Genomic DNA, 56,834 nt, shown 5'->3' on the forward strand with positions numbered 1-56,834 from the left:
GCCGTCGACCCGATGTGCTCGCCCACCAGGTCGACCCGCGACACCTCGACGAGATGCCCGCTCTCCAGGACACCGAGCGACGCCAGGATCTCGCCGTAGAGCCGCGCCACGGTCGTCTTGCCGGTGCCGGGGGAGCCGGTGAACACCAGATGGCGGCGCACGGACGCGGCCTTGAGCCCCGCGAGCAGCCTGCGCCGCCCGACCTCGATCATGTCGGTGAGGGCGCGCACCTCGCGCTTGACGCTGTCCAGGCCGACCAGCGTGTCGAGTTCACCGAGCACGTCCTTCGACGAGCGGGACGGCGGCCCGGGGGCCGTCTTCTTCTCGGCCGCCGGGTCCGTGACGCGCTGCCCGGGGATGGCGCCGAGCAGGCCCACCGACTGCGTGGCCGTCCGCGGGGCGGACTCCTGCGCCGCGGATGCCGCGCTGCGCACCCCGCCGCTCTCGTCGCTGGTGCAGTCCTCGACGAGCGGCCCGTCCTCGGCGAACTCGAAGCCGCCGCGTGCGCACCGCTCGGTGCGGCACTTCTTCAGGGTCGTACGACATCCGTCGATGACGTGGAAGCCGTACCCGCCGCTGTCGGTCACCCGGCAGCCCTGCAGGCTGCCGCGGCCGCCCGCCGAGACGTAGAAGCCGGCCTCCGCGGGCGAAGTGACCGTGCAGCGCTCGATGGTGGGGTCGGCGCCCTTGGTGACGATGACACCGGTCTGTACGCCGTCGACCGTGCAGTTGGCCAGGGTGCCGCCGCTGCCGTGGTCGCGGAACCACGCGCCGGTCGCGGCGTCGCGGATACGGCAGTCGTCCAGCTGCGCCGTCGCGCCGTCGCTCACGGACACCGCCGTGTTGCGCACCTGGGAGAGGTCGCTGTCGACGACGTCGGCGCGCGAGCCGCGGTCCAGGACGAACAGCGCGTCCGGCACGTCGTGCACCCGGCAGGACTCCAGGACGGCCGTCGCGCCGTCGCTGACCCACACCGCGGGGTAGTCGCCCGTGCTGTCGTGGATCTCGCACTGGTTGGCGTCCACGCGGGTGCCCGGGTCCCACACCGAAAGGCCGTTGCGCCCGAACTGGCGCACGGTGGAACGCGTCAGGGTGAGGACCGAGCGGGAACGCAGGTCGATCGCGTTCTCCGGGATGTCGTGGATCCGGCAGTCGGCGAGCGTGAGCACGGCGTCCGTGTCGAGCGTGACGCCGTCCGACGTCGTGCGGTGCACGTCGCAGTCCGTCAGATGCGCCGCGGCCCGCGCGGTGATCTGCACGCCCGTGCCCTTGACCTCGTACACCTCGCAGCCGATCGCCTCGAGTCCCGAGTGCTCACCGGTCACCGAGAGCCCCGCGCCGGAGGCGTGATGCACCCGGCAGCGCTCCAGACGGGGGTGCGCGCCGCCGCGCACGGCGACGCCCGACTGCCCGGCCGAGACGATCTCGCACTCCTCGAAGACACCGCCCCCGCCGTCGAGCACGGCGATGCCGATGCCGCCGGGGTTGTCGACCGTGCAGCGCCGCACGGTCGGGCGCGCTCCGCCGCGCACCTCTATGCCGGCCGCGGAACGCGTCACCACGCGTACGTCGACGAGTTCGGGCGCTCCGTCCTCGACGAGCAGCGCGGGCGCCGCCGAGTCCTGCCCCTCGACATGCAGGTCCTGCACCACGGCGGACGACCGGACGGTGAGCGGCACCCCGTCGGAGGGCGCGATGCGCACGGAGCCGGGGGAGCCCTCGGGGCCGCGCAGCGTCACCGCCCGCTGGACGACGAGGTTCTCGCGGTATGTGCCGGGGGCGATGGTGAGCACGTCCCCGTCGCTCGCGGCCTCCAAGGCGGCAGCGAGCGATGCGTAGTCGCCCGTGCGGCGCCGCCATCGCGAGGTACCGGTGTGCGTCACCTGGACCGTGCCCTGTGCCATGGAGTTGCTCTGCCCCCACCTGGTCGTACGCGGGACCTCACGACCTCGCGCAAGGCGCCGAAGAGTTCGGCCGGTCCACCGTAGCGCGCGCGGCGAGGGCGAGTTGACCCGATCGCCAGGCTCTCACCTGGTCATCGCCGGTCTCTCACCGGCCCCGGAGGCGGTATCGGCGGCTCAGGAGCCCGTGCCGGTCCGTCCCCAGTCCGGTCCCGCCTTGTCCCAGGCCTGGTCCCAGCGGTCGTAGCGACGCAGGACGATCCGCCAGACGACAAGTCGCCTTGCCCCCTCGACGAGTCCGGCGGCCGCGAGCGCGACGCCGAATCCGGCAAGGGTCGCGTGCGTGGTCGCGGTCGCGTCGTCCAGCGGGCGGCCGACCACCTGACCGTGCTCGTCGGTCCAGAGCCGGAAGCGGTCGCCCCGGTCGGGGGACCGGAGGTCGGCGAGCACCGCGCCGGAGTGCCTCGTGCCGTCCGGAGCGGTCCAGCCGGCGAGCACACGGCTGTGTCTGTCACGCGCGGACGAGGTCTCGGGATCGGGGTCGACCGGGGGGCTCGCGAGCTTCTTGATCACGGTCCCGGCCACTTCGTGACGCATCTCGTGCTGCTCCCGCACCGACTGCCGCAGGGCGTCCTGCGTCAGTCCGCCGATGGCGAATCCGGCAAGCGGCGCCGCGACGGCGATGAGCAGCACGGCCACGCACGCCACCCAGGCCTCGACGAGGTCGGTCTTCCTGCGCAGCGGATTGTGTCGCCAGCGCCAGAGTCCGACGAGTGCTCGCACAGTCCTGCACCCCCTTCCGCGTCCGTCTTAACCACGAACGGCACGGCCCACGCGTCGGCGGGAAGAAGAGAGAGGGAAATCACCCTTCTCATCCCTGCTCTGATCCCCACCCAACCACACTCAACGACCGGTCCCAGCCTTTGAGTTCCCCGAGCCGGGGCCTTCAATCGAGGACGGTGAACGGGTCACCGATCCGGACCGATCCGGTCGTTTCCGGCACCAGATTCTGGCCGAAGACCAGCTGGTCACCGAAGCGGCGGTGCTTGGCGAGCGTCCGCAGCGGCTCCTTGCCGCGCTCCGCGCTGTGCTGGTCGGTGGTGGTCACGACGCAGCGACCGCATTTCTTGGCGACCCGGAAGGCGACATCGCCGATCGCGACGCGCGACCAGTCGTCCTCGGCCCAGGGCGCCGTCCCGTCCACGACCACATTCGGCCGGAAACGGTTCATCGGGAGCGGCCCCTCGTCGGAGTGATCACCCTGCGCGATGAGCGAGTTCAGGGCGTCCAGGGAGGAGAGCGTGGTCAGAAGCAGCGGATACCCGTCGGCGAAGGAGACGGTCTCGCCCTCCGTGGCGTACGCGGGATCGATGGGCCGCCGGGTCGCGGGGTCGTCGAGGTGGACGAGCCGGACGTCCGTGTCGAGATAGGCGCTGAACCACGCGTGCGCCGCAGGGTCGGCGGGCTCGGCCTCGACCTTGTCCTTCCAGATCTCCACCGTGACGCTCTCGCCGGAGGGCGGCACGGCGACCGTCAGCGGTTCCAGGCCGGGCGCGGACATGCGTATGCCGCCGCCGGGCAGGAGCTCGGCGGCAGCCAACGCGAGCCGCGGATGCGGCCGTTGCGTGATGACCCGTCCCTCGCCGTCGATCAGCACCCACCGTCGGTCACCCGCGAGTCCCCAGGGCTCGACGACGGCCTCACGCGGAGCGTGTCCCCCGACCGCCTTGAGCGGGTAGTAGTGGATCGAGTGCAGCGCTGGATTCGGCATACGGTCATCCTGCCAGCAGCCGCTGACAGGGACCCCTGCGGGCGAATCAGTAGCCGCGGTAGGGGCGGTTGTACGGATCCTCGTACGTCGCCGGGGCGGGGCGGGGCGACGCGGGGCGCATGGCCTCGTAGCCCGTTCCGGCCGGGGGGCGCTGTTGCTGCTGTTGCTGCTGGGGCCCCGGGTAGCCGCGCGGCGGTGAAGGCTGCTGCGGGATGTACGGCGCGGGCGCCTGCTGCAGCGGCGCGGGCTGCTGCGCGTAGCCGTACGCGGGGTTGTGGTGCGACGGGGCGGCGGGCAGCGCGGCGATCGGGGCCTGGAGCGCGGGCAGGTGACTACCCGTGTCGTACGCGGAAGGGACCCGGATCGGGGCGATCTGAGGAGTACCCCGCTCGGCGACAAGGGAGTCGTAGATCGGAGTGTCCGGGAAGGACGGCGCGGAATAGTAACCGCCGCCATAGGTGGAGCGGGGGGAGGTCATGACACATAAGTTAAGCCCTTGATGTGCTGGTTGGGGAGACCGATAAGAGGGTTGTTTTACGCGTCGGTAGTGACTCGGCTTCCCCAATCTGAGCGAACTTGGGAGAAATCGGTCGCAAGGCGGCGTATGAATCGTGTAAAAGCCGCGCTCCGTCCGGGTTACCGGCGGTTGACGCGTGGTTGACGTGGAGGCCGCGCGAGAGGTGTCGGCGGTCGGTGTGGGCGGTGGGGCGTGGGCCTCTCGGTGGTCCGGGTAATAGGTTGGTCATGAACGGGACGGCGGCCCGGCCGGACGTGGCCACTTGCGATGGGGGCGGACATGACAATGCCTAAAGGTTCGAATGTTCCTGTGCCGGCACCTGCCGTGCGCGTCGAGTTGGGGTGGACCGCGGGAGCCGGGGTGCCGGACACCGACGCGTCGGCCCTGTTGCTGGCCGCATCCGGGAAGGTCCGCTCGGACGACGACTTCATCTTTTACAACCAGGCGGTCCACTCCTCGGGCGCGGTGCGCCACGAGGGCAAGAAGACCGAGGGCGGCCGGGTGAGCGACGCGCTCGTGGTGGACCTCGCGCGCGTGGAGCCCGCCATCGAGACCGTGGTGCTCGCGGCCTCGACGGACGGCGGCGCCTTCGGACAGGTTCCCGGACTCTTCATCCGGGTCGTCGACGCGGCGAACGGCGCCGAGATCGCGCGCTACGACAGCGAGGACGCGACCGTGGAGACGGCGTTCGTCCTCGGCGAGCTCTACCGCCGCCAGGGCGCGTGGAAGTTCCGCGCCGTCGGGCAGGGCTACAGCAGCGGTCTTGAGGGTCTGGCCACGGATTACGGCATCTCGGTGGACGAGCCGCAGCAGGCGGCGCCGCCCGCACCGGCCGCGGCGCAGCCCCCCGCGGCCCCGGCTCCAGCAGTTCCGGCGGCTCCGGCGCCGCCCGTCCAGGCCCCGCCGCCGCCCCCGCAGGCTCCCGCTGCCCCGCCCGCCGCCGCCCAGCCGGTGCGGCTGTCCAAAGTCACGCTCACCAAGGACGCGCCGTCCGTCTCGCTGACCAAGCAGGGCGGCACATCCGGAGCGATGCGTGTGAACCTCAACTGGGAGGTGCGCAAGCAGTTCAAGGGCTGGGCCAGCAAGCTCGGCCGGGCCGTGGCGATGCACGCGGACCTCGACCTCGACCTGTGCGCCCTGTACGAACTGGCCGACGGCCGCAAGGGCGTCGTCCAGGCCCTGGGCAACGCCTTCGGCTCGCTGGACCAGCCCCCGTACCTGCTGCTCGATGGCGACGACCGTACCGGCGCCGTGTCCAGCGGCGAGAACCTCACGGTCAACCTCGACCACATCAAGGACTTCAAGCGCATCGTCATCTTCGTGACGATCTACGAAGGCGCGCGCAGCTTCGCCGACCTGAACGCCACAGTGACCCTGCAGCCGCAGCACGGCGCCTCCATCGACTTCTCACTCGACGAGTGCACGGTGCCCTCCACGGTCTGCGCGCTCGCGCTGCTCACGAACAACAACGGCGATCTCTTCGTCCAGCGGGAGGCCCGCTACCTGGTGCCCGAGCGCGGCGTGAGCCCGCAGCGCACCATCGACTACGCGTACGGCTGGGGCATGAACTGGACGCCCGGCAGGAAGTGATTCAGCGCTGCTCGGGAGCGGGATCGGGGCGGGCGTACGTCCGCCCCTTCCACGCCGCTCCGCGCCCCCTGTAGTGCTGCACCGCCGAATCCACCGTCATGAGGAGGTAGAGGAAAGCGGTGAACGGCAGGAGGGGAGCGAGCCAGAGCGTCTGCCGGTAGTAGCGCAGCATCGGGAGGTACGTCGCCGTCATCACGAGCCACGCGAGCCCGCCGAGCAGGGCGGGCAGGGCGTGCCCGGTGGCCAGGCCGACGCCCAGCGTGACCGGGGGCGCGAGATAGATCAGGGCGAGCCCCAGGACCGTACCGACCAGGATCAGGGGGTTGTGCCGCAGTTGGGCATAGGCGCTGCGAGAGACCATCCGCCATAGGTCGCCGAGCCCGGGGTAGGGGCGCACGCTGTCGACGCGCTCCGCGAGCCCCAGCCAGATGTGGCCGCCCGAGCGCTTCACCGCCCTGGCGAGGGACACGTCGTCGATCACCGCTTGCCGGATGGAGTCCGGGATCCCCGCGCGTTCGACGGCCTCCACGCTCACCAGGACACATCCACCGGCGGCCGCGGCCGTGCGCGAGCCCTTCTCGGCGATCCACCGGAACGGATAGAGCTGCGCGAAGAAGTACACGAACGCCGGGACGACGAGCCGCTCCCACATGCTCGCCACCCGCAGCCGGGCCATCAGCGAGACGAGGTCGAAACCGGCCGTCTCCGCCGCCGCGACCAACTCCCGCAGACTGTCCGGCTCATGGGCGATGTCCGCGTCGGTCAGGAGCAGATACCGGGGTCCACGCGCGCGTGCCAGGCCGATGCCGTGCCGCACGGCCCAGAGTTTGCCGGTCCAGCCCGGCGGCGGCTCACCCGGTGAACCGACGGTCAGCGGCAGCCCCCCGTACCGGTCGGCCAGCGCGCGGGCCAGCTGCCCCGTGCCGTCCGAACTCCCGTCGTCGACCAGGAAGATCTCGGCCTGCCCGGGGTAGTCCTGGGCAAGCAGCGAGGGGAGGCTCTCGGGCAGCACGGCGGCCTCGTCACGGGCGGGGACGACGACACAGACCGAGGGCCAGGTGTCCGGTTCGCGGCGTGTCGGCAGACGCAGGTCCGTGCGCCAGAAGAAGCCTTGTCCCAACAGCAGCCACAGCCAGGCGACAAGCGATCCGGCGGCGGTCCACACAACGGCGCTCATCCGCCGCAGTCTGCCCCACGGCACGGGGCGCGGGAGGCCGATCGACTATGGTGACCGGGTGAAGATCGCGCTCATAGACTCGGGTATCGGCCTGCTCCCCGCCGCGGTGGCGGTACGTCGTCTGCGGCCGGACGCCGATCTCGTCCTCTCGTCGGACCCCGACGGACTGCCCTGGGGCCCGCGCTCCGCCGAGGACGTCATCCAGCGCTCGCTCGCCATCGCCGAAGCAGCCGCCGCGCACCGCCCCGACGCGCTGATCGTGGCCTGCAACACATCGTCCGTGCACGCCCTGCCCGCCCTGCGCGCCCGGTTCGAACCCGACCTGCCCGTCATCGGGACCGTACCGGCGATCAAGCCGGCCGCGGCGGGCGGCGGCCCCATCGCGATCTGGGCCACTCCCGCCACCACCGGCAGCCCCTACCAGCGCGGCCTCATCGAAGAGTTCGCCGGCGGCGTCGGCGTCACCGAGGTGCCCTGCCCCGGCCTCGCGGACGCCGTGCAGTACGCCGACGAGGCCGCCATCGACAGGGCGGTCGCCGCCGCGGCGGCCCTCACCCCGCGCGATGTGAGCGCCGTCGTCCTGGGCTGCACCCATTACGAACTGGTCGGGGAGCGCATCCGCACGGCCCTCCAGCAGCCCGGCCTTCCGCCCCTCGTCCTGCACGGCTCCGCCGGAGCGGTCGCCGCCCAGGCGCTGCGCAGGACCGGAGAGCTCCCCGACCCGGGCAGCGGCACGGAAGGCGGCCTGACGGTGATCCTGAGCGGCCGCGCCGCCGAGCTGCCCGTCGCCGCCCACACGTACGCCGAAGGAAGGCTGCTCGCGGCGGTCAGCCCCGCGCGCTGAACAGTTCCGGACGCCGAGTCCGCAGGACACACCTTCCGGAGCAGTGACGCTCTGCGACGCGATGCCTTCCCAGCGGAACGTGAGTAGTCTCTGACGCATGAGGGACCACACTCACGGTGAGCGGGGCAGCACAGCCGACGCCCCGCCGGAAGTCTGGACCGGTAGCGCGACCAACCGCGCGCAGTGGCTGCTGGCGCTCGCCGGCGCCCTCTGCCTGGCACTGGGCATCGAGCTGGCCGTCGACAACATGTGGACGTCCGGGATCGCGGCCCTGGCCATGGCTGTCGTGGGATGCGTCGCCGCCGGACTGCTGATCCTGTTCGGCACCCTGGCCTTCGTCCATGTCGCCGTGAAGGTCGACAAGGACTCCCTGGAAGTGCGCTGCGGTCACATGGGTCTGCCGCGCCGCCGCATCCTGCTCTCCCACGTGGTGGGCGCCGACTTCGCGCAGGCCGTCAGCCCCAGGCAGTGGGGCGGCTGGGGCTACCGCTCGCGGCCCGAGCTCGGTACCGCGGTCGTGGTCAGACGTGGCGAGGGCCTGGTGCTCAGCCTGGGCGACGGCCGCAAGTTCACGGTCACCGTCGACGACGCCGAAGCGGCCGTGAAGATCATCCGGGATCGGCTGTCCCTGGCGAAGCACCCGGCGCCCTGACAAGGGCCGGTTCGTCGCCCAGCGGTCGCGCCGTGGCGATGCCCGCGAGATAGCCCGCGCCCGCCGTCACCGCCGTGACGCTCAGCGCGTTGCCGACCGAGGCGACGGCGGCAAGGGCCGTCAGGGCCGCGCCCGCCGAAAGGACGACCTGGGTGGAGCGCGGCGAGCGGTACAGGGTGTACAGAAGCCAGCAGAACACCGCCGCGAGCAGGACCACGCCCGCCAGTCCCTGCTCGGCCGCCTGCTGCAACGGCGCCGAATGGGGCCTGCCGTCCGTGAGGAGATTCTCGGCCACCGTGGGACTGGAGTCCGCGAACCGGCCGGGGCCCACGCCGAGCGCCGGTTCCCGGCCCGCGAGCGCGAGCGCGTCGTGCCACAGCTCCACCCGGTGCCCGTCGAGCTGGCCCTCCAGCGACGCGCTCAGCCCCTCCGGGAGTACGTCATCGGCGATTGCCCAGGTCAGACCGGTCACCACCGCCGTGGCCAGGGCGAGACCGACGAGACCGACGACCCTGCCCCGCATCAGGGCGGTCGCCAGCGAACAGAGCAGGATCCCGGTGCACGCGACGACACCGGCCATCGAGCCGAGCACCACGGCGGCCACCACGATGCCCACGGCGAGCAGGCGCATCGCGAGCCGCGTCGAGGGCCCGCGAGCCGCCCATGCCGCCGTGCAGGCGGCCCCCGACGCCAGGATCAGGAGTGCGGCCGCGGCGCCGGTGTGGCCAAGGGGGGCCGTGGCGACGGGACCCGGCGAGAGGTGCGGGGCCGCCGCCGCGAGACCGATTCCGGCCAGTGCGCCGGCACAGGGCGCGGCGACCGGCAGGAGCGCCCCGCAGATGCGCCCGCCCGCGTACCCCGCGGCCACGGCGAGCACCGCGAGGAGCACGCCCTCGGGCTGACCGCCGTGCATTCCGGCGCTGATCAAGGTCCAGGCGGCGCAGACACCGAGCAGCGCGACGCCTGTCGCGTCCGACGCGCTGCGCCGTTCGTACGCCCCCGGTGGCTCGGCCGTCGCGGCCATCCCCGTTGTCCCCACCCCGTCGCCCCCCGCTGTGTGACGGGCCCTGAACGCTGTGGCTCGATCCGGCCGCAGGTCAGGGACTTGGGCACACCGTAGTCGCTGAAGTGTGAGATGTGGACGTCTTGCGCAGGAACGATCCGTCAATCACCTGGACATCGGGGACGGAACCTCCGGCGGCGGACGGGCACGACCGTCCTGTCCGTGTCCACGTGACGCGCCGTACACTCCCCGAGTGACCGCCACCACCACCTCCGTAGACGAGTCGGAGCAGCTCGGACCGCGTCCCGCGCCCCTCTCGCGCAAGGCCCGCGCCCTGCGAGCGCTCGTCCCGGCCGCCGCGGCGGCACTCTCCGGAGTGCTCCTGTACATCAGCTTCCCGCCACGCACCCTGTGGTGGCTTGCCCTGCCCGCCTTCGCGGTGTTCGCCTGGTGCCTGCACGGCCGCGGCTGGAAGGCGGGCCTCGGGCTCGGCTACCTCTTCGGCCTCGGCTTCCTCCTGCCGCTCCTGGTGTGGACCGGAGTGGAGGTCGGTCCGGGGCCCTGGCTGGCGCTCGCCGCCATCGAGGCGATGTTCGTCGCCCTCGTGGGAGCGGGCATCACCGTCGTCTCGCGGCTGCCCGGCTCTCCGTTCTGGGCGGCGGCCCTCTGGACCGCCGGTGAGGCGGCACGCGCGCGCGTGCCGTTCAGCGGGTTCCCCTGGGGGAAGATCGCCTTCGGGCAGGCGGACGGCGTCTTCCTGCCGCTGGCCGCGCTCGGCGGCACCCCCGTCCTCGGGTTCGCGGTCGTCCTGTGCGGCTTCGGTCTGTACGAGATCGTCCGTCAGGTACGCGATGTGCGCGCCGCCCGCGTCGTGCGCCGCGGCGCGGCGGCAGCGGCCCTGCTCAGCGTGCTCGTCCCGGTCGTCGGCGCCTTCGCCGCGCGTCCGCTGGTCAGCGACGACGCCGAGGACGGCACCGCGACCGTCGCGGCCGTCCAGGGCGACGTCCCGCAGGCGGGCCTGGCGTTCAACGCCCAGCGTCGTGCGGTGCTCGACCACCATGTGCGCGAGACCGAACGGCTCGCGGACCGGGTGAAGGCGGGCAAGGCGAAGCAGCCGGACTTCGTCCTGTGGCCGGAGAACTCCTCCGACATCGACCCGTTCACCAACCCGGACGCCCACGCGGCGATCGAGCGCGCGGTCAAGGCGATCGGCGCCCCCATCTCGGTGGGCGGAGTCGTCGAGTCCAAGGACGGCAAGCTCTTCAACGAGCAGATCCTGTGGGACCCGAAGAAGGGCCCCACGGATACCTACGACAAGCGGCAGATCCAGCCCTTCGGCGAGTACATCCCGCTGCGTTCCGTCGTCGGCTTCTTCAGCAGTGACGTCGGCATGGTGCGCCAGGACTTCAGCCGCGGCACGAAGCCCGGCGTCTTCACCATGGCGGGCACGAAGGTGGGCCTCGCCACCTGCTACGAAGCCGCCTTCGACTGGGCCGTGCGCGACACCGTCACGCACGGCGCGCAGCTGATCTCGGTGCCCAGCAACAACGCCACGTTCGACCGCAGCGAGATGACGTACCAGCAGCTGGCCATGTCGCGGATCCGCGCCGTCGAGCACAGCCGCACCGTCACCGTCCCGGTCACCAGCGGCGTCAGCGCGATCATCATGCCGGACGGCAGGGTCTCGCAGAAGACGAAGTGGTTCACCGCCGACTCGCTCGTCGAGGAGGTGCCGCTGCGTTCCTCGCAGACCCCGGCCACCCGGCTCGGCGTCTGGCCCGAGGGCCTCCTCGTACTGATCGCCGCCGGTGCTCTCGCCTCGGCGGTGACGGGCGCCGTACGGTCCAGGCGGGCCCGTTAGGGTCGACCGTATGGCTACACCTGACTTCATCCACACGATCCGGGCCGACGCGGGCCACCAGCTGTTGTGGCTCCCCGGGGTCACCGCCATCGTCTTCGACGACGAGGGCAGAGTGCTCCTGGGCCGCCGCTCCGACAACGGCAAGTGGTCGGTCATCGGCGGCATGCCGGATCCGGGGGAGCAGCCCGCCGCGTGTGCCGTGCGCGAGGTGTTCGAGGAGACCGCGGTGCACTGCGTGCCCGAGCGCGTGGTGCTCGTCGAGGCCCTGGAGCCGGTGACGTACCCCAACGGCGACACCTGCCAGTTCATGGACATCACCCTGCGCTGCCGTGCCGTCGGCGGCGAGGCCAGGGTCAATGACGACGAGTCGCTCGACGTGGGCTGGTTCGCCCTTGACCAGCTGCCCGACCTGCACGAGTTCGGGCTCTTCCGGATCAAGCAGGCCATGGCCCAGGAGCAGCCGACGTGGTTCGACCGGACGTGACCTGGCCGCTCAGGTCGCCTTGAGCATGTCCGCGCACTTCTCGCCGATCATCATCGTCGTGATGCACGGGTTGACCGCGGGCAGGAACGGCATGACCGACGCGTCGGCGACGCGCAGGCCGGTGACACCCTTGACGCGCAGCTGAGGGTCGAGCGGCGAGTCCGCGTCGTCCGTCGCGCCCATCCGTACGGTGCCCGCCGGGTGGTAGACGGTGTTGTGGGTCTGGCGGATGTAGGCGAACAGCTCGTCGTCGGTCGTGGCGTCGGGCCCCGGAGCGAGTTCGGCGCCCGCCCAGGCCGCCATCGGGGCCTGCGCCGTGATCTCGCGGGCGAGCCGGAGGCCGTACGTCATCACACGGATGTCGTGGTCGTCGGTGAAGTAGCGCGGGTCGACCCTCGGCTTGTCCCGGAAGTCGCGGGTGCGCAGCCGCACCGTGCCCATGGAGCGGGCACGGGTGACGTTCGGGGTGAGGCAGAAGGCGTTGTCGGTGGTCGGATAGCCGCGCCGGTAGGTGTTCATGTCGAAGGGCACCGAGCCGTAGTGGAACATCAGGTCCGGGCGGTCGAGGCCCGGTTCGGTGTCCGCGAAGATGCCGATCTCCCACCACTGGGTGGAGGAGGTGACCATCGGCGCTTTCGCCTCCCACATGATCACGCCCTCGGGGTGGTCCTGGAGGTGGGCGCCGACTCCGGGCGAGTCCAGCCGCACGTCCACGCCGCACTCCCGCAGATGCCCGGCGGGTCCGATGCCCGACAGCATCAGGAGTTTCGGCGAGTCGATGGCCCCGCAGGACACGATCACCTCACGGCGCGCCGTGACGCTGCCGCTGTGAACGGTGTCGGGCTCCAGGTACTCGACGCCCGTACAGCGCCGCCCCTCGTCGAAAAGCAGCCGCTTGGCCTGCAGCCCTGTGCGCACCTCAAGGTTGGGCCGCTTGCCGAGGATCGGGTGCAGATACGACACCGAGGCGGACGAACGGGTGCCGTCCGGGCGGGAGTTGATCTGGAACCAGTGGGCGCCGCGCTTCACCGTCGTACCGGTGTTGAACGGAGTGGTCGGGATGCCGGCCGCCGCGCACGCCTCCAACAGAGCCGACCCGCACGGGTCGTTGGGCGGGACACTCATGATGTTCACCGGGCCCGTGCGGCCGTGGTGGTCGCCGGGCGCGTCGTTGGTCTCCAGGCGCCGGTAGAGGGGGAAGCAGTCCGCGGCGCTCCAGCCCGTACAGCCCAGGGAGCCCCACTCGTCCAGGTCCTCGGCCGGGGCCCAGAAGGCGATGCAGGAGTTGTGCGACGAACAGCCGCCGAGCACCTTGGCGCGGGCGTGCCGCATGAAGCTGTTGCCGTTCTCCTGTGGCTCCACCGGATAGTCCCAGTCGTAACCGGACTCCAACAGGGCCATCCACTTGGTCAGTTGGAGGATGTTGTCGTCGCCGACGTCCGAGGGCCCTGCCTCGAGCACGCAGACGGTGACGTCCGGATCCTCGGTCAGCCGCGCGGCGACGACGGCGCCTGCCGTGCCGCCGCCGACCACCACATAGTCGAACTCGGCCTTGGGGCTCTGAGCGGGCATGGTGACTCCAGATCAGCGGGGTTCAGGGGGCGGCAGGGGGAGACGGGGGCGTCGTGGGGTCCTCGACCTGCTCGAAGCGGTGCTCGGCGAGCACGCCCGCCTTGTGCCGCTGCACGAACCAGTAGTAGGCGAAGCCGCCGCAAGCGACGATGCCGATGAAGAGGAACGCGCCCCAGCGCAGGTACCAGTGCTGAGGCCCGGTCGCGTTGTAGACCTCCGCGCGAGGCCAGGCCAGGTTGAGGGACATGGCCGCGCCCCAGAGCACGGCGATGACGTTGATCGGAAGACCGAACCTGCCGAGCGAGAACTTGCCCTCCGCGGGCTGCCACTGGCCGCGCAGCCGCCTGATCAGCATCGGCAGGGTGACCAGCAGATAGGCCAGGTAGATCATGATGATCGCGATGCTCGTGATCACGGAGAAGATCTGCGGCTGGTTGATGTTGATGACCAGGATGCCGACCCCGACGAGCCCGATGATGATCGCGGGCAGCACGGGAGTCTTGAAGCGCGGACTGACCTTGGCGAGCAGCGAGGACGCGGGCAGGCAGCCGTCGCGGGCCATGGCGAACGCGAGGCGGATACCAGCGGCCTGCACCGCGAGTTCGCAGACGGTGATGGCGATGACCACGCACCACAGCACGATCTCGCCGATCGTGGAGCCGAGCGTGCTCAGCACCACGTACTGCAAGCCGTCGACGGACAGTTGCTTCGCGTGCAGATCCGGCACGGCCAGGAGCGCGAACAGCAGGATGAGCCCGCCGATGAGGAAGGAGAAGATGAGCGCCCGCAGGATCGCCCGTGGGGCGTTACGGCTCGGGTCGAGCGACTCCTCGCCCAGCGAGGACGCGGTGTCGAACCCGTACATCACGTACGCCGATGCCAGCGAGGCGGTCAGGAAGGCACCCAGGTAGCCGAGATCCTGCCCCTTGCCGAGGCCGCCGGTCTCCGTGATGGCGCTGGGGCCGCGGGTGATGTGGGCGGCGAGCAGCACGATCAGGACGACGGCGGCGATCAGCTCGATCAGTACGCCGGCGGAGTTGATCCGGGCCATCAGCTTGACGCCGAACGCGTTGACCAGCGTGGTGAACAGGATGAGGACCGAGCCGAGCAGCACGGCGTTCTTCGCCGCGTCGGTCGTCCCGCTGCCGTCCCCGACGAACTGGAACACGTCGGAGATCTGCGGCAGCGTGATCTGGTACGCGAGGGCGACCGCCGCCAGGGACACCATGGTGGCCGTCAGCATCATCCAGCCGCCGAGCCAGCCGACGTGCTTGCCGCCGAGCTGCTTGCCCCAGTTGTAGACGGACCCCGCTACGGGGAAGCGGGCGGCGAGCTCGCAGAAGCAGAGGGCCACCATCAGCTGGCCCAGGAAGACCATCGGCCAGGACCACCAGTAGGCGGGGCCGCCGAAGCTGACGCCGAAGTAGAAGAGCTGGAAGGTGCCGGTCAGGATCGAGATGTAGCTGATCCCGGCCGCGAAGGTGTGGAAGTTGCCCAGGGTCCGCTTGAGTTCGGGACGGTAACCGAGCTCGCCGAGCGCGTCGTCGTCGTCCTGGTGCTGACGCCGGGCGGCGTCGGCGGCATCGGCGCCCTTGCCGGGGTCCGTACTCATTCGAACCACCTCTGCGGTGTCGCTGTCAAGTTGCGCCAGACGTGCTTGGCCTCCTGGTACTCGGCAAGTCCCGCCGGTCCCAGTTCGCGGCCGAAGCCGGACTGCTTCATGCCGCCCCACTCCGCCTGCGGCACGTAGGGGTGGAAGTCGTTGATCCAGACGGTTCCGGCGCGCATCCGGGCCGCCACGCGCTGGCCCTTGCCGGTGTCCTGCGTCCAGACGGCGCCCGCGAGTCCGTACACGGTGTCGTTGGCGAGCCCGATCGCCTCGTCCTCGGTCCTGAACCGCTCGACGGTGAGCACCGGGCCGAAGGACTCGTCGGTGACCACGGACATGCCCGGGGTGCACTCGTCGAGCACGGTCGGCGGGTAGTAGTAGCCGTCCCTCAGCGCCGGGTCGTCGGGGCGCGCGCCGCCGCAGCGAAGGACCGCGCCCTCGGCGATGCCTGCCGCCACGTACGCCTCGACCTTGTCGCGGTGCGCGGCGGAGATCAGCGGACCCGTGCGGGCGTTGTCGTCGAAGGGCCCGCCGAGCCGGATCCGCCGCGCGCGCTCGACCACTTCGTCCACGAACCTGTCGTGCATTCCGTCCTCGACCAGGAGCCGCGCACCGGCCGAACAGACCTGGCCCGAGTGCAGGAAGATCGCCATCAGGGCGTAGTCGACCGCTGTGTCGAAGTCGGCGTCGGCGAAGACGATGTTCGGATTCTTGCCGCCGAGCTCCAGGGCGACCTTCTTCACCGTGGGGGCCGCGGCGGCCATGATGCGCCGCCCGGTGACGAGCCCGCCGGTGAACGACACCATGTCGACCCGCGGGTCCTCGCTGAGCGGCGCGCCCGCGGTGGGGCCCGCGCCGAGGATCAGGTTGGCGACGCCGGCGGGCAGCCCGGCCTCGGTGAGCAGCCGCATCAGGATGATGCAGGTGTGCGGGGTCAGCTCGCTGGGCTTGAGGACGAAGGTGTTGCCCGCGCCGAGCGCGGGGGCGACCTTCCAGGCGGTCTGAAGGAGCGGATAGTTCCACGGAGTGATCAGGGCGCACACCCCGACCGGCTCGTGCACCACCCGGCTGTCCACTTCCGAGCTGCCCGCGTCGACGACGCGGTCGGTGCCGCCCGCCGCCGTCAGGTTGCCGAAGTAGCGGAAACAGTTCGCGATGTCGTCCATGTCGTACTCGCTCTCCACGAGCCGCTTCCCGGTGTCCAGGGATTCGGCGCGGGCGAGTGCGTCCTTGTCGCGTTCGAGGAGGTCGGCGACGCGCAGCAGCAGGCGGCCGCGTTCGGCCGCCGGGGTGCCGGGCCACGGCCCGCGGTCGAAGGCCTCACGCGCCGCGGCGATCGCCGCGGACGCGTCCTTCGGCCCGGCTTCGTCGACGGTCGCGACCAGGGTGTTGTCCGCGGGGCAGCGGATCTCCCGTACCTGCCCGTCCTGGGCAGTGGTCCATGTTCCGCCGATGAAAAGCTCCGGCATGACGGCTCCTCGGGGGTGGAATGCGCGGGTGCTCCACGAAAGGACGCTAAGGAGAGCGGGGCGCGCTCGCACCGCAAGAGCCGCTATTCGGCGCATTCACCCCCCCTCCGCCCCGGTCGGCCCCGCGGGATCCGGCGCCCTCGAAGATCGTGCGCCCCGCACTCCGTTAGCCTGAGGGCACGATGAACCAGCTGAGCACGTCATGGGGCGCGTACGACCTCACACGATTCCCCGAGGACCCCCGCGATCCGCTGCGCGCCTGGTCCGCCGCCGACGCCTACCTGCTGCGGCATCTCGCGGGTGAGACAGGCGGGACCGGCGAGACGGGCGGGACCGGTAAGACGGACGAGGGGGGCAAGCCCGTCGACCTCTCGGGCTCCGTGGCCGTCGTCGGCGATCGCTGGGGCGCGCTGACCACCGTGCTCGCCGGACATCGGCCGACCATGATCACCGACTCGTTCCTCGCGCGCGAGGCGACGCGGGCCAACGTGGCACGCGCCGGGTTCGCGCCGGACGCGGTGCGGATCGCGACGACCGTCGACGCGCCGCCGAGCCGGATCGACGTACTCCTGGTCCGCGTGCCGAAGAGCCTCGCGCTCCTGGAGGACCAGCTGCACCGGCTCGCGCCCGCCGTGCACGCGGGCACGGTCGTCGTCGGCACCGGAATGGTCACCGAGATCCACACCTCGACGCTCGACCTGTTCGAGCGGATCATCGGCCCTACCCGGACATCGCTGGCCCGGCAGAAGGCGCGGCTCATCTTCAGTACGCCGGATCCAGAGCGCGACGCGGGCCCCAGCCCCTGGCCGCGCAGCTATGTACTGGATGCCGACTCCGGGGCGGGCGCGGGGCTGACCGCCGTCAACCACGCGGGCGTGTTCTGCGCCGAGCGCCTCGACATCGGCACCCGCTTCCTCCTGCAGCACCTGCCGACCGGCAGGGGAGCCGCGCACATCGTGGACCTGGGCTGCGGCAACGGCGTGCTCGGCACGGCCGCCGCCGTCGCGGACCCCGAGGCCACACTCACCTTCGTCGACGAGTCGTACCCCGCTGTCGCCTCGGCACAGGACACCTTCCGCGCGAACGCCGCCGACTCCACGCGGGCGGAGTTCGTCGCGGGCGACGCGCTGGCGGCCGTACCCGCGGGGACGGTGGACCTCGTCCTGAACAACCCGCCCTTCCACACCCACCAGGCGACCTCCGGCGCGACCGCCTGGCGGATGTTCAGCGGAGCACGTGCCGCGCTGCGCCCCGGCGGCGAGCTGTGGGTCGTCGGCAACCGCCACCTCGACTACCACGTGAAGCTTCGCAAGCTCTTCGGTAACTCCCAAGTTGTCGCGGGGAACCCGAAGTTCGTGGTCCTGCGGGCGGTCAAGCGCGACCGCTGACGCGGCCTCGGTCGGTACCTCAGGCGATACCTCAGGCGTCGAAGGCGGTCGCCCGCGTCACCTTCTCCCACGCGGCGATCTCCGCGCGGACCGCGTCGAGGTGACCGATGACCGCGTCCACGGAGTCGTCACCCAGCGGCAGACGCAGCGGAGTGTCGTCGGCGTCGAGCGCGGTGATGACCGCGGCGGCGGCCTTCGCCGGGTCGCCGGGCTGCTCACCGTCGCCGCCCCCGACCATCGTGCGGGTGGCGCCCGCCGTCGACGCGTAGTCCGGGATCTCGACGGGGCTGGCGCTGGTGTTGCCGAACAGGTTGGTGCGGAAGGCGCCCGGTTCCACGACCAGGACCTTGATGCCCAGCGGCGCCACCTCCTGGGCCAGCGCCTCCGACATCCCCTCCAGGGCGAACTTCGTGCCGCTGTACGCGGAGAACCCCGCGAACGACATCTGCCCGCCCATGCTGCTCATCTGCACGATCGCTCCCGAACGCCTCGCCCGCATGTGCGGAAGGACGGCGCGGATCAGCGCGGCGGGACCGAAGACGTGCACGTCGAACAGGGCGCGCAGCTCGGCGTCGGAGTCCTCCTCCAGGGCGCCGACGTGGCTGCGGCCCGCATTGTTCACCAGGACGTCGATGCGGCCGTGCCGGTCGATGACGTCGTTCACGGCGGCTTCCGTGCCGGCCGTGTCGGTCACGTCCAGGGTCAGTGCCTCGACCTGGCCGGGGTGGGCGGCGACAAGGTCGTCCAGGGACGAGGCGTTGCGTGCGGTGGCGACGACCACGCCGCCCGCCGCGACGGCCGCCTCGGTGAACGCCCGCCCGAAGCCGCTGTTCGCGCCCGTCACGAGCCATACCTTCGACATCTCGAACTCCCGTTGGGTATAGGCCGGTTCATCCGTTCCCGGCTATGTGGATCATCCTGCGGGCGAAACGGGTGGCCCGTCCAAGACTTGACGTGATAGCTGATGGTTATGGACCTTCACGGCAGTGGCGTACACGTACACGGCAGGGACGTGCACAGCAGGGATCTGCGGTACTTCGTCGCGGTGGCGCAGGAGTTGCACTTCACGCGGGCCGCCGAGCGGCTCTTCGTCTCGCAGCCCGCGCTGAGCAAGCAGATACGTGCGCTGGAACGGCAGTTGGGCGCCGAGCTGTTCGTGCGGGATCATCGCGGTGTGCGGCTCACCTCCGTGGGGGCTGCTCTCCTTCCGCACGCCCGACAGGTGCTTGAGGGCTGGCAGACGGGCGCGGAAGCGGTGGAGCGGGCGAAGACCGAGGAGCGGGCCACGCTCTTCGTGGGCATGAGCACGAGACCGGCCCGTGGCGGGCTGCTCCCGGCGGTGCGCTCCCGCTTCAGCGAGGCCCACCCGGCGGCCACGATCCGGCTGCGGCAGGTGAGTTGGGAGGACGCGAGCGCGGGCCTCGCGGACGGCACGGCGGACGTGGCCTTCATCTGGCTGCCGCTTCCCGACCCGGAGCGCTACGAGTGGGTGGTGGTCGCCGAGGAGCCGCGTCATGTCGCCCTGCCCGACACGCACCGCCTCGCGGACCTGGACGAGGTCGACTTCGCCGATCTGGCCGACGAACCCTTCCTCGCGCTGCCCGAGGGTGCGGGCGCGCTGCGCGACTACTGGCTGGCCCTGGACGCTCGCGCGGGCCGCCCGCCCCGTATCGGCGCGGAGATCGCCAGTACCGACGAGACGTACGAGGCGCTGGTGGACGGCCGTGGTGTCTGCCTGGTGGCCGCGGGCAACGCGCCCCTGATCACCCTCGGCGGCGTCGTCACGCGCCCGGTCCGCGGGATCACGCCGAGCCGGTTCGCTCTTGCCTGGCGCGCGGGCGACGACCACCGCCCGCTGGTGAGCGCGTACATCAAGGCGTGCGGGGAGGCGCTGGGGCGGGCGGAGCGGTAGCCCGCGCAGCCGCCACGAGGTGGCGGACGAGGTGGCGGGCCAGGGCGTCGGGCGAGGCGTAACCCGTCGTCCCGCGACGTATCTCGTCGCAACCGTTGACCTTGCTCCAACGCCCCCTTACCGTTTCGGCGTTCGGAGTACCGCATGTTGTTCGAAATAACGAACATACATCGATGTGCGGGGACGTCCGCATCATGGAGCGCCGACCCGCCCACCAGGGAGCCAGCCGCATGAGCCGCAGTGAAGTACCCAGCCGTAGAAACCTGTTGCGAGGAACCCTGGCCGTCGGCGCCCTCGCCGCCGCGCCGGCCCTCGCCAAGACACCCGCTCACGCCGCGTCCCGGGTCGCCGCCTACCGCAACCCGCTCGTCGAACAGCGCGCCGACCCGCACATCGGCCGCCACACCGACGGCCACTACTACTTCACCGCGACCGCCCCCGAGTACGACCGCATCGTCCTGCGCCGCTCCCGAACCCTGCGAGGCCTGACCCGGGCGGACGAATCCGTCATCTGGCGGCGGCACACGAGCGGTGACATGGGGTCGCACATCTGGGCGCCGGAGCTCCACCACATCAACGGCAAGTGGTACATCTACTTCGCCGCGGCCCCCGCCGACGACGTGTGGAAGATCCGCATCTGGGTCCTGGAGAACACCAACGCCAACCCCCTCAAGGGAAGTTGGACGGAGAAGGGGCAGCTCACCACGGCCTGGGACACCTTCTCGCTCGACGCCACCACCTTCATCGTTCCCCAAGCTCTCAACTCCGTTCGAGCAGGGGAGGCCCCAATCGGCAGCCGCTACCTGGCCTGGGCGCAGTACGAACCCGGCATGGACAACAACACCGGCGTCTTCCTGTCGCGGATGGCTAACCCCTGGACCCTGACAGGACCTCAGATACGCCTCACCACACCCGAGTACGACTGGGAGTGCGTCGGCTTCAAGGTGAACGAGGGGCCGTCCGTCATCCAGCGCAACGGCCGCGTCTTCCTCACGTACTCGGCGTCCGCGACCGACTTCAACTACTGCATGGGGCTGCTCACCGCCGACGCGCGCAGCGACCTCATCGACCCGGCATCCTGGTCCAAGTCGCCGACCCCCGTCTTCACCAGCAACGACACGACCAAGCAGTACGGCCCGGGCCACAACTGCTTCACCGTCGCCGAGGACGGCCGCACCGACGTCCTCGTCTACCACGCACGCCAGTACAAGGACATCGTCGGCGACCCGCTCAACGACCCCAACCGCCACACCCGGATCCAGAAGCTCGGCTGGAAGGCGGACGGAACACCGGACTTCGGCATCCCCGTCGCCGATGCCCTGGTGGCGTGAGAGCAGTGGCAGCCGGGGAGACGCGCCTCAACCCGTCGTCCAGCTACGAAGCTTCTCGGGGTTGCGTACGACCCAGATGTGCTTGATCCGGTCCTCCGCGACCTCGAACGCGAACACCGAGACGATGACGCCGTCCTGCTGAGCCACCAGACCTGGCTGGCCGTTGACCGTACGCTCCAGGAACGTCATGGTGTCGGGCCTGCGGCGGGCGATCTCGATCCAGGTGCGCGCGATCCGCTCGGCGCCTTCGATGGGGCGCGGGAAGGTGATGGCCAGGCCGCCGCCGTCGGCGATCGCCGTGGCGTCGGGGTCGAGCAGGCCGATCAGGACGTCGATGTCCTTGGCGTCCCAGGCCTGCTTGAAGTTCCTGACGACAGCGGTGCGTTGGGCTGCCTCCGTCGGGGAAGGCCGCGCGGCCCGGATGCGGCGTCGGGCCGACGAGGCCAGCTGGCGGCATGCTGCCGGGGTACGGCCGACGATCTCGGCCACTTCGGCAAAGGAGTGGCAGAAGACGTCGTGCAGGATGAACGCGACGCGTTCGGCCGGAGTCATGGATTCGAGCACGACCAAGAAGGCCAGGCTGACCGACTCGTCCAGGGTGACCCGGTCGGCCGGATCGGCCGTCGCACCGCCCGCCCGCCCGCTGTTCCACTCCGAATGCGCGGGCAGTGGCTCGGGGAGCCATTCGCCCACGTAGGTCTCTCGCCTGGCCCGTGCCGAGCCGAGCAGATTGAGGCAGATGCGGCCGGCGACGGTCGTCAGCCAGGCGGCGGGGTTCTCGATGGCGTCCTGTTGCTGCCGTGACATGGCGTACCAGCGGGCGTACGTCTCCTGGACGGCATCCTCGGCCTCGGCCAGAGAGCCCAGAAGCCGGTACGCGAGATTGATCAGTTGGCGCCGCTCGCTCATGATCACGTCCAGGCCCGAATCGGGCCGGCCGTGTCCTCGCTCGGATCGGGTGCTCATGGTGCCGACGGCTCCCTTCGTCGTGTCTGCCGCTACCGGTTCGACAACGCAGCGCACCGGAATGTGAGGCCAGGCACCCGGCCTCACATTCCGCGGGGCCGTCTTGTCGAACTGCTGAGACGAACACAACACCCCGCGAGCAGGGAGCTCACCATGACGACCTCGACATCGGCAACGCTGTTCAGCGAACCGGCGCCCGCGCAGCGTCTGGAGCGGGCGGCCGCCGCACTGGCCGCACACGGTTTCACGGTGGAGATCCTCGACGGCGGCGCTGCCGCGCGTACTTCAGCCATGCGCGGGGCACCGCTCGCTACCGGGACATCGCAACGCCGAAGGAGAGGGTGCGGGCCGAGATTCTGCACTGACAGGTGAAGCGCGATCCGCAGAGCTGAGCGGAGCGTGTGACAAGTCAAGGGTCCGCCACTATAGGGAAGGTCGGAGTTGCCATGCCTACGCAGCGCGAGAGGGACGAAGCCGAGATTCGTCGGCAAGTCGGGATGATCGCCGAGGGGCTCCAGGCCAAGGATGCCGAGATCCTGAAGAAGCTGTACGCAACGGACATCGTGTCCTTCGACATCGAACCGCCGCTCCAGAGTGTGGGAGTGGAGGCGAAGCTCAAGAACTGGGCGCCCGTGTTCACGTTCTTCGAGAGCGTGAACTACGAGGTGCGCGAACTGACCCTCACCGTGGGCGATGACGTGGCCTTCGGGCATGCCTTTGCTCGTCTCAGCGGCACGCTGAAGGACGGGACGGCGATGAGCGGCATGTGGGTCAGGGGCACGTACTGCTTCCGGAAGACCGAGGGGGCGTGGTTGATCGCGCACGACCAGGTCTCGGTGCCTTTCGATGTCACGAGCGGCGAGGGGGTGGTCGGCCTGGAGCCCTGACGGGCCGTGTCATCGAGTGGGCTGGAGGAAGGGACGTACGAAGGAGCGTACGAACGCGTTGCGGAACTTCCCCCGCGGGTCGAGGCGTTGGGCCAGGGCGGCGAAATCGGCTGCGTGCGGATAGCGGTCGCCGAGATCGGCGGGGTCCGCGCCGAACACCTTGCCCCAGTGCGGCCGGGGCGCGAACGGCGCGAGGCGCTCCTCGACGAGCGCGACCACCGGGAGCACGGCCGCCGCGTCCGGCACCCAGGTGAAGTGGAACGCCACGGTGTCCCGGCCGTGGGCGGGGCTCAGCCACTGGATGTCGGCGGCGACAGTGCGCACCTCGCAGACCTGGAGGACGGGCGCCACCCGGTCCCTGAGGGCGTCCAGGGCGTGCAGCGCGGCGAGGGCGTGTTCGCGCGGCAGCAGATACTCCGACTGGAGCTCGGCTCCGCTGCTCGGCGTGAACTCCGCCCGGAAATGAGGGAGGCGCTCATGCCACGACCCCGGAACTCCCAGCTGCTCGGTGCAGTTGACGGCCGGCATGCCCGGCACCGGATGCCGGGGTTCGTTCACGGGCGCCGCCCACGGGAAGCCGACGGCGGCATCGTCGCGCTGCTTGAGCCACACCTGGTTGAAGCGCGGTCCACGCCAGTTGGTGAACAGACTGACGCTGTACGCCGCCGACGTCACCGCCTCGAAGTCGAGCTCCGCCAGGGGGAGTTCACCAAAGACGTGCTGGCTCACCGTATAGAGCGGTTCCAGGTCGAGGGTGAGGGCGAGGACCACGCCGAGCGCGCCGAGCGAGACCACGGCGCCGTCGAAACCGTCGTCGCCGCGGCTCAGTACACACGTCTCCCCGTCGGCGGTCACCAGCTCCACCGAGCGCACGACCTCCGCGAGGGACTGGTTGCCGTTGCCCGAGCCGTGTGTCCCGGTGGCGACCGATCCGGCCACCGAGATGTGTGGCAGCGAGGCCATGTTGGGCAGGGCGAGCCCGTACGAGGCGACCTGCCGGGCGAGTTCGGCGTACCGCACGCCGCCCGCCACACGTACGGTGCGCGCCGTGGTGTCCACGTCGATGGACGGTTCCAGGGCGGCGAGCGACAGCAGGGCGGTGTCCGCATTGTCGCCGTCCACGTCGGCGATCCGGTTGAAGGAGTGGCCGCTGCCGAGCACCCGCACCTGGCGGCTGCCCGCCACGAGGGACCGCAGGGCGTCCCGCGACGCGGGCCGGTGCAGTTCACGGGCCGAGAAGGTGATGTTCCCGGCCCAGTTGGTCACGGCAGCCGCGGCACCGTCCCGGCCCGCGGTCACAGCGTCGTTCATGTTCGGATTCCTCCCTCATGGCGGCGGGGAGCCATCGAAGGCCTCCCCGCTGCCTCGTCCCTGTACGTCAGGCCGGGTCTTGGTGCGTCACGCCGATCCGCGGATCACGAGCTCCGTCGGCAGAATGACCGCGGCCGGGTCCTCGCCGCCGATCTGCGCGAGCAGGACCCGCACCATCTCGGCGCTGATGCGGTCCCAGGGCTGGCGGACCGTCGTCAGTTCGGGGCGGGCGGTCAGGGCGGCGGGCGAGTCGTCGAAGCCGCCGACCGCGACGTCCTGCGGGACGCGGCGCTCGGCGTGGTCGAGGGCGGTCAGGACGCCCTGCGCCATGAGGTCCGACGCCACGAACACGGCGTCCAGATCCGGTGCTTCGGCGAGGAGCCGGGTGGCGGCGGCCTCACCACCGGCCCGGCTGTAGTCGCCGGACGCGATGAGCCGCTCGTCGACTCCGATGCCCTCCTCGGCGAGGATCTCCCGGTAGCCCGCGAGCCGTTCCACACCGCCGGGGGTGTCCAGCGGCCCGGTCACCGTGCCGATGCGGCGCCGCCCGAGAGAGAGGAGATGGCGCACCATGTCGCGGGCGCCGTCCCGGTCGTCCGCGGCGACATAACTCATCTTGGAGGCTTGGCCGATCGGCTTCCCGCACGCCACCAGGGGAACCCCGGCCTCCCGCAGCTCGTCCGCCACGGGGTCGCCGGAGTGGCTGGAGACCAGGAGCACCCCGTCGACGTGGCCCGCGGTGATGTAGCGCATGATGCGGCGACGCTCGTCCGGGGTGCCGGCCAGCATCAGGAGCAGCGGGATGTCGTGTGCGGCGAGCGCCTGCGTGCAGCCCCGCAGCAGCACATTGAAGTTGGGGTCCTCGAAGAAGCGCTCCTGCGGTTCGGTGAGGAGGAAGCCCACGGAGTCGGAGCGGCCCGTTATCAGCGAGCGGGCGTGCCGGTTGACGACGTAGCCGGTCTTGCGGATGGCCGCGTTGACGGCCTCCTGGGCGGAGGGGCTCACATAGTGTCCGCCGTTGAGGACGCGGGACACCGTGCCGCGCGACACACCCGCCTCGCGGGCCACGTCGTGGATCGTCGGCGGCCTGCGCCTGCCCCCCGTTGCGTTCATGGTCACGACTTTACGGCTCCGGACAGCAGGTCGAGGCTCCAGAAGCGCTGGATGACCAGGAAGAGGGCGATGAGCGGCACGACGGCCAGGAGTGCGCCGGTGATCACGAGGGTGTAGAGCGCCGGGGTGTTGGAGCCCTGCTCCAGGAGCGTGAACAGGCCGAGCGTGAGGGGGAACTTCTCGTCGTCGCTGAGCATGATGTAGGGGAGCAGGAAGTTGTTCCACACGGCCACGAACTGGAACAGGAACACCGTCACCAGGCCTGGCACCATCATCGGAAGCGCGATCCGAGTGAAGATCCGCCACTCGCTCGCACCGTCCATCCGCCCCGCCTCCACGACATCGCCGGGCACGGCCGCGGAGGCGTAGATCCGGGCGAGGTACACGCCGTAGGGCGAGAGGACGAGCGGCGTGAGGACCGAGGCGTACGAATCGGTGAGATCGGCTTTCGCGAGCAGTAGGTACTGCGGTACGGCCAGGATCACCGGCGGCATCAGGACGCCCGCCATGAGGATGTTGAACACGCTCTCGCGGCCTCGGAAGCGGTAGACCGCGAGAGCGTAGCCGCTGACCGCGGAGACAGCCGTGGACAGGAGCGCGCCGAGACCGGCGTAGAGGGCGGAGTTGCCCATCCACCGCCAGTAGATGCCGTCGCGGTAGGCGGACAGGTCCGTGACGTTGTCGGCGAAGCCGCTGCCGGGCCAGAACGTGAACGTGGAGAACAGTTCGCGCCCCGACTTGGTGGAGGCGATCACCACCCAGAGCACGGGCAGCAGGCAGTACAGGGCGCCGAGTACCAGGACGGCGGTCGGGAGCAGGGCGGTGCGGCGGGGCGGTGGCGGGCCCTGTGCGGTGCCGGGGGTGGTGCCCGCGGCGGGCGGGGCCTTGCGGACGGCGAGAGAGCTCATCGGGCCGCCTCCTTCTTGGTGCGGGAGTTCGCGGCGCGCAGGAACCCGAAGGACAGGACGAGCGTGGCGACGGCGATGATCACTGCGGTGGCGGCAGCCGAGTTGATGTCACCCTTGCCGAAGGCGTCCTGGTACACCTTCATCAGCGGACTCCACGTGGTGGAGACGGAGTTGGTGAGCGGCACCATCGGGATCTTGATCCGCAGCGCGATCTGCAGCTGTGAGCAGCCGTCCAGCTTCGCCGCTTCGTGTACCTCGGCGGGGATGGCCCGCAGCGAGGTGTAGATGACGATCATGTTGAAGCCGGTGCCGCCCCAGACCGCGATGTTGGAGAGCGCGAGATAGAGCGGGCCGCCGTCGAGCAGATCGGGCTGCGGCAGACCCAGTTTCCGTGACATCCAGAGCGTCGTCGAGGCGGTCCCGCCCCGCCGTGGTCTTGGCGTCTTCTGGTGGGACGCCACCTGGACCGTCGTCGAGGGCAACGGCTGGGACTCGACGGACCCCTCGACGGGCAACGCCTGGGAGAACCAGGCGCTCTTCGACTACGACGGAGTGCCGACCGAGGCCATGAGCGGCTTCGCGCACCGATGACCCGGGCCCGAGCGACCTGCTTGGTCGCAATGACTCAGGCCCGCATCACCACGGAGACTGAGTCAAGCCCGGGGAATCGGGACCCGCCTGGTCCCGTCCTGCCGGGCCGGTCACGCGCAGTGGCGCCTGCCGGGCCGGTCACGCGCAGTGGCGACCGTGACGCCGCCCGGGAGGTCCGGCACCGTCTTCTACGATCAGGGTCCATGAGCCCCCGCCTGCTGATCTACAGCCGAACGACCGCCTACCGGCACGCGTCGATCCCCGCCGGAGTCGCCGCCCTGCGCGAGCTCGCAGCCGGGATCGGCTGCTGCGCCTACGCGACCGAGGATCCGGCCGCCTTCGAGCAGGACCTGTCCGGCTATGCGGCGATCGTCTTCCTCTCCACCAGCGGCGACGTCCTCACCCCCGCCGGACGGGAGGCGCTGCGCGCACACCGGTCGGCGGGCGGCGGCTTCATGGGCGTTCACGCCGCCGCCTGCACCGAGTACGACTGGCCGTACTACGGCGAGCTCCTCGGCGCGCGCTTCGCCCGCCATCCCGCCTACCAGCCCGGCCGCCTGACCGTCGAGGACCACGCGCATCCCGCCACCGCGCACCTCGCCGCCACCTGGGATCTCACCGACGAGTGGTACGACTTCCGGGTCTCGCCCCGGGGTGCGGTGCGGGTCCTGGCCGCCGCCGACGAATCCTCGTACGAAGGAGGCGGGATGGGCGCCGACCACCCTCTGGTGTGGTGCCACGAGCACGGCGGCGGCCCGATGTTCTACACGGCGCTCGGCCACGCGGACGAGGCGTACGCGGACCCGGACTTCCGCGCCCACCTGCTCGGCGGCCTGCGGTATGTGACCGGACTCGGCTGAAGGGGCGGACCCGGGCATGGACTCGGGCATGGACCCGGGCATGGGTGAGCCCCCGCCTCACGAGGCGGGGGCTCACCCATGCCAGGTCCTGCGCGCGAGGTCCTAGAGGGTGCCGGAGGCGGAGATGGCGATCTCGGCCTTGGTGGCGCCGGACTGCGAGCCGAAGCTCTCGATCTTCTTGACGAGGGCCAGGCTCTCCTCGTCCGCGACCTCACCGAAGACCACGTGCTTGCCGTCGAGCCAGGTCGTGGCGATCGTGGTGATGAAGAACTGCGAGCCGTTGGAGTTGGGGCCCGCGTTGGCCATCGAAAGCTGGCCGGGCTTGGTGTGCTTGAGCTGGAAGTTCTCGTCGGGGAACTTCTCGCCGTAGATGCTCTTGCCGCCCGTGCCGTTGCCGGCGGTGAAGTCGCCGCCCTGGAGCATGAAGTCCGGAATGACGCGGTGGAACTTCGAACCGGCGTAGCCGAAGCCCTTCTCGCCGGTGGCGAGCGCGCGGAAGTTCTCCGCGGTCTTCGGCACGACGTCGTCGAAGAGGTTGAACGTGATGCGGCCTTCAGGCTGGCCGTCGATGGTGATGTCGAAATAGGCCTTGATTGTCATGGTCCTCATCCTGTCATTGCCCTGTCCCCACCCGCCAACCGAACCCCCACTGAGTCCGCCGTGAGCCCTCCGTGAGCCTTCCGTGATCTTCCCGAAACCCCGGTGACCAGGCACGATGCCGTCGGCACTCAGTTCACGGTCGAGCCGATGCCGGTGCTGCCCGTCGTCAGGAGCGTCGTCGCGGGCAGGACGCCGCTCGCCCGGCGGGCGCCGTACGCCGGGGTCGCGACACCGCTGTCCTATCTCGGTCGGCCTCTCGACACGGTCAGTCGATCTCTCGATATGGTCAGTCGACTTCTCGGCACGGTCAGTCGGTCCTGATCCTCATGAAAGTGATCGAATTCGCCGGGAACGTGTACGAGAACGTCTCGGACACACCCTTGAACGTCGAGGCCACCGGCCTGACCGGCGTCGCGTCCTTCGTGTTCTCCGCGGCCGGTTCCGCGGCGAGCGTGGTCACCTTCGCGGTCCGCTCGACCCGCGTGCCCGATCCGAGGCCGACCCTGGTGCGGGCATCGGAGCCCTGCGCGTTGACGACCTTGACGATGAGGTCGCCGTTGGCCTTGTCCCGGGTGACGACCTGGCGGAACGGCTCGGCGGGCTTGTCGTCCGTGAAGGAGCCCCACTTCTCGCCGTCGAGGAAGAGCGTCACCTGGCGGCCGCGCACCTCCACGCGCAGGTCGTAGCTGCGGCCCGTCTCGATGGTCGTCGCGTCCTGGACCATGGTCTGCTTCGCGCCGTCGACGGACTTCTCGACGGCCGACTGGCTGTTGTTCCAGCCGCCCAGGTTCCACCAGTAGTGGTTGCCGGAGTCCTTGACCCCGAAGGCGACCATGAAGCCCTCCTTGCCGGACTTCTTGGTGGCCCGCACGTTCAGGTCGTAGTTCTGCCAGCCCTTGTCGCCCGCCGTGACCAGGGTGTTCTCGGCGGTCTCGTCGGACTGCAGGTACGCGCCGTCCTGGACCGCCCAGGTCCCCTTGCCCGCCGCCTTGCTCCACCGGCCGTCACCGCCGGAGAAGTCGTCGGACAGGAGCGTCCCGCCGTCCTTGCCGGTGACCTTCACATCGTCGTACGCGGCGCTGGTGGCCCAGGTGGAAAGACCGACGGCGCCGGTGATGGGACCGGAGGCGGCGGGGGTGCCGGATGCCGTGGACGGCACGACCTCGTCGCCGACGTTGCGCATGAAGAGCTTCTGCGTCTCGTAGTTGGCCGAGCCCCATGACTGGTCGTTGTCGTACCAGATCATGTTCGGCTTCCACTGCACGTAGTCCTCGTTGGCGAGCAGCGGGGCGTACGAGGCGAGCTTGACGACGTCGGCGTTGCGTTCGAGGCCGGTCATGAAGGCGGCCTCGGACAGGGCGTTGGAGAACCTGTTGCCCTGCGAGGCGTATTCGCCGAGGAAGACCTTCGGGCCCTTGCGGTCGTAGGAGTCGTATCGGTCGTTGTTCTCCAGGAACCACTGCGGGCTGTTGTAGTAGTGCTCGTCGACCATCGCGACGTCGGCGTCACGGTTGAGCTGCCAGGCCTTGTCGAAGGTCGAACCGCTGTCGTCGGGGCCGGAGTTGGATATCACCGTGATGTCCGGGTGCTTCGCCTCGATGGCCGCGCGGAACTCCTTGAAGCGGGCGAAGAACTCTTCGGGGAGGTTCTCCTCGTTGCCGACTTCCAGGTGGGTCAGGTGGAAGGGCTCGGGGTGGCCCATCGCCGCCCGCTTCTTGCCCCACTCGCTCGTCGCGGGGCCGTTGGCGAACTCGATGAGGTCCAGGGTGTCCTGGATGTGCCGCTTGAGGAGCGCCGGGTCGTCGGTGGCCTTGTTCTGGCCGCAGCCGGTCACCAGAGCGGGCACGACGGGCAGCGGCATGGCGCCGGTGTCCTCGGCGAACTGGAAGTACTCGTAGTAGCCGAGGCCGTAACTCTGGTTGTAGCCCCAGAAGTTGGCGTTGGTGGCGCGCTCCTCGACGGGCCCGATGGTGTCCTTCCACTGGTAGGAGCGCTTGCGCTGCCAGCCGGACTTCTCGTCGTACGACTCGTGGGAGCCGGTGTTGACCAGGCAGCCGCCGGGGAAGCGCAGGAAGCCGGGCCTCAGGTCGGCGATCTTCTGGGCGAGGTCCTTGCGCAAGCCGTTCGTGCGGCCCTTGTAGGTGTCGCGAGGGAAGAGGGAGACCTCGTCGAGCGCGACGGGGGCGTCCGACGCGACCGTGATCCGGCCGGTCGCGGAGGTGCGTCCCGCGGTGAACGAGGCCTTGTACTTCGCCCAGCCGCCGTGTGCGGTGACCCGGCGGGCCGGGGCGAGGTCGCCGGAGGCGTCGCGCAGGCTGAGGGTCAGCGGAGCCTTCCGGGTCCCGCCGGTGCGGGCCCAGACCGAGAAGTCGTAGCGCTTGCCCTTGGCGACCGCGAGGCCGGTGTTGTAGCCGGTGTTGGTGACGGATGAACCGCCGCCCAGCGAGAGGTAATTGCGGTTACGGGCGTTGAGGCGCCCGTCGTCGTTCACCACCTCGGCGGAGCCTGCCGTGTCCCACGAAGTCAGCGGTGTGTAGGAGGGGTTGTCGGCGGTGGTGTACTCGAAGGAGCGGTTCTGGACGAGCTCGGCGTAGAGGCCGCCGTCCGCCGCGCGGTTGATGTCCTCGTAGAAGACGCCGTACATCGAGTCGTCGATCTTCGCGCCGGTGCGGGTCGGGTCGACGTCGATCGTGTAGTCGGTGGGTTCGGCCGCGGCGGTGGGTCCCGCGGCGAGCGTTCCGGCGAGCAGGGCTCCCAGGGTGAGCCCGAGTCTCCATCGTCTGCGTGCCATGCGTACCCCAGTCTTCGTGCGAGATTTCGAACGCTGATCAGTAGGCCGAACGGCAACTTAGATACGCGGAGGGCGGCCCGTCAACGCATTGCGCAGGAAGAGGCCGAGGCGCCTCCCGGGGTTCGGGATCTCGAACAACTTCCCGCGAATTCACGGGACTTCACTCCCGGCTCTGTCGGAACCGTTGACGCGCCCGGCGTTCAACTTTACGGTCCGTTCGAAGTTGCGAGCAGTGTTCGATATATCGGACAGAAGTGAGCCGCAATGTCACCACCCTGTCCGACGCGGACCCGGACGCCCGCAACACCCTCGCGGAGCCGGAGTGCGTCACCCCGCACGGCGTCAGCGGGAGCGCACTCCAGGACGGCACGTTGAGCGCCGTCCTGGAGCCGCTGTCATGGAACGTGATCCGGCTGGGGTGAGTCCTCGCCGCCCCGGGTCAGTGGGCGACGGGCCATCCGGAGCTCCAGTTCAGGAGGTTCACGCCGAGCTTGGGAGTGCCGTTGTCCTGGCCGTCGTAGTAGTGGTAGACGAGCAGGTCACCGTCGGCGTCCTTCATGATCGACTGGCCGCCGGGGCCGATGTAGCGGCCGTGGCTCTCCTGGACCGGAGTGCCGCCGTTGTTCAGCATGCCGACGCCGTTCTTGTCGACGTACGGCCCGGTGACACTGGAGGAGCGGCCCACCTTGATCTTGTACGTGGAGCCGGTGCCCGCGCAGCACGTGTCGTACGAGGCGAAGAGGTAGTAGTAGCCGCCCCGCTTGACGATGTAGGGCGCCTCGACGGCCTTGGTGCCGGTGGGGCGCGAGGCGAGCGAACGCCGGGCGGTGTCGCCCGCGTACTGCTTGCCCGTCGAGGGATCGACCCTGATCATCTTGATCCCGGTCCACCAGGAGCCGAAGGAGAGCCACCACTTGCCGTCGTCGTCCACGAGGAGATTCGGGTCGATGGCGTTGTAGTCGCTGGACGTGGTGGAGGTGTACACGGCGCCGTAGTCGGTCCAGGAGCCGGGCTCACCCGTGGTGGAGGCCGCGAGGCCGATGGCCGACTTGTTCGACCCGAACGACGAGACGGAGTAGTACATCAGATACTTGCCGCCGTGGTACGAGATGTCGGGCGCCCAGACGTCACCCGTGGAGTTGTAGTTGCTCCACCAGCCGGGCCGGGTGGGGAAGGCGGAGCCGTCGCGGCCGAAGTTGACGCGGTCGGTGGAGGTGCGCAGTTGCAGGCCGTCGCCGGTCGAGTAGAGCAGGTACTCGCCCGACGGGGTGCGGGCCAGGGTCGGGTCGTGCACGACGATGTCGCCGGTGACCTGGCCGGGATTGGGGTAGGCGGTGGCGCTGCTCGGGACGAGGGCGAGCAGGGCGGCGGCGGGCAGCGCGACGAGGGCTCTGCGCCGGAAAGGGGTGGGGGTGCTGAGGGAGCGGCTCACTCCGGGCTCCTTGCGAGTTGGTATAACTCCCCCTGTCCCGGGGGGAGTTGAGCGGAGGCGGTACGACATGTGGTTGCCGCCCGCCCCCGCGAGGTTGCCGCCCGCGCGTACTACAGCGCCGGATACGCGTTCTTCAGGAGCTCCTGGAACTGGGCCGAGAACCACTTCCCGGATATCGGCGCGTTCGCGAGCGCGCCGGACGGGTTGTTGCCGTTGCGGGGGTTGCCCCCGTACGTCGGGTCACACATGCGGTCGAAGCCCTTGCCCTCGTCGTTCGGGATCTCCTTGCTCGACCCGTCGGACTCGCCCGGCGGCTTGATCCACACGTAGGCGTCGATGCCGGCCTCCGGGGCGGTCCTCGGCCGCTCTCCGAGACCCGCGCCCGACTGGTTGCACCAGTTGCCGATGTGGATGCGCCGGTCGTAACGGCCGCCCTCCACATAGGTGTTCACGTCCGTGGTGGCGCCGGGGCCCGCGGGCCGTGCCGATCCGCCCCAGCCGTTGCGCGAGGTGTCGATCAGCATGCCGATGCCGGACCTGAAGCCGGCGGAGACGAGCTGGCTCCGGAACGACTGGGCGAAGGAGAGCTCGTCGACGGAGCGGTTCCAGTCGACCCACTTGGACTCGCGGACCGACCGGCCGTTGACGGTGTCGCCGATCTTGAAGTTGTTCTCCTTCAGGGCGCTGTAGTTGGCCGTGTTGGTGATGAAGCCGTGCACGTTGTCGACGCTGCCCCCGTCGGCGGTCGCCGCCTGGTACATGACCTGGGCGGACGCGGCGAAGTTGTCGTCCCAGCCGATCCAGCCGTGGTGACCCGCGTCCACGTAGTTGTAGACGTTCGGCACGGCGCCGAGCTTGCGAAGGGCGTAGCCGACGCCCTTGACGTAGTTGCCGTTGGCCTTCATCACGTCACACGCGGGCGTCGCGGTGGGGCGGCCGCCGGTGTTGGTGACCAGGTTGGGCAGCGAGTCGATCTCGACGGTCGTGACGATGCGCAGGTTCGCGTACTTCGAGTCGGCGAGGATCGCGGCGATGGGGTCGATGTAGTCGGTCTGGTACTTGCCGATCTCGGTCGGGCCGAGCTCGCCGTTGGACGCGAGCGCGGCGCAGTCCCGGCCGGGCAGGTTGTAGATGACCAGCTGGATGACACCCGCGCCCTGCTTGAGCGCCTCGTCCAGGTGGTCGCGCAGGCCCATCGAGTCGCCGGCGCCCTCGATCGCGGCGATCCGGTCCAGCCAGACGCCGGTGGGCTGCTTCGCGATGGCGCTGCCGCCCGGTTCGGCGGCGGCCTTCGCCGACCATTCGGGGTTCACGTAGGACTTGGCGCCCGCGTAGGGATTGTCGACGCGCGCCGCCGCTGCCCGGGTGGTCGTGCTTCCCGCGCTGTCGCTCACGGCGAGCGCGGTGCCGCCGGTCGTGGCGAGGACGGTGGCGAGTGTGGCGAGGAAGAGGGTGCGGGATCTGCGGTGCCTGGTGTGTGCGCGGCTCATGGTGGGGTGATTCCCTTCGGGGGTGGGGTGGACGGGTCTGTGGGGAGCTGGACGGGTCAGCCGGTGAGCGCGGCCAGATGGTCGCGCAGACCTGCGCCGAACGCCGTGGGTGTGCCGTCGTAGGAGCTGATCAGGGAGGGGCCCGACGAGCAGTCCCACGTGTTCCAGGTCCAGCCGAGATAGGAGGCCCGGTGCGCGTCGAGCCACTTCATGACGGAGTCGATGAAGCCGTGGGAGCAGGTGTTCTCGCCGATCTCGCCCGCCACGAGCGGGACTCTCGCGGCGAGGGGCGCGAGCGTGGAATCGAAGCAGCTCACGGTGGAGCAGGTGTTGAAGTTGTAGACGTGCCAGGCCGCGGCGAGATTGCCCGCCGGGTCCTTCGGCGCGTGCTCCAGCCAGCCGCTGAGATCGTTCGAGTACGCGATGCCCGCCGCGAGCACGAGATTCTTCGCGCCGGTCCCGCGCACCGCGTCGAGCAGGTCCTGCATGCCGGCGACCTCGTAGCCGATTCCGGGGCAGGTGCCGCCGTCCCGCCAGCAGTCCCAGGCCTGCTCGGTGGTGGGCGTCGCACGGTCCGGATAGGGCTCGTTGAACAGGTCGAGTACGACGGCCGGATCGCCCTTGAAGGTGTGGGCCACCGAGGTCCAGAACGCCGGGGTGTACCGCGCGTTCGGCATCGGCTTCTGGCAGCTGGCGTGCACGTCCGGGCAGCCGGCCGAGTTGCCGGTGTACTGGCCGTGGGACCAGTGCAGTTCGACGATCGGGGTCATGCCGTGGTCCTGGACGCGCCGGACCAGATCCTTGATGGCGGATGTGTAGTTGGCGCCCGCGTAGCGCGGGTCGATGTTGTCGGTTCCCAGCCAGCACTCCTCGTTGAGCGGGATGCGTACGGTGTTGGCCTTCCAGTCCGCGATGGCCTTTACGGAGGCGTCGTCGACGGGGCCGTCGAAGATGCCGTAGCCCTGGACACAGGCGAACTCGCCGCCGGAGCGGTTGACTCCGAGCAGCCGGTGCGTCGCGCCCCGGGCGTCGACGAGCCGGTTGCCGTCGGCGTGCAGCACAGGGGGCGGTGCCGCCAGGGCGGGCGCCGCGCCCGCCGTCGGCAAGGCGGAGGGCATCGCGAGTCCGGCGGTGATGAGGACGGCGCCCGCAAGGACGGCCAACGTGCGGAGCAGACGCGGGGGTCGGGGCATGAGCGACTCCTCGGATTGAACCGGAATCGCTCCCACTGGTGCCGTGGAAGCTAGCAGGAAGTCGCCGCCGAGAACAGAAAGGTTGGCGGGTTTCTCAGATTCTTCGGATCGCCGCTGTCGAATTCATTCGACAACTCCCTTTCGTGTGACGGCTCTTGACATCGCGGCGATTCGGCTGAACTTTGGGAGCGCTCCCACTGGTGCTCCATCTGGTGCTCCCGCTGGTCCTCCCACTCGTTTCCCGCTGGTCCTCCCGCTGTTTTCCGAGCTCCCCGAGCGGAGCTCGCCCCCGCCATCGAGCCGTCAGGAGTCATCCCGGCATGTCTGCGTTCCCCCATTCCCCCCATTCGCGCCGCTCCGGCCCCTCCAGACCGGAAATCAGCCGCCGCAACCTGCTCGCCCTCGGCGCCGGAGTCGCCCTCGCCCCCATCGCCGTGGCGCTCGATCCCGCAGCTCACAGCGCCCAGGCGGTGACCGCGGCCACCGAGTACGAACAGCGGTTCCTCGACCTCTACGCGAAGATCACCGATTCCGCGAACGGCTATTTCTCGCCGGACGGTATTCCGTACCACTCCGTCGAAACCCTCATTGTCGAAGCCCCCGACCACGGGCACGAGACGACATCCGAGGCGTACAGCTATCTGCTCTGGCTGCAAGCCATGTACGGCAAGGTCAGCGGCGACTGGACACGTTTCAACGCGGCCTGGGAAACCATGGAGAAATTCATGATCCCGACCCATGCCGACCAGCCGACGAACGGTTTCTACAATGCGGCAAAACCGGCCACGTATGCTCCGGAACACGACCAGCCGGCCCAGTACCCGGCCCGGCTCGACCCCGCGGTCCAGGCCGGTGCCGACCCGATCGCCGCCGAGCTGAAGAGCGCGTACGGCAGCGACGACATCTACGGCATGCACTGGCTGCAGGACGTCGACAACGTCTACGGCTACGGCGGCGACGCCGCGGGCCCCGTCTACATCAACACCTTCCAGCGCGGTCCCCAGGAGTCGGTCTGGGAGACCGTCCCGCACCCCACCCGCGACGAGTTCGAGCACGGCGGCAGGAACGGCTACCTCGACCTGTTCACCGGCGATGCCTCCTACGCCAAGCAGTGGAAGTACACCAACGCCCCCGACGCCCGCGCCGTACAGGCCGCCTACTGGGCCCACGTCTGGGCATCGGCCCAGGGCAAGGCGTCCGCTGTCGCGGCGACGGTCGCCAAGGCGGCCAAGATGGGCGACTACCTGCGCTACGCCCTGTTCGACAAGTACTTCAAGACCATCGGCGACTGCACCGACCCGTCCGGTTGCGCGCCGGGCAGCGGCAAGAACAGCTCGCACTATCTGCTGTCCTGGTACTACGCCTGGGGCGGCGCCACCGACACCTCCGCGGGCTGGGCCTGGCGCATCGGATCGAGCCACAGCCACGGCGGCTACCAGAACCCCCTGGCCGCCTTCGCCCTCAGCTCGTACGCCCCGCTGGCCCCCAAGTCGGCATCGGGCAAGGCGGACTGGGCCAAGAGCCTGACCCGGCAGATCGAGTTCTACCGCTGGCTGCAGTCCGCCGAGGGCGCCATCGCGGGCGGCGCCACCAACAGCTGGCAGGGCCACTACGCCAAGCCCCCGGCCGGCACCCCCACCTTCTACGGCATGGCCTACGACGAGAAGCCCGTCTACCACGACCCGCCGTCCAACCAGTGGTTCGGCTTCCAGGCCTGGTCGATGGAGCGCGTCGCCGAGTACCTCCACGAGACCGACGACCCCGCCGCGAAGACCGTCATGGACAAGTGGGTGAAGTGGGCGCTCTCCGAGACGAAGATCGCCGCCGACGGCACCTGCACCTTCCCCTCCACGCTGAAGTGGTCCGGTCGGCCCGACACCTGGACTCCGGCAAATCCCGGCGCCAACACGGGACTTCACGTATCCGTCGCCGACCGCACCAACGACGTGGGCGTGGCCGCCGCCTACGCCAAGACCCTCACGTACTACGCCGCCGCCACCGGCCACACCGCGGCCGCCACCACGGCCAAGGCGCTCCTCGACGGCATGTGGCAGCACTACCGGGACCCGCTGGGAATCGCGGTACCCGAGACCCGCGCCGACTACAACCGGTTCGACGACGGGGTGTACGTCCCGAACGGCTGGACCGGCACCATGCCCAATGGCGACACGGTCGACTCCGGATCCGACTTCACCTCCATCCGTTCCTTCTACCGCGACGACCCCGACTGGCCGAAGGTCGAGGCCTATCTCGCCGGGGGAGCGGCTCCGCGGTTCACCTACCACCGCTTCTGGGCGCAGGCGGACATCGCGCTCGCCATGGGCGCGTACGCGGAGCTCCTCGAACCGGGGCCGGGGCCGAAGTGAGCGCCCGTCCCGCGCGGGGCCGGAACGGGAAGCTGCTCGGCGCCCTCTGTCTGATCCCGGGTCTGCTGTTCGTGGCCGCCCCTTCCTCCGGGGCCGATGACGCCCATGCCGACGACGTCAAGGAGAAGGTCCCGAACGCGTCGTACACCTGGAAGAACGTCCGTGTCGACGGCGGCGGCTTCGTCCCCGGCATCGTCTTCAACCGGGCCGAGAAGAACCTCGCGTACGCCCGCACCGACATCGGCGGCGCCTACCGCTGGCAGGAGAAGTCCCAGACCTGGACCCCGCTGCTCGACTCCGTGGGCTGGGACGACTGGGGCCACACCGGGGTCGTCAGCATCGCGTCCGACACCGTCGAACCGGACAAGGTGTACGCCGCTGTCGGCACGTACACCAACGACTGGGACCCGGGTAAGGGCGCCGTCATGCGCTCGGCGGACCGGGGCAGGACCTGGAAGAAGGCCGACCTGCCCTTCAAGCTCGGCGGCAACATGCCGGGCCGTGGCATGGGCGAACGCCTCGCCGTCGACCCGCACGACAACCGCGTCCTGTACCTCGGGGCGCCAAGCGGCCACGGCCTGTGGCGCTCCACCGACTCCGGCGCCACCTGGTCGGAGGTGACCGCGTTCCCCAACCCCGGCGACTACCGGCAGGATCCGGGGGACTCGACCGGATACGCCTCCGACAACCAGGGCATCGCCTGGGTCACCTTCGACGAGTCCACGGGCGCCTCCGGCTCGCGGACCAGGACCGTCTACGTGGGCGTCGCCGACAAGGAGAACGCCGTCTACCGCTCGACGGACGCGGGCGCCACCTGGACGCGTCTCGCGGGTCAGCCCACCGGCCACCTCGCCCACAAGGGCGTACTCGACGCCGAGAACGGCTACCTCTACCTCGCCTACAGCGACAAGGGCGGCCCCTACGACGGCGGCAAGGGCCAGGTGTGGCGGTACGCGACCCGCACCGGCGAGTGGAAGAACATCAGCCCCGCCACCGACGCCGACACGTACTACGGCTACAGCGGGCTGAGCATCGACCGGCAGCATCCGGGCACCGTCATGGTCACCGGCTACAGCTCGTGGTTCCCGGACATCCAGATCTTCCGCTCCACGGACAGCGGCGGAAGCTGGACCGGCGCCTGGAGCTACGCCGCCTATCCCCAGCGCGCCAACCGCTACACCATGGACGTCTCGTCCGTGCCGTGGCTGTCGTGGGGCGCGAACCCGGCGCCGCCCGAACAGGCCCCGAAACTGGGCTGGATGACCGAGGCCCTGGAGATCGACCCGTTCGACTCCGACCGGATGATGTATGGCACCGGGGCCACCGTCTACGGCACCAGGAACCTCCGGCAGTGGGACAGCGGGGGCAAGTTCACCGTCACCCCGATGGTCAAGGGCCTGGAGGAGACCGCGGTCGACGACCTCGCGGCGCCCTCCTCCGGGGCGCCGCTGCTCAGCGCGCTCGGCGACATCGGCGGCTTCCGGCACACGGACGTCACCAAGGTGCCGCCCCTGATGTACACCGAGCCCAACTTCACCACCACGACGAGCCTCGATTACGCCGAGTCCGACCCGAACACGGTGGTGCGGGTCGGTCAGCTCGACAGCGGGCCGCGCATCGCCCTCTCCCGTGACAACGGCGCCACCTGGTCGGCGGGCAAAGAGCCCTCAGGGGTCTCCGGCGGCGGCACGGTCGCCGCGTCCGCCGACGGCAGCCGCTTCGTGTGGAGCCCGGACGGCACGGGCGTGCACACCAGCGGCGACCGGGGCGCCACGTGGACGGCGTCCTCGGGCATCCCGCAGGGCGCGGTCGTCGAGTCGGACCGGGCGGACCCGAGGACGTTCTACGGCTTCAAGTCCGGGACGTTCTACGTCAGTACGGACGGCGGGGCGGCCTTCACCGCGCAGGCGTCCACCGGGTTGCCCGCCGAGGGCGCGGCGCGCTTCAAGGCCGTGCCCGGCTCCAAGGGCGACATCTGGCTCGCGGGCGGAAAGGCCGGGGGAACGTACGGCCTGTGGCACTCGAAGGACTCCGGGGCGAGCTTCACCCGCGTCCAGGGTGTCGAGGAGGCCGACACCATCGGCTTCGGCAAGGCCGCGCCCGGCTCGGACCACCAGACGCTCTACACCAGCGCGAAGATCGGCGGCGTGCGCGGCATCTTCCGCTCCACCGACACCGGGGAGAGCTGGGCGCGGGTCAACGACGACGCCCACCAGTGGGGCTGGACCGGCGCGGCCATCACCGGTGATCCCCGGATCTACGGGCGAGTGTATGTGTCCACGAACGGCCGTGGCATTGTGTACGGGGACTACAACTCCCCAGGCTGACAGCGTCAGTCGAAGCGCTTCGACAGGCCTATGGACAGCGCATGGGTGTCCCTCTAGGGTCGAGGTGGCCCCAAGTCGAAGCGCTTCGCCACCGCCTCACGACCTGTCGATCTGTCCGGGAGAGCTGAATGGTCACGCTTGCCGAGGTCGCCCACCACGCCGGAGTCTCGGCCAGCACGGTGAGCTATGTACTCAGCGGCAAGCGGTCCATCTCCGTCTCCACCAAGGACCGCGTCGAGCGGTCCATCCGCGAACTCGGCTACCACCCGAACGCCGGCGCCCGCGCCCTGGCCAGCAGCAAGTCCAACATCATCGCGCTGATGGTGCCGCTGCGCACCGACATGTACGTGCCGGTGATGATGGAGATAGCCATCGCCGTCGCCACCACCGCACGCGCCCATGGGTACGACGTGCTGCTCCTGACCGGCGAGGAGGGCCCCGACGCGGTCCGCCGCATCGAGGGCAGCGCGCTCGCCGACGCGATGATCCTGATGGACGTGGAACTGCACGACGAGCGCCTGCCGCTGATCCGCGAGATCGCCCGGCCCGCCGTCCTCATCGGCCTCCCCGCCGACCCCACGGGTCTGACCTGCGTGGACCTCGACTTCGTGGCGACCGGCGCACAGTGCGTCGAGCACCTCTCCGGGCTCGGCCACCGGGAGATCGCCGTCATCGGCGAGGCGCCCGCCGTGTACGAGCGGCACACCGGGTTCGCCGAGCGCACTCTGGACGGGCTGCGCACGCGGGCCCGCGAGCTCGGCCTGCGGGTGCTGCACCGGCCCTGCGAGGGGACGTACGACGCGCTGGCCGCGACGCTCGCCCGGATCTTCGACGAACGCCCCGGCACCACGGGGTTCGTCGTGCAGAACGAGTCGGCCGTGGAGCCCCTCCTGAGCCTCCTGCGCCAGCAGGGCCGCGCCATCCCGGAGGACGTCTCCGTCATCGCGATCTGCCCCGACCAGGTCGCCACCCAAGCCTCGGTGCGCCTCACCTCCGTCGCCATCCCCGCACAGGAGATGGGGCGGCAGGCGGTGGAGCGCGTCGTCGCGAAGCTCCGGGGTCAGGGCGTCGATGAAGTCGCCCTGATCGCACCGGAGCTGACGGTCCGGACCAGCTCGGGCCCGGGGCCCGCGAAGGGCTGACCGCGGGGGCGGGTGGCGACGGGCGCGGCCGACGAGGCGCCGATTTCTGTTATCGGTGGCCGCCCGCCCCGTCTCCTGGGTGATCGCATCCTCAGCCCCCTTCGCAGTATCAAGGAGCCCTCCCCATGGGTCAGGACAACAGGCATCGGCTCAGCCGTCGCGGCATGCTCAAGGTCTCCGGCGGTCTCGCCGCCGCGGGCGCCGTCGGTGGCGCGGCGACCAGCGCCCTCACCGACGAGAAGGCGGCCGCCGCCCCCGCGGCCTTCGCCCACCCCGGCATGCTGCACAACGCCGGCGACCTCAACCGCGCCAAGGTGAAGGTCGCCGCGGGCGCCGCGCCCTGGACACCCGGCTGGCAGAAACTGACCGCCAACGCGCTCTCCGCGGCCACCTGGAAGGCCAGCCCCCGGGATGTGATCATCCGCGGCGGCACCGGCCAGAACTACCCCACCCTCTACCGCGACATCCACGCCGCCTACCAGAACGCCCTGCGCTGGCGGATCGCGGCCTCGGCGGCGCACGGCGACTCCGCGCGCGACATCCTCAACGCCTGGTCGGCCACGCTCACCCAGGTGACGGGCAACGCCGACCGGTTCCTGGCCGCCGGGATCTACGGCTACCAGTTCGCCAACGCCGCCGAACTCATGCGCGGCTACAGCGGGTTCGACCTCGACCGGTTCAAGACGATGCTGCTCAAGGTCTTCTACCCCCTCAACGACGACTTCCTGAGGAACCACAACAACGCCTGCGTCACCAACTACTGGGCCAACTGGGACCTTTGCGCGATGGCGTCGGTCATGGCGATCGGCATCCTGTGCGACGACAGGGCCAAGTACGACCGGGCGGTGGAGTACTTCAAGAACGGCGCGGGCAACGGCTCCATCAAGAAGGCCGTCCCCTTCGTGTACGACGGCGAAGGCCTCGCCCAGTGGCAGGAGTCGGGCCGCGACCAGGGCCACACGATGATGGGCATGGGTCTGCTGGGCGCGATCTGCGAGATGGCCTGGAACCAGGGCGACGACCTCTACGGCCACGACGACAACCGGTTCATGAAGGCCGCCCAGTACGTCGCCAAGTACAACCTGGGCCAGGACGTGCCGTTCACCAAGTACACCTGGGGAACGGGCCAGAACTGCGCCCACCGCGAGCAGACCGTCATCTCCGAGGCGGGCCGCGGTCAGGCCCGCCCGGTGTGGGACCTCCTCCACTTCCACTACGCGCGCCGCCGCAGGCTGTCCGTGCCGTACATCACCGCCCTCGCGGAGAAGGCCAGGCCGGAGGGCGGCGGTGGTGACTACGGCCCGAACAGCGGCGGGTTCGACCAGCTGGGCTTCGGGACGCTCCTGTACGCGAAGTAGCGGCGGTGCCGACCGGTGGCGGGGCGGGGGAGCTGCCCCGCCACCGGCCGCGCGGAACCCCTCAGGGGGTGGACACCACCGGACGCGGCGCCTTCGCCATGCCGGAGCCGATGAAGAAGCTCGGGTGCGGGGGCTGGTTGTACGCCGTGTTCTGCCAGGCCAGCGCCGTGCGGTACTGGATGTCGTGGAGCAGCGTGGTGATCTTCGTGCTCGTCTCGTGCGGGGTGGAGTAGATCCGCAGCGCCTTGTTGTCCGAGGTGCGCCACACGACCTCCTCGCGCCAGTCGCCGAGGATGTCGCCGGAGAGCGCGGGGGTCGCCTTCGTGCTGTTGTCGGACGCGACGGACGCCCCGGTCAGCAGGCGGGTCTCGCCGCCCGTGCCGTACTTGTCGATCCGGGTTCCGTCGAGTAGCTCTCGGGTGGTGTCGCCGTCCCACCAGTTCACGAAGTTGACGCTGGAGGGCTCGCGGCCGACCGAGGCCCCGGACGGCGAACGCAGGGTGCTGTCGGCGGCGGACCACGACTCGGCGCCCGGGGAGCCGGCGTAGATGTCGGCGGACACGCCCCGGCCGTTGTCGGAGCCGGACGCCGTGGTCCACAGGCGCTGCCCCGTGCGGGCGTCGGCCAGCCAGGAGCCCGGCTTGGAACTGTCCTCGGACACCTTGAAGTACTCCAGGCCCGCGCGCGAGGGGTCGAGGTCGCCGACGTGCCCGGCGTCGCCGTGCCCGAGCTTGGTCGTCCACAGGCCGCTGCCGTTGTCGTCGACGGTCATCGCGCCGTAGACGATCTCGTCCTTGCCGTCGTCGTCGACGTCCGCGACCGACAGACTGTGGTTGCCCTGGCCGTCGTACCCCTTGCCGCTGTTCGTCGACGAGTTGGTGTCGAACGTCCAGCGCCGGGTGAAGGCTCCGTTCCGCCAGTCCCAGGCGGCGATGACGGACCGCGTGTAGTAGCCGCGCGCCATGATCAGGGACGGCCTGCCGCCGTCGAGGTAGGCGGTTCCGGCGAGGAAGCGGTCCACACGGTTGCCGTAACTGTCGCCCCAGGAGGAGACGGTGCCGCGCGCCGGTACGTAGTCGACCGTGTCGAGTGCGGCGCCGGAGCGGCCGTCGAACATGGTCAGGTACTCGGGCCCGGCCAGGACATAGCCGCTCGAGTTGCGGTGGTCGGCGGACGAGCTGCCGATCACCGTGCCCGCGCCGTCCTTCGTGCCGTCCGCCGTCTTCAGGGCGACTTCGGCCCTGCCGTCGCCGTCGTAGTCGTACACCTGGAACTGCGTGTAGTGCGCGCCCGAGCGGATGTTCCTGCCCAGGTCGATGCGCCACAGGCGGGTGCCGTCCAGCTTGACGCCGTCGATGACGGTGTTGCCGGTGTAACCGGACTGGGAGTTGTCCTTGGCGTTGGTGGGCTGCCACTTCAGTACGAAGTCCAGGGCGCCGTCCCCGTCGAGATCGCCCACGGACGCGTCGTTCGCCTCGTAGGTGTACGCCACGCCGTCCGGGGTCGTGCCACCGGCGGGCGGCGTGATCGGCACGTCCTTGTATCCGGCGCGGAACTGCACCGCGTGCACGGAGTCGCCCTGCTCGGCGCCGTCGACCACGGCGCGCACGGTGTAGTCGGCGCTGTTCGGCGCGCCCGCGTGGAAGTAGTTCGTCGAGCCGGTGACCGGCGAGGAGTTGACCTTCGTACCCCCTCGGTAGATGTTGAAGGCCACGTCGTCGTCATCGGTGCCCAGCCAGCGCCAGCTGACCAGGTTCCCGGCGTCGGTGTGCACGCTCACCACGCCCCGGTCAAGGGCCTCGGCCTGGCGGGTGGTCGCCGCCGACGAGGTGGACGACAGGGCGATGAGCCCGCCGGCGGCGAGGGCGCCCGCGACGACGGCGGTGAGCAGGACCCGGCCGCGGGCGCGCCGTGCTCTTCGGCCCCTGCGGCGGTGGGGTTCGGCGTACGGGTGCTCGGGCATGGGGTGCTCCTGCGGGAGAGGGACAGTGCCTCGGCTGTGTCGCCGCGGGGCGGGCGAAAGGTTGCCGCCTGTACGAATCCGTCGCCGCGAAAGTTTCTGTTATCCGCGCCCCTCTCCGCGCGTCTCCCCTCATGGCCTGGTCAGGTACAGTTCCCGGCCCGCCGACGGGGGGCCGTACAGAGGGACGCGAAGGAGTGGAACAGCGGTGGAAGAGCCCCGGACACGCGGTCTGGTCGAGGCCGCGCGCGCCGGTGACCGGCACGCACTCGACGAGCTGCTCACCGCGCATCTGCCGCTGGTCTACAACATCGTCGGCCGGGCGCTCGACGGCCATCCGGACGTCGACGACATCGTGCAGGACACCATGCTGCGCGTGGTCCGCTCCATCGCCGAACTCCGCGATCCGGACGGCTTCCGGTCCTGGCTCGTGGCGATCGCCATGCACCGGATACGGGACCGGGCGCGCGCCGCCCGTTCCCGGCAGACCGTGCCCGCGTCGGACCTGGAGCGCGAACCGGCCGACGCCGGCGGCGACTTCGCGGGCCTGACCGTACTGCGCCTCGGCCTGGAGGGGCAGCGCCGCGAGGTAGCCGAGGCCACCCGGTGGCTCGACCCGGAGGACCGGGAGCTGCTCTCGCTGTGGTGGCTGGAGGTCGCGGGCTCGCTCAGCAGGCCCGACCTCGCTCAGGCGCTCGGCCTGACCCGCCAGCACACGGCGGTACGGGTACAGCGGCTCAAGGAGCGCCTGGAAACGGCCCGTTCCCTCGTACGCGCCCTCGACACCCGTCCGAGGTGCGCCGCGCTCGCCGGGGCCACCGCGGAGTGGGACGGGCGTCCGGGATCGGTGTGGCGCAAGCGCATCCTGCGGCATCTGCGCGGCTGTCCGTGGTGCGGTGGCACTGCTCCCGACACTGTCCCTGCGGAGCGGCTCCTCGCGGGTCTCGCGCTGGTGCCGATTCCGGCGGGGTTCGCGCTGCACGCGCTGGCGGGAGTGCTCGGCGGGGGCACGGCTCAGGCGGCCACGGCCACGGCCACGTCCACGGTGACGGGGGCGGTAGCCGGGGGGCAGGCCGCTGCCGCCGACCCGGTAGGACTGACCGGCCACATCCTCCAGTTGCTCGGCAAGCCCGCGGTCGCCGCCACGGCCGGTCTCACCCTCGTCGCGGGCGGTGTCTACGTGGTCCACGACCACCAGGACCCGCCGCGCCCGCCCCGTGCGGCTGCCCCGACCCCGAAGGCGAGCGCGTCCACCGCTCCCGTGACCACGCCACCCGCCGCATCGCCGAAACCGAGCCGCGAGCCCGAGGACGCCCCCAGTTCCAAGTCCAAGCCCAAGTCCGAGAAGTCGGCCCCGCGTTACGGCAGCGTCGTCGACAGGGCCGAGCCCGCCCCCGACCCGTCGGCCCGCCCCAGCACGCTCCCGCACCGCCCGGAGACCGGTCTGACCAGCTCGGCGGGGCCGAAGGCGGTGATGGTGCACCGGGGCGACAGCGTCACCCTGCGCGGGCGCGGTTATGCGCTGGTCCGCTGGCAGATCATGCCCGGTGAACGCGCCGGCGCGCTGGTCATGCCCACCTGGACCGGCCTGAAGGGCAAGCTCTTCCACGTCGCGTCCGGCGGCGGGCGGCGCATGGACGACCAGATGCCGACGGCGACCGACCGGCCACACACCTGGATGGGCTCGCCTGACACCGGTTTCACCGTGCTGCCCGAGGGCGCTCAACAAATGTGGCAGAACGAGTACTACTATCTCGACGGCGAAGTGACACTCCGTCAGAATGAGCGTGGCGCCGACTACAACCTCATCGTCCAGCCCACGGGCCGGGCCGCGGTGACCGGCGACATCATCCAACCCCCCGACCCGGCACGGGGGGTGGTGCGCTACGGCCGCGTACGGGACACCGGGACCGACGCGGCACCGGTCCCGCAGTACCTGAACAGGGCCGGATGACCCCGTACCGCTCGGCCCCTGGCCTTGGTTCCTTGGCTCGGACCCGACTGGGGTTCCGGACGTTGTTCGATCTATCGCACAGACGTTGCTATGCTCGCGCACCGCGCCTCGGCGGCACGGGGGCCACCAGCGCGCGTGCGGAGCCGCGCAGGCACAGGAGAGAGGTCACCCGTGGGGACAGCCGTCGACGACGCAGCCGCCGCGGAGTTCCATGACTTCTTCGAGCGGCACTACGCCGAACTGGCGCGCCTCGCCCACATGTTGACCGGCGAGAAGGATGCCGCGGACGATCTGGCGGCGGACGCCCTGGTCGCTCTCTGGCACCGCTGGGACCGGGTGCGCGCCGCCGATCACCCGGCCGCGTACGCCCGTGGGGTCGTCGCCAACATGGCGCGCACCCGCATCCGCAGCGCCGTCCGGGAGCGCCGCCGGGTGGCGTTGTTCTGGGGGCAACGGGCGGAGGGCGTCGACGACCCCGACGTACCCGCGGTCGTCGATGTCCAGGAGGCGTTACGTACCCTGCCGTTCCGTAAGCGGGCCTGTGTGGTCCTGCGGCACGCCTTCGACCTGTCGGAGAAGGACACCGCGCTCACCCTCGGCATATCGGTCGGTACGGTGAAGAGCCAGACGTCCAAGGGAATGGCGGAGCTGCAACGGCTCCTGGGCGAACTGGCCGCGTCGCAACTCGTGGGAGGGAGGCAGTGATGGACGACGTACGGGGGCACCTGCACGATGCCGCGGCCGAGCACCGCCCCGACCGGGAACGGATGCTCGCCCGGATCGAGCGGGGCATGGAGCGCGACGCCGTCGGCCCCGGCGCCCCGTCCCGCGGCAGGCTGCCACGGCCCGCCCCCTGGCTGCGGATAGCGGGCACGACGGCCGCCGTGGCCGGAGTCTTCGCGCTCGGCGGTTACGCCGTCGCCTCCGCCGTCCAGGGCGGCGATCCGCCGCCCCGCACCGTGGGCACACCCGCCGCCCCCGAATCACCGGCCGCGCCAAGTCCCGCCGCCTCCGAGCCGGACGACGAGAACGCCGGGCCGAGTGCGCCCGCCGAGCCCACGCACCCGTCGGGCAGGGCCACGACGGGCGCGCCGGACAGGGGCACGGACCAGGACGCGGACCGGCCGCCGAAGAAGTCCCAACCCCCGCCGTCCACCGGGCGTGTGGCGCCGGACGCCAAGAGCGTCGAGGACGGCTACCTCTGGAGCGACGGCTCCATCGACCCGCAGAGCAACGACTTCTGGGCGCAGAGCACCCTCACCTTCAAGACCGGGAAATCCCTCACCGCGCTCACCGTCGAACTGCGTGTCGCGCAGACCGGCGGGGTCGCCGACGCGGGCAACTGGCGTTCCCTGCCCGCCGACGACTTCACCGTCTCCGTACGCGAGCAGGGCGGTGAGCTGGTCTACCGCTGGACGCTGAAGGAGGGCCGGACCGTCCCGGCGGGGGAGCACGTCTTCGCGGGCCAGTACAACCACGCCGAGGGCGGCAGGGACGCCGGCGAGGACACGTACGCGGCGGAGGCGACCGCGTCGGGCCAAAGGACGGCGGTGCGCGGCGACTTCGCCCGCACTTCCTAGCCTTCTGAGTCGGGAATTCTGTTCAGATGCATAGGCCTGGTCCATGGCGCGGGCCCGGCTTCGGCACTGCCCTGAGGCGGACGACGCTTGGTATCCCGGCGGAAGTGGGCCCGTGGCCGCAGACGCCGTCGAAGACGGCGAGGCCCCCTCTGCCTCGACGAGTACGAGGCCCGCCGTCGCGTTCTTCGGGAAGGACAAATGCCCACGCCTGCGGCGTGGAACCACGCCGCACCCACCCAGGAGAGCAGGCCGCCACGGCTGCTCAGCGCTCGGCGTCCCGTTGCGTATCGCTGTCGGTGCTGTCGGTGCTGTCGGTGCTGTCGGTGCTGTCGCTCTCCGCGCTTCCGTGCTCCGCGAGGAACTCCGCGACCCGCCTGTCCTCCGTTCCGCGCCGCGCTATCCGGCGCGCGGTCCATGCGGTGCCCCCGCAGACGACGAGGACTACCGCAGTGATCAGCACGGCGCGGAATACGGTCGACAGCCCGAGGAGCGACGACAACCCCATTCCGATGAACACGCCGAAGACCAGGCCCACAGAGCCCCACACGATCGTGACGGTGTTGGTCAGCTGCCGTTCCGTGAGATTTTTGTCGTAGTAGTCACCCCGGATGGGGTAGCGACCGCTGGTGTTGCCGGTGCCGCCGGGCATGCTCATTGCTCACCGCTCCGTACTCGTCGTCCAAGGGCGGTAGTGGTTACCGGACCCCGCTGCTCCGGCTGTGATCAGGAGCAGAGTCAGGGCCCTTCCCAACTCCTGGGCCCCCACACCTCTTGGTGGTCTGTTGACCGCGGCCCTGCCCCGCAGTCAACAAACCACCGCCGGAGCGCCGAAGAAACTCTCGGCGGGGCGGCAACCTTCCGCATCCGGGCGGAGACCAGCAGACGCAAGGTCATCCCCCCAGCGAAAGAGCGGTCCCCATGACCACGCAACGAGCCGAACTGCGCAAGAGCGGCAAGCGCCGCCTCACCCGCCGCCGCGTCGTGGGCGCGGCGGGCGGCGCCCTCCTGCTGACCGGCGCCACCCTGGGCGCCGACGTGCTGCTCTCCCCGGCGGGAGCAGCGACCACCGCGGCCGCCTGGCCCACGCCCACCGGCGACAAGGCCGTCACCAAGACCATCGAGGTGTCCGGCACCTACGACGGCGGACTCCAGCGCTTCTACGGCAGCGGAGACCTCGGCGGCGACGGCCAGGAGGAGGGCCAGGACCCGATCTTCAAGCTGAAGGACGGCGCAGTCCTGAAGAACGTCGTGATCGGCAAGCCCGCCGCCGACGGCGTGCACTGCTCGGGCAGCTGCACCATCCAGAACGTGTGGTGGGAGGACGTCGGCGAGGACGCGGCCAGCTTCAAGGGCACCTCGACCAGCTCCGTCTACAACGTGACCGGCGGCGGCGCGAGGAAGGCCGACGACAAGGTCCTCCAGTTCAACGGCGCGGGCAAGCTGAACATCTCCGGATTCCAGGTCTCGGACTTCGGCAAGCTGGTCCGCTCCTGCGGCAACTGCTCCAAGCAGTACAAGCGCACGATCACCATCAACGATGTGGACGTGACCGCGCCCGGCAAGTCCCTGGTCGGCATCAACACCAACTACGGCGACACCGCGACCCTGAGCAAGGTCCGCATCCACGGCGACAGCAGCAAGAAGATCAAGCCCTGTGTCCGCTACACGGGCAACTCCTCGGGCGCCGAGCCCGTCGAGACGGGCAGCGGCGCCGACGGCACGTACTGCAAGTACAGTGCGTCGGACATCAGCTACCAGTAGCGGCCGTCATACCCGGGCCACCAGCGGCCGACCGGCCGGTCACTGGTGGCCCTTCGCCGTGTCCGGCAGGGGCGTCGGAGTGACGTGCGCGAGCAGATCGTCGACGAACGCGCGCAGTCCCTGGACGTAGGTGTCCCCGGCCGCCAGCGGAACCCACCGGTCGCCGATGGCGGCCGCCGGCGGGGAGAGCGGGCCCGCCGCGGCACACCACCGCTCCGGCGCGAGCGCCACGCCCGCCGCCCTGGGCGACGGCTACGCGCTCGGTCTGCCCCTCGGCGCCGGACTCCTGGTCGCCGCCGCCCTTGTCGCCCTCACGGTCCTGCGACGGACCGCTCCACCGGCACAGGCCGAGCGGACCGATGGCCGTGACCCGCGCATCACGCCCTTGGCCTCCAGCCAGTCAGGTAGCCGCCCCGCGTAGCCGACTGGGCCTGTACTCGGGTGAGTTGGGGGCGGTTCAGCGGAACCGTGACAGTGGCCCCCGGCCCCGTGTTGCGGTACTCGGCGAACCGCTGGTCCTGCCAGGGATAGGCGTCACGCATGTTCGCGTACGGGGCCACCGCGTCGATGCCGTGCCCCAGGTGGGTCTCGCGCACCGTCAGCATGGGACGGGCCGTCGTGTCCGAACTGGGCACCCAGGGGCGGGCCAGTTCGTAGTACGCGTCCGGGGCGCCGCTCGTCACCCGGCTCCGGGTGACCAGGTAGCCGCGCGGGTTGGCCGCCGCGGTGGACGGCGCGAAGACGAAGCCGTACGGAGCCGCTGCCAGGTCGCTCCGGGCGAGTGTGTGGAAGCGGCAGCGCTCGAAGACCGCCGTGGCACGGCCGAAGACGAAGTCGACGTCACCCTCCACATAGCAGTCGCGGAAGTACTGGCGGGCGAAGACGCCCAGGTCCGCCGTGTCGGCGTAGAGGGTGTCCTGGTGGCCCAGGAAGCGGCAGCCGAAGAACGCCGAGCGGTCGCCCGTCACCTTGAGGGCGACGGCCTGGGTTCCGGTGCAGCCGGGGTGGTCCGCCCGCAGCCAGTCGTTGGCGAACGTGAGGGCGTGGGCGGTGAAACCGGCGGCCCGCACGGTCGTGGTGGCCGAGCCGCTGGTGCCGTAGGTGCCGGACCCGTCGGGCTTCGGGGTGCCCGCGGCATTGTCGTACACGATGACCGTGTCGCGCGGGTCGCCGCTCGCACCGACGAGCGTGAGCCCGGCACTCGTCTCGGGCACGGTCACCGTCTCGCGGTACGTTCCCGGGGCGAGGACCAGCGTCCAGGACGTACCGGAAGCGGCGTTCACGGCGGCCTGGACGGTGGTGTGGTCGCCGCGGCCCGCCGGGTCGACGTACAGCGTCCGACGGGTGGGGCGCGGCCCGGCGGCGCGGGCGGGGACCGTGGTGCCGAGGGCAAGGGCGGCGCCGCCACCCGCGCCCGCGGTGAGCAACGTACGTCGGCTGAGGGGTGTGGGGGAGTGGTGCGAGGGCATGGCTGATCCTTCGCTGTGCGGCTCGGTCAGGAAATGGTGGAGGGGAGAGAGAACTCAGCGGTGCCGCTTGCCCGCGCCCGCCTCACGCCCGAGGAGTCCCGGCAGCTTGCGCGGATCGTCCACCCGCGTCCGCAGGGTCGGCGTCCAGCCCGCACCCGACTGGAGGGTCTCCTGCGGGATCTGCGCGTTGTGGACGGCGATGAGATCGACGAGCCTGCCGTTGACGTAGTTGGCGTCGGCGGTGACCGGCGCCTCCTTCCACTTCTTGAGGATCTTCCCCGCGCCGACCCCGCCCGGGAGCGTGAACGCGTTCTTCTGCGCGACGAGTTGGGACTCCTGACCGATGCCGAAGGAGTACTGATAGCCGCCCGCGGGGACCACATAGTGGTTGTTGTACGTGTCGACCTGCCCGAAGCGGACCCGCGGCGCCCGCTCGACGATGTCCCTGAAGACGTTGTGGTGCAGGGTGACCCGCAGCCTGCCCCGGTCCGTGGCACCCGCGCTGTCGCTGTTGCCGATCATCAGGGTCTTGTCGTGGTCGGCGAAGACGTTCCAGGAGACGGTGACCAGGTCGGCACCGCGTACGACGTCCAGTTCGCCGTCGTGCTGCTGATAGATCTCGCCGTAGTGGGACGGCAGTGAACTGTCGGGGTGCTCGCCGTCGGTGAACGTGTTGTGGTCGACCCACACATGCGTCGAGCCATGGACGACCATGCTGTCGTACTCGGAGTTCCAGGCCCCCCTGTCCCCGTCCGTGGGATCCCACTGCGGGAAGCAGTCGAGGGGGCTCTCCAGCGTCAGGTTGCGGACGACCACGTTGTCCACGCCCTGGATCTGCAGGCTGCCGCCCACGATCCCGGCGCTCCTGCCGACGCCCACGATGGTCGTGTCGGCGGGGACGTACGCCTTGATCGCCGCGCCCTGCCGGGTCGCCGACGCCGCCCGCAGGTCCTCCTGCGCGCCGCTGACCGGCGTGTCGTACCCCCACACCGCGGGGTCGTAGTCGGCGAGGTACTGGTCGAAGTCGTAGCCGTCGGCCTCGAACGCGGCGCAGCCCTCGGCCGTGGCGTTCAGCGTGCCCTTGACCTTGACGATCCGGGGAGCGCCCGCGTCGTCCGCGAGCGCCGCGCGCAACTCCTCCCAGGTGGTGACCGTGTAGGTGTGCGCGGCATCGGCCCGCGCGCCGCCGGTGGTTCCGCCGTCGGCGGACGCCCAGCCGTCGCCGCGCGGCAGCACGTCGCGTGCGACCGCGGCCGAGGCCGGCGCGCTCGTGACGGCCACGACGAGCGCGGTGCACCCCGCGAGCAGGGTGAGAGATCTGCGTACAGCCGTGCTGGTCGTGCGCGTCGTTCTCGTAGCCCTCATCGTTACGGTCCTTCCGGCCAGGTGATCCAGGAATCGGGTATCGGGGCGTCGAGCCGACGCACATCTCGCGGTGCGAGCACTGTGCGGTGCAGCAGTTCGGCCGCCACCAGACGCGCCACGGCGATCGCGCCCGGCGGATTGAAGTGCGTGTTGTCCTGCTCGGTGGCGGTCCAGTTGAAGTACGCCTTGGTCTCCTCGACGCCGAGCTTCTGCCACAGGGCGAGCGACAGGGCCTGGACGTCGAGCAGCGGCACGCCTTCGGCCTCGGCGAGCGCCCGCATCGCCGCCGGGTAGTCGCCGTGGGTGGGCAGCGCGGTGCCGTCCGCGTCGAACTTCCTGCGCTCGACGGCGGTCGCGAGGACCGGCCGCGCGCCACGGGACCGAGCCCCGTCGACGTACTGCTTCAAGTACTCCTGATACGTGGACCAGGGCTCGGTGTAGCGCGTCGGGTCGCCGCTCTTCTCGTCGTTGTGCGCGAACTGGATGAGAAGACGGTCGCCGGGTCCGATCGTCTCCAGGATCACGGCGAGGCGCCCCTCGTCGACGAAGCTCTTCGAACTCCGGCCGTTCACAGCGTGGTTGGCGACCCGCTGTCGGTGGTTGTGGAGGAAGAAGGGAAGGGCCATGCCCCAGCCGGTCTCGGGGGCCGCGTCGGTGTACTTCTGCGCGGCGGTGGAGTCCCCGGCGATGTAGAGCGTGCTCGCGGGAGCCGCTCCGGGAGTCACTCGTCCTGAGTGGCTGAACGCCGCCGGGTCCGCGGCCACCGCGAGCGGAAGGCTCGCGAGGGCCGCGACCGCACGGCGTCGGCCGACGCCGTGCGCGGGGCGCGCTGTCATTTGTTCTGTTCGTTCCACTCGGCCTGAGCCTTGTTGAGCTGCTCGGCGAGAGTGTCGAGGAAGTCCTTCGCGGACATCTTGCCGAGCAGGACCTTCTGGTAGTTCGGCTCGTTGTCGGCCTTGCTGATGGTGTTCCAGTCAGGCAGGTAGTACGGCAGCTGCACGATCTTCAGGGAGCCGTCGTTGAGCGTCGCGGCGGCCAGCTTCGTGGGCTCGGCCGCGTTCACCCAGGCGTCCTTGGAGGCCGCGGTGTTGGCGGGGATGGCGCCCGCCGACTTGTTCCACTTGCTGTTGGACTTGTGCGAGGCCGCGAACTCGATGAACTTCCAGGCCGCCGCCTTCTTCTTGCTGGACTTGAACAGGCCGAGCCCGTCGACGGGGTTGGAGACCTGGACGCGTATGCCCTCATCGGTCGTCGGGTTGGGTAGGCCGCGGAACTTGCCCTCACCGAGTGCCTTCACATGGTCCGTGTAGGAGCCGAGGTTGTGGCTGAGCATGCCGATCTGGCCCGTGTCCCACTGGGCGTTCATCTTCTTGAAGTCGTTGTTGACGTCGGCCGCGGGGGTGTTGTTCTTGTAGAGCGCGACGTACTTCTTCAACACCTCTACGTTCTTGGGGTCGTTGACGGTGGTCTTGTCGCCGTCCCAGAACGATCCGATGCCGGACTGGCCGTATGCCGCGTCGAGGGCCTGGGCGATGGAACCCTCGCCGCCGCGAATGGTGTACCCGAACTTGTTGTCGCCCTTGGCGGTGAGCTTCTTCGCCGCCTCGTAGAACTTGCTCCAGTTGGTGGGGGCGTCGAGGCCCGCGGACTTGAACAGGTCGGTGCGGTAGTACAGCACACCGTTGCTCGCGGACGTCGGCACCGTGAAGAGCCGGTTGCCGCCGCCCGCCGCCCGGACGCTGTCGACCATGCCCGGGTTCAGCTCGCCCTCCAGGGAGCTCCCGCTCAGCCGGTCCTCCAGCGGCTCCAGGGCGTTCTGCGCGGAGATCCCCGCGAGCATCGCGGCACCGACCCCGCCGACGTCGGGAAGGCCGCCGCCCTGGATGGCGGTGTCGTACTTGGACTGGACGCTCTCGGCGGGGATCGGCACGTACTTGACGTGGATGTCCGGGTTCTGCGCCTCGAAGTTCTTGATGATCTCCTTCCAGACGTCGGTGCGGACACCGCCGTTGTTGTCCCAGAAGGTGATCTCGCCCTTCCCGGAACCCTCCTTGCCCTTGTCCCCGCCGGACCCGCTGCCGTCGTCGCCGCAGGCGGTGGCGGTCAGCGCGAACGCGGCGGTGAAGGCGACGGCGGCCACCGCGCGACGGCTTCTGTCTCTGTTTCTGCCTCTACGGATGGTGATGTTCATGGCCGGCTCTCTTCTTCAGATGTGCGGGTCGGGAGGTGCGAGGTGCTGTGGGGTCAGGGGGCGATCGCCGTCTGCGGTCCGGAGAACTTCTTCACCAGTCGCGGGACGGCCGCCGCCGGGTCGAGGTCGTAGGCGTAGAAGGCGCGCGGGTCGAAGGCCGTGCCCCACGCGTCGTGGCGTCCCGTGGTGTTCCTCACGATCGAGCCGCGCTGCACCAACTCGGCCGTCGCGTCGGCCTGGTAGGGGTGCTGTACGTCCTCGTAGAAGCTGTTCTCGATGACCATCTTCGTCTTGCCGCGCGCCCAGTTGCCGTACGTCCACACCGGGTCGCCGTCGGTGACCTGCGCCGACACGTAGTTGTTGTAGAGGTGCGCGTAGGCACAGTTGTCGGCGGACGGATTGCGCTGCTTGGTGCCGCTGAACCAGTTGTGGTCGATGGTCACCTGCGTCTTGACCTGGTCGGTCCAGCCGATGCCGAACGCCTTGTTGTGGTTCTCGAAGCGGTTGTACGAGACCGTGATGTACTCGCTGTCCTTGCGCAGGTCGATCAGGCCGTCGCCCATGCGCGTGAGCCGGTTGTGGTCGATCCAGACGTGGTCGACGGAGTCCATCTGGATCGCGTCGAAGTCCTGCGTCTTGCCGTCCCAGTCGCCGTCCACGTACGAGTCGCGGATGGTCAGGTTGCGGATGATGACGTTGCTCGTGCCGGGGTTCAGATGGAGCTCGCCATGGACGATCTCGCCGGTTCCGCCGACGCCGACAATCGTCTTGTCCGAGGCGACCACGATGTCCGAGCCGAACGGCTCGACGGCCACCGTGCCCTTCACGCGGATGACGTAGGGCTCGGCGGCGCCCGCGTACTTGGCGAGCGAGGCCCGGTCGGTGACGGTGACGACCTTGCCGCCCGCGCCCCCGGTGGTGCCTCCGGCCAGCGAGGCGAAACCGTGCGGGGTGCCGGAGAGTCGGTCGTGGGCCGGGGCGGCCGGGGAGGCCGAGGCTCGCGCCGGGTCGTGCACGGTCGTCAGGCCGAGGACGACGGCCAGCGCGGCCACCGCCGCGAGGGCGCGGGCCCTCGGACGTCCGGTGCTGCTGTGCAGGTGCTGCTCCATTGCGGCTCCCAACGGGCGTACGGGCAGGATCAGTCAGGCGGGGTCAGGCGAGGTCAGGCGGAGTCAGGCAGCGGTGATCCGGAAGTGCGTGAACAGGGCCGTCCCGGCGCCGTCCCGTCCTGCCGGCGCCGTGGCGAACAGGCCGAGCAGCGCGCCCACCCACCGCCACGGCGTAGCGGTGAAGACCTGCCCCGATGGCCGGAAGCCGTCGCCGGTGTCCGCCGAGAGGCGGCAGCGTGCGCCGTCCGTGATGTCGATCCGCAGCCGCGCGGTGCCGTCGGGGGCGGGGCGAGGACGCTCCGCGTCGCGTTCCCGTTCGGCGACGGACTCGGCGAACCGGTGGACGAGGCGGACCGCTCCGTCGCCGTCGCGTTCGAGGCCGATCCAGTTGAAGGCGTCACCGAGCACGGCGAGTCCGGCCCTGGCTTCGTCCGCGGTGCCGTCGAGGCGCAGGCCGACCTCCACGGTGCACGGCGTGAGCGGAAGACGCTGGGTCAGGACGTGCGGCAGGCGGCGCAGGTCGTGGGCGTCCGCGGACCGTACGCAGCTCAGGCGCAGACCGTCCGCCGCGTGCGAAGTCGCCCAGCCGTCGCGGGGGTTGGCGGACCACTGCCACTGGCGGCCGTGGCGTCCGCCGGGAAAGTCGTCGTCGGTGGCGGGCGCCGACACGGGCTGCGGCGGCAGGTCGGGCTTCTTGTGTACGCCGACGGGGGTGCCGCCGTCCCCGATCACCGGCCAGCCGTCCGTGTCCAGGTGCAGCGGCTGGAGGTGGACGACACGGCCGTAGGCGCCGCGCTGCTGGAAGTGCAGGAACCAGTCATCGCCGGACGGGGTGCGCACCCAGCCGCCCTGGTGGGGCCCGTTGACGTCGGTGTCGCCCTGCTCCAGGACGATCCGCTCCTCGTAGGGACCGTGGAAGGTCCGTGAGCGGAAGGCGCCCTGCCAGCCGGTCTCCACCCCGCCGGCCGGGGCGAGGATCCAGAACCAGCCGTCGTGACGGTAGAGCTTGGGCCCCTCCAGCGTGAACCA

Annotated in this window: 46 protein-coding genes and 4 pseudogenes (2 of these 50 running past the window's edge); 21 read left to right on the forward strand and 29 right to left on the reverse strand. The window is 70.3% G+C overall.

Annotated elements, in window-relative coordinates; genetic code table 11:
* The 4 genes from ACFVXC_RS16390 to ACFVXC_RS16405 form a co-directional block, all read right to left on the reverse strand.
* On the reverse strand, positions 1-1,904 hold the 5' portion of the coding sequence (locus ACFVXC_RS16390; RefSeq protein ID WP_389905829.1) for a right-handed parallel beta-helix repeat-containing protein. 514 nt of this gene lie to the left of the window's left edge; the window shows 1,904 of its 2,418 coding nt (coding positions 1-1,904); it begins with the start codon at positions 1,902-1,904; its stop codon lies off the left edge, out of view.
* Positions 1,905-2,078: 174 nt separating this feature from the next.
* The gene (locus ACFVXC_RS16395) at positions 2,079-2,684 is read right to left on the reverse strand and encodes a hypothetical protein (RefSeq protein WP_389905830.1); all 606 of its coding nucleotides are present in this window, start codon (positions 2,682-2,684) and stop codon (positions 2,079-2,081) included.
* Between the two features lie 163 nt (positions 2,685-2,847).
* Positions 2,848-3,672, reverse strand: coding sequence for an MOSC domain-containing protein (locus ACFVXC_RS16400; RefSeq protein WP_389905832.1), 825 nt, complete (start codon positions 3,670-3,672; stop codon positions 2,848-2,850).
* Positions 3,673-3,718: 46 nt separating this feature from the next.
* Positions 3,719-4,150 (reverse strand): DUF6643 family protein, encoded by a 432-nt coding sequence (locus ACFVXC_RS16405; protein ID WP_389905834.1) that lies wholly within the window; start codon positions 4,148-4,150, stop codon positions 3,719-3,721.
* Positions 4,151-4,456: 306 nt separating this feature from the next.
* Between ACFVXC_RS16405 and ACFVXC_RS16410 the strand changes: the two genes are divergently transcribed.
* A complete protein-coding gene (locus tag ACFVXC_RS16410; RefSeq protein ID WP_389905835.1) occupies positions 4,457-5,779 on the forward strand; it encodes a TerD family protein in 1,323 nt (440 codons plus the stop codon).
* 1 nt (position 5,780) lies between these two features.
* On the opposite strand, the gene ACFVXC_RS16415 is transcribed toward ACFVXC_RS16410, so the two are convergent.
* A complete protein-coding gene (locus tag ACFVXC_RS16415) occupies positions 5,781-6,956 on the reverse strand; it encodes a glycosyltransferase (RefSeq protein WP_389905837.1) in 1,176 nt (391 codons plus the stop codon).
* Positions 6,957-7,014: 58 nt separating this feature from the next.
* On the opposite strand from ACFVXC_RS16415, the gene ACFVXC_RS16420 reads away from it, so the two are divergent.
* Positions 7,015-7,800 carry a glutamate racemase gene (locus ACFVXC_RS16420; RefSeq protein WP_389905839.1) on the forward strand — a complete coding sequence of 262 codons (786 nt, stop codon included), beginning with the start codon at positions 7,015-7,017 and terminating at the stop codon, positions 7,798-7,800.
* A 97-nt stretch (positions 7,801-7,897) separates the two neighbouring features.
* Positions 7,898-8,452, forward strand: coding sequence for a hypothetical protein (locus ACFVXC_RS16425; protein ID WP_389905841.1), 555 nt, complete (start codon positions 7,898-7,900; stop codon positions 8,450-8,452).
* Here the strand turns inward: ACFVXC_RS16425 and ACFVXC_RS16430 are convergent.
* A complete protein-coding gene (locus ACFVXC_RS16430; protein WP_389905843.1) occupies positions 8,409-9,476 on the reverse strand; it encodes an O-antigen ligase family protein in 1,068 nt (355 codons plus the stop codon). The two genes, ACFVXC_RS16425 and ACFVXC_RS16430, sit on opposite strands and share 44 nt — an antisense overlap.
* 232 nt (positions 9,477-9,708) lie before the next feature.
* On the opposite strand from ACFVXC_RS16430, the gene lnt reads away from it, so the two are divergent.
* A complete protein-coding gene (gene lnt / locus ACFVXC_RS16435; protein ID WP_389905845.1) occupies positions 9,709-11,316 on the forward strand; it encodes an apolipoprotein N-acyltransferase in 1,608 nt (535 codons plus the stop codon).
* 10 nt (positions 11,317-11,326) lie between these two features.
* Positions 11,327-11,800: an NUDIX domain-containing protein gene (locus tag ACFVXC_RS16440; RefSeq protein ID WP_389905847.1), complete on the forward strand. Its 474-nt coding sequence runs from the start codon at positions 11,327-11,329 to the stop codon at positions 11,798-11,800.
* A 9-nt stretch (positions 11,801-11,809) separates the two neighbouring features.
* Here the strand turns inward: ACFVXC_RS16440 and ACFVXC_RS16445 are convergent, their stop codons facing one another.
* From ACFVXC_RS16445 to ACFVXC_RS16455, 3 genes are read right to left on the reverse strand one after another with little or no spacing between them, the layout of a single operon-like run.
* Complete coding sequence (locus tag ACFVXC_RS16445; protein ID WP_389905849.1) at positions 11,810-13,372, reverse strand: GMC family oxidoreductase; 1,563 nt, start codon at positions 13,370-13,372, stop codon at positions 11,810-11,812.
* A 22-nt stretch (positions 13,373-13,394) separates the two neighbouring features.
* Positions 13,395-14,984, reverse strand: coding sequence for an APC family permease (locus tag ACFVXC_RS16450; RefSeq protein ID WP_389905851.1), 1,590 nt, complete (start codon positions 14,982-14,984; stop codon positions 13,395-13,397).
* Positions 14,981-16,450 (reverse strand): aldehyde dehydrogenase family protein, encoded by a 1,470-nt coding sequence (locus ACFVXC_RS16455; protein ID WP_389905853.1) that lies wholly within the window; start codon positions 16,448-16,450, stop codon positions 14,981-14,983. Before ACFVXC_RS16455 ends, ACFVXC_RS16450 begins: the two co-directional genes overlap by 4 nt.
* 182 nt (positions 16,451-16,632) lie before the next feature.
* Here ACFVXC_RS16455 and ACFVXC_RS16460 point away from each other — a divergent pair, with 182 nt between their 5' ends.
* Complete coding sequence (locus ACFVXC_RS16460; RefSeq protein ID WP_389905855.1) at positions 16,633-17,838, forward strand: methyltransferase; 1,206 nt, start codon at positions 16,633-16,635, stop codon at positions 17,836-17,838.
* 31 nt (positions 17,839-17,869) lie between these two features.
* On the opposite strand, the gene ACFVXC_RS16465 is transcribed toward ACFVXC_RS16460, so the two are convergent.
* Positions 17,870-18,700: an oxidoreductase gene (locus ACFVXC_RS16465; RefSeq protein ID WP_389905857.1), complete on the reverse strand. Its 831-nt coding sequence runs from the start codon at positions 18,698-18,700 to the stop codon at positions 17,870-17,872.
* Between the two features lie 108 nt (positions 18,701-18,808).
* On the opposite strand from ACFVXC_RS16465, the gene ACFVXC_RS16470 reads away from it, so the two are divergent.
* The gene (locus ACFVXC_RS16470; RefSeq protein WP_389905859.1) at positions 18,809-19,750 is read left to right on the forward strand and encodes a LysR family transcriptional regulator; all 942 of its coding nucleotides are present in this window, start codon (positions 18,809-18,811) and stop codon (positions 19,748-19,750) included.
* Positions 19,751-19,980: 230 nt separating this feature from the next.
* Positions 19,981-21,081 (forward strand): family 43 glycosylhydrolase, encoded by a 1,101-nt coding sequence (locus ACFVXC_RS16475; RefSeq protein WP_389905861.1) that lies wholly within the window; start codon positions 19,981-19,983, stop codon positions 21,079-21,081.
* A gap of 27 nt (positions 21,082-21,108) precedes the next feature.
* On the opposite strand, the gene sigJ is transcribed toward ACFVXC_RS16475, so the two are convergent.
* Positions 21,109-22,047, reverse strand: a complete 939-nt coding sequence (gene sigJ / locus ACFVXC_RS16480; protein WP_389905863.1) for an RNA polymerase sigma factor SigJ — start codon at positions 22,045-22,047, stop codon at positions 21,109-21,111.
* Between the two features lie 446 nt (positions 22,048-22,493).
* On the opposite strand from sigJ, the gene ACFVXC_RS16485 reads away from it, so the two are divergent.
* Positions 22,494-22,934, forward strand: coding sequence for a YybH family protein (locus ACFVXC_RS16485; RefSeq protein ID WP_389905865.1), 441 nt, complete (start codon positions 22,494-22,496; stop codon positions 22,932-22,934).
* A 9-nt stretch (positions 22,935-22,943) separates the two neighbouring features.
* Here ACFVXC_RS16485 and ACFVXC_RS16490 read toward each other — a convergent pair whose 3' ends face one another.
* From ACFVXC_RS16490 to ACFVXC_RS16505, 4 genes and pseudogenes are all read right to left on the reverse strand, one after another.
* Positions 22,944-24,245 carry an FAD-binding protein gene (locus tag ACFVXC_RS16490; protein WP_389905867.1) on the reverse strand — a complete coding sequence of 434 codons (1,302 nt, stop codon included), beginning with the start codon at positions 24,243-24,245 and terminating at the stop codon, positions 22,944-22,946.
* An 87-nt stretch (positions 24,246-24,332) separates the two neighbouring features.
* Complete coding sequence (locus tag ACFVXC_RS16495; protein WP_389905869.1) at positions 24,333-25,364, reverse strand: LacI family DNA-binding transcriptional regulator; 1,032 nt, start codon at positions 25,362-25,364, stop codon at positions 24,333-24,335.
* Positions 25,361-26,266, reverse strand: coding sequence for a carbohydrate ABC transporter permease (locus tag ACFVXC_RS16500; RefSeq protein ID WP_389905871.1), 906 nt, complete (start codon positions 26,264-26,266; stop codon positions 25,361-25,363). The genes ACFVXC_RS16495 and ACFVXC_RS16500 overlap by 4 nt, the downstream gene beginning before the upstream one ends.
* Positions 26,263-26,655: pseudogene (locus ACFVXC_RS16505) on the reverse strand (ABC transporter permease subunit); the annotation flags it as partial. The gene ACFVXC_RS16500 and the pseudogene ACFVXC_RS16505, both read right to left, overlap by 4 nt.
* A 7-nt stretch (positions 26,656-26,662) precedes the next feature.
* Here ACFVXC_RS16505 and ACFVXC_RS16510 point away from each other — a divergent pair.
* The gene (locus ACFVXC_RS16510; protein WP_389905957.1) at positions 26,663-26,857 is read left to right on the forward strand and encodes a glycosyl hydrolase 53 family protein; all 195 of its coding nucleotides are present in this window, start codon (positions 26,663-26,665) and stop codon (positions 26,855-26,857) included.
* 203 nt (positions 26,858-27,060) lie between these two features.
* Positions 27,061-27,717 carry a ThuA domain-containing protein gene (locus ACFVXC_RS16515; RefSeq protein WP_389905873.1) on the forward strand — a complete coding sequence of 219 codons (657 nt, stop codon included), beginning with the start codon at positions 27,061-27,063 and terminating at the stop codon, positions 27,715-27,717.
* Between the two features lie 102 nt (positions 27,718-27,819).
* Here ACFVXC_RS16515 and ACFVXC_RS16520 read toward each other — a convergent pair whose 3' ends face one another.
* A complete protein-coding gene (locus ACFVXC_RS16520; protein ID WP_389905875.1) occupies positions 27,820-28,317 on the reverse strand; it encodes a peptidylprolyl isomerase in 498 nt (165 codons plus the stop codon).
* A gap of 102 nt (positions 28,318-28,419) precedes the next feature.
* Between ACFVXC_RS16520 and ACFVXC_RS16525 the strand changes: the two genes are divergently transcribed.
* Positions 28,420-28,638 carry a hypothetical protein gene (locus tag ACFVXC_RS16525; protein ID WP_389905877.1) on the forward strand — a complete coding sequence of 73 codons (219 nt, stop codon included), beginning with the start codon at positions 28,420-28,422 and terminating at the stop codon, positions 28,636-28,638.
* Here the strand turns inward: ACFVXC_RS16525 and ACFVXC_RS16530 are convergent.
* Positions 28,625-31,108 (reverse strand): alpha-L-arabinofuranosidase C-terminal domain-containing protein, encoded by a 2,484-nt coding sequence (locus ACFVXC_RS16530; RefSeq protein ID WP_389905879.1) that lies wholly within the window; start codon positions 31,106-31,108, stop codon positions 28,625-28,627. The genes ACFVXC_RS16525 and ACFVXC_RS16530 overlap by 14 nt on opposite strands.
* Before the next feature lie 251 nt (positions 31,109-31,359).
* On the opposite strand from ACFVXC_RS16530, the pseudogene ACFVXC_RS16535 reads away from it, so the two are divergent.
* Positions 31,360-31,530: pseudogene (locus ACFVXC_RS16535) on the forward strand (alpha-N-arabinofuranosidase); the annotation flags it as partial.
* A 17-nt stretch (positions 31,531-31,547) separates the two neighbouring features.
* Here the strand turns inward: ACFVXC_RS16535 and ACFVXC_RS16540 are convergent.
* From ACFVXC_RS16540 to ACFVXC_RS16550, 3 genes are all read right to left on the reverse strand, one after another.
* Positions 31,548-32,540, reverse strand: a complete 993-nt coding sequence (locus tag ACFVXC_RS16540; RefSeq protein ID WP_389905881.1) for an arabinan endo-1,5-alpha-L-arabinosidase — start codon at positions 32,538-32,540, stop codon at positions 31,548-31,550.
* A 110-nt stretch (positions 32,541-32,650) separates the two neighbouring features.
* On the reverse strand, positions 32,651-34,030 hold the full coding sequence (locus tag ACFVXC_RS16545) for a glycoside hydrolase family 6 protein (RefSeq protein WP_389905883.1): 1,380 nt from the start codon (positions 34,028-34,030) through the stop codon (positions 32,651-32,653).
* A gap of 56 nt (positions 34,031-34,086) precedes the next feature.
* Entirely contained in the window at positions 34,087-35,223 is a 1,137-nt protein-coding gene (locus tag ACFVXC_RS16550) for a glycoside hydrolase family 5 protein (RefSeq protein WP_389905885.1), read from the reverse strand.
* A gap of 488 nt (positions 35,224-35,711) precedes the next feature.
* Here ACFVXC_RS16550 and ACFVXC_RS16555 point away from each other — a divergent pair.
* The 4 genes and pseudogenes from ACFVXC_RS16555 to ACFVXC_RS16570 all read left to right on the forward strand — a co-directional run.
* Positions 35,712-37,589 (forward strand): annotated as a pseudogene (locus tag ACFVXC_RS16555) (glycoside hydrolase family 48 protein); the annotation flags it as partial.
* Positions 37,586-39,916, forward strand: a complete 2,331-nt coding sequence (locus ACFVXC_RS16560) for a xyloglucanase (protein WP_389905886.1) — start codon at positions 37,586-37,588, stop codon at positions 39,914-39,916. The pseudogene ACFVXC_RS16555 and the gene ACFVXC_RS16560, both read left to right, overlap by 4 nt.
* A 128-nt stretch (positions 39,917-40,044) precedes the next feature.
* Entirely contained in the window at positions 40,045-41,058 is a 1,014-nt protein-coding gene (locus ACFVXC_RS16565; RefSeq protein ID WP_389905888.1) for a LacI family DNA-binding transcriptional regulator, read from the forward strand.
* Between the two features lie 125 nt (positions 41,059-41,183).
* Positions 41,184-42,416, forward strand: coding sequence for an alginate lyase family protein (locus ACFVXC_RS16570; RefSeq protein WP_389905889.1), 1,233 nt, complete (start codon positions 41,184-41,186; stop codon positions 42,414-42,416).
* A gap of 61 nt (positions 42,417-42,477) precedes the next feature.
* On the opposite strand, the gene ACFVXC_RS16575 is transcribed toward ACFVXC_RS16570, so the two are convergent.
* On the reverse strand, positions 42,478-44,379 hold the full coding sequence (locus ACFVXC_RS16575) for a rhamnogalacturonan lyase (RefSeq protein WP_389905891.1): 1,902 nt from the start codon (positions 44,377-44,379) through the stop codon (positions 42,478-42,480).
* Positions 44,380-44,584: 205 nt separating this feature from the next.
* Between ACFVXC_RS16575 and ACFVXC_RS16580 the strand changes: the two genes are divergently transcribed.
* From ACFVXC_RS16580 to ACFVXC_RS16590, 3 genes are all read left to right on the forward strand, one after another.
* Positions 44,585-46,330, forward strand: coding sequence for an RNA polymerase sigma factor (locus tag ACFVXC_RS16580; protein ID WP_389905893.1), 1,746 nt, complete (start codon positions 44,585-44,587; stop codon positions 46,328-46,330).
* A gap of 171 nt (positions 46,331-46,501) precedes the next feature.
* Entirely contained in the window at positions 46,502-47,035 is a 534-nt protein-coding gene (locus ACFVXC_RS16585; RefSeq protein ID WP_383265470.1) for a SigE family RNA polymerase sigma factor, read from the forward strand.
* Positions 47,035-47,910 (forward strand): hypothetical protein, encoded by an 876-nt coding sequence (locus tag ACFVXC_RS16590; RefSeq protein WP_389905895.1) that lies wholly within the window; start codon positions 47,035-47,037, stop codon positions 47,908-47,910. Before ACFVXC_RS16585 ends, ACFVXC_RS16590 begins: the two co-directional genes overlap by 1 nt.
* A gap of 262 nt (positions 47,911-48,172) precedes the next feature.
* Here the strand turns inward: ACFVXC_RS16590 and ACFVXC_RS16595 are convergent, their stop codons facing one another.
* Positions 48,173-48,565, reverse strand: a complete 393-nt coding sequence (locus tag ACFVXC_RS16595) for a hypothetical protein (protein WP_389905896.1) — start codon at positions 48,563-48,565, stop codon at positions 48,173-48,175.
* Between the two features lie 263 nt (positions 48,566-48,828).
* On the opposite strand from ACFVXC_RS16595, the gene ACFVXC_RS16600 reads away from it, so the two are divergent.
* Complete coding sequence (locus tag ACFVXC_RS16600) at positions 48,829-49,671, forward strand: pectate lyase (RefSeq protein ID WP_389905898.1); 843 nt, start codon at positions 48,829-48,831, stop codon at positions 49,669-49,671.
* A gap of 39 nt (positions 49,672-49,710) precedes the next feature.
* On the opposite strand, the gene ACFVXC_RS16605 is transcribed toward ACFVXC_RS16600, so the two are convergent.
* From ACFVXC_RS16605 to ACFVXC_RS16635, 7 genes and pseudogenes are all read right to left on the reverse strand, one after another.
* Entirely contained in the window at positions 49,711-49,902 is a 192-nt protein-coding gene (locus ACFVXC_RS16605; RefSeq protein ID WP_389905900.1) for a hypothetical protein, read from the reverse strand.
* Between the two features lie 146 nt (positions 49,903-50,048).
* Entirely contained in the window at positions 50,049-51,140 is a 1,092-nt protein-coding gene (locus tag ACFVXC_RS16610; protein WP_389905901.1) for a pectinesterase family protein, read from the reverse strand.
* A 54-nt stretch (positions 51,141-51,194) separates the two neighbouring features.
* A complete protein-coding gene (locus ACFVXC_RS16615; RefSeq protein ID WP_389905903.1) occupies positions 51,195-52,505 on the reverse strand; it encodes a polysaccharide lyase family 1 protein in 1,311 nt (436 codons plus the stop codon).
* Between the two features lie 2 nt (positions 52,506-52,507).
* Positions 52,508-53,341, reverse strand: a complete 834-nt coding sequence (locus ACFVXC_RS16620) for a rhamnogalacturonan acetylesterase (RefSeq protein ID WP_389905905.1) — start codon at positions 53,339-53,341, stop codon at positions 52,508-52,510.
* Complete coding sequence (locus ACFVXC_RS16625; protein ID WP_389905906.1) at positions 53,338-54,696, reverse strand: ABC transporter substrate-binding protein; 1,359 nt, start codon at positions 54,694-54,696, stop codon at positions 53,338-53,340. Before ACFVXC_RS16625 ends, ACFVXC_RS16620 begins: the two co-directional genes overlap by 4 nt.
* A 62-nt stretch (positions 54,697-54,758) precedes the next feature.
* Positions 54,759-55,805 (reverse strand): annotated as a pseudogene (locus ACFVXC_RS16630) (polysaccharide lyase family 1 protein); the annotation flags it as partial.
* A 63-nt stretch (positions 55,806-55,868) separates the two neighbouring features.
* Positions 55,869-56,834 carry the 3' portion of a family 43 glycosylhydrolase gene (locus tag ACFVXC_RS16635; protein ID WP_389905908.1) on the reverse strand. The gene runs 585 nt beyond the window's last position, so only the last 966 of its 1,551 coding nucleotides appear in the window; its start codon lies beyond the right edge, outside the window — the gene reads right to left on this strand; the stop codon is at positions 55,869-55,871.

It is taken from the genome of Streptomyces sp. NPDC058257 (assembly GCF_042881845.1).
GTDB lineage: Bacteria > Actinomycetota > Actinomycetes > Streptomycetales > Streptomycetaceae > Streptomyces.

Excerpts from the sequence above, each read along its gene's own strand:
- ACFVXC_RS16400 (WP_389905832.1), bottom strand. The coding sequence starts at position 3,672 with ATGCCGAATCCAGCGCTGCACTCGATCCACTACTACCCGCTCAAGGCG.
- ACFVXC_RS16405 (WP_389905834.1), bottom strand. The coding sequence starts at position 4,150 with ATGACCTCCCCCCGCTCCACCTATGGCGGCGGTTACTATTCCGCGCCG.
- ACFVXC_RS16410 (WP_389905835.1), top strand. The coding sequence starts at position 4,457 with ATGGGGGCGGACATGACAATGCCTAAAGGTTCGAATGTTCCTGTGCCG.
- ACFVXC_RS16415 (WP_389905837.1), bottom strand. The coding sequence starts at position 6,956 with ATGAGCGCCGTTGTGTGGACCGCCGCCGGATCGCTTGTCGCCTGGCTG.
- ACFVXC_RS16425 (WP_389905841.1), top strand. The coding sequence starts at position 7,898 with ATGAGGGACCACACTCACGGTGAGCGGGGCAGCACAGCCGACGCCCCG.
- ACFVXC_RS16430 (WP_389905843.1), bottom strand. The coding sequence starts at position 9,476 with ATGGCCGCGACGGCCGAGCCACCGGGGGCGTACGAACGGCGCAGCGCG.
- ACFVXC_RS16440 (WP_389905847.1), top strand. The coding sequence starts at position 11,327 with ATGGCTACACCTGACTTCATCCACACGATCCGGGCCGACGCGGGCCAC.
- ACFVXC_RS16445 (WP_389905849.1), bottom strand. The coding sequence starts at position 13,372 with ATGCCCGCTCAGAGCCCCAAGGCCGAGTTCGACTATGTGGTGGTCGGC.
- ACFVXC_RS16450 (WP_389905851.1), bottom strand. The coding sequence starts at position 14,984 with ATGAGTACGGACCCCGGCAAGGGCGCCGATGCCGCCGACGCCGCCCGG.
- ACFVXC_RS16455 (WP_389905853.1), bottom strand. The coding sequence starts at position 16,450 with ATGCCGGAGCTTTTCATCGGCGGAACATGGACCACTGCCCAGGACGGG.
- ACFVXC_RS16460 (WP_389905855.1), top strand. The coding sequence starts at position 16,633 with ATGAACCAGCTGAGCACGTCATGGGGCGCGTACGACCTCACACGATTC.
- ACFVXC_RS16465 (WP_389905857.1), bottom strand. The coding sequence starts at position 18,700 with ATGTCGAAGGTATGGCTCGTGACGGGCGCGAACAGCGGCTTCGGGCGG.
- ACFVXC_RS16470 (WP_389905859.1), top strand. The coding sequence starts at position 18,809 with ATGGACCTTCACGGCAGTGGCGTACACGTACACGGCAGGGACGTGCAC.
- ACFVXC_RS16475 (WP_389905861.1), top strand. The coding sequence starts at position 19,981 with ATGAGCCGCAGTGAAGTACCCAGCCGTAGAAACCTGTTGCGAGGAACC.
- sigJ (WP_389905863.1), bottom strand. The coding sequence starts at position 22,047 with ATGAGCACCCGATCCGAGCGAGGACACGGCCGGCCCGATTCGGGCCTG.
- ACFVXC_RS16485 (WP_389905865.1), top strand. The coding sequence starts at position 22,494 with ATGCCTACGCAGCGCGAGAGGGACGAAGCCGAGATTCGTCGGCAAGTC.
- ACFVXC_RS16490 (WP_389905867.1), bottom strand. The coding sequence starts at position 24,245 with ATGAACGACGCTGTGACCGCGGGCCGGGACGGTGCCGCGGCTGCCGTG.
- ACFVXC_RS16500 (WP_389905871.1), bottom strand. The coding sequence starts at position 26,266 with ATGAGCTCTCTCGCCGTCCGCAAGGCCCCGCCCGCCGCGGGCACCACC.
- ACFVXC_RS16515 (WP_389905873.1), top strand. The coding sequence starts at position 27,061 with ATGAGCCCCCGCCTGCTGATCTACAGCCGAACGACCGCCTACCGGCAC.
- ACFVXC_RS16520 (WP_389905875.1), bottom strand. The coding sequence starts at position 28,317 with ATGACAATCAAGGCCTATTTCGACATCACCATCGACGGCCAGCCTGAA.
- ACFVXC_RS16530 (WP_389905879.1), bottom strand. The coding sequence starts at position 31,108 with ATGGCACGCAGACGATGGAGACTCGGGCTCACCCTGGGAGCCCTGCTC.
- ACFVXC_RS16545 (WP_389905883.1), bottom strand. The coding sequence starts at position 34,030 with ATGAGCCGCGCACACACCAGGCACCGCAGATCCCGCACCCTCTTCCTC.
- ACFVXC_RS16550 (WP_389905885.1), bottom strand. The coding sequence starts at position 35,223 with ATGCCCCGACCCCCGCGTCTGCTCCGCACGTTGGCCGTCCTTGCGGGC.
- ACFVXC_RS16565 (WP_389905888.1), top strand. The coding sequence starts at position 40,045 with ATGGTCACGCTTGCCGAGGTCGCCCACCACGCCGGAGTCTCGGCCAGC.
- ACFVXC_RS16570 (WP_389905889.1), top strand. The coding sequence starts at position 41,184 with ATGGGTCAGGACAACAGGCATCGGCTCAGCCGTCGCGGCATGCTCAAG.
- ACFVXC_RS16575 (WP_389905891.1), bottom strand. The coding sequence starts at position 44,379 with ATGCCCGAGCACCCGTACGCCGAACCCCACCGCCGCAGGGGCCGAAGA.
- ACFVXC_RS16590 (WP_389905895.1), top strand. The coding sequence starts at position 47,035 with ATGGACGACGTACGGGGGCACCTGCACGATGCCGCGGCCGAGCACCGC.
- ACFVXC_RS16595 (WP_389905896.1), bottom strand. The coding sequence starts at position 48,565 with ATGAGCATGCCCGGCGGCACCGGCAACACCAGCGGTCGCTACCCCATC.
- ACFVXC_RS16600 (WP_389905898.1), top strand. The coding sequence starts at position 48,829 with ATGACCACGCAACGAGCCGAACTGCGCAAGAGCGGCAAGCGCCGCCTC.
- ACFVXC_RS16610 (WP_389905901.1), bottom strand. The coding sequence starts at position 51,140 with ATGCCCTCGCACCACTCCCCCACACCCCTCAGCCGACGTACGTTGCTC.
- ACFVXC_RS16615 (WP_389905903.1), bottom strand. The coding sequence starts at position 52,505 with ATGAGGGCTACGAGAACGACGCGCACGACCAGCACGGCTGTACGCAGA.
- ACFVXC_RS16620 (WP_389905905.1), bottom strand. The coding sequence starts at position 53,341 with ATGACAGCGCGCCCCGCGCACGGCGTCGGCCGACGCCGTGCGGTCGCG.
- ACFVXC_RS16625 (WP_389905906.1), bottom strand. The coding sequence starts at position 54,696 with ATGAACATCACCATCCGTAGAGGCAGAAACAGAGACAGAAGCCGTCGC.